Source organism: Clostridium transplantifaecale (assembly GCF_900626075.1).
In the GTDB taxonomy this organism is placed as follows: Bacteria; Bacillota; Clostridia; order Lachnospirales; family Lachnospiraceae; genus Otoolea; species Otoolea transplantifaecalis.
Window position 1 is genome coordinate 1,038,085 of the sequence record NZ_UYZY01000001.1, and the last position, 57,671, is coordinate 1,095,755.

At 50.1% G+C, this 57,671-nt stretch carries 44 protein-coding genes, 2 tRNA genes, 1 other RNA gene and 1 other annotated feature (2 of these 48 only partly in view); of the genes, 16 read left to right on the top strand and 31 right to left on the bottom strand.

Annotated elements, in window-relative coordinates; all coding sequences use genetic code 11:
• The 3 genes from EJL91_RS04455 to EJL91_RS04465 form a co-directional block, all read right to left on the bottom strand.
• Positions 1 to 83: the 5' end (the start) of a beta/alpha barrel domain-containing protein gene (locus EJL91_RS04455; RefSeq protein WP_125140736.1), read on the bottom strand. It extends 928 nt beyond the left edge of the window; only the first 83 of its 1,011 coding nucleotides appear in the window; the start codon lies at positions 81 to 83; its stop codon lies off the left edge, out of view.
• A gap of 304 nt (positions 84 to 387) precedes the next feature.
• Entirely contained in the window at positions 388 to 1,788 is a 1,401-nt protein-coding gene (gene gltA, locus EJL91_RS04460; protein WP_125140737.1) for an NADPH-dependent glutamate synthase, read from the bottom strand.
• On the bottom strand, positions 1,789 to 2,679 hold the full coding sequence (locus tag EJL91_RS04465) for a sulfide/dihydroorotate dehydrogenase-like FAD/NAD-binding protein (protein WP_125140738.1): 891 nt from the start codon (positions 2,677 to 2,679) through the stop codon (positions 1,789 to 1,791). It lies immediately after the preceding gene.
• A gap of 351 nt (positions 2,680 to 3,030) precedes the next feature.
• Here EJL91_RS04465 and EJL91_RS04470 point away from each other — a divergent pair, with 351 nt between their 5' ends.
• The gene (locus tag EJL91_RS04470) at positions 3,031 to 5,838 is read left to right on the top strand and encodes an AAA family ATPase (RefSeq protein WP_125140739.1); all 2,808 of its coding nucleotides are present in this window, start codon (positions 3,031 to 3,033) and stop codon (positions 5,836 to 5,838) included.
• A 102-nt stretch (positions 5,839 to 5,940) separates the two neighbouring features.
• Here EJL91_RS04470 and EJL91_RS04475 read toward each other — a convergent pair whose 3' ends face one another.
• Genes EJL91_RS04475 through EJL91_RS04500 form a run of 6 tightly spaced genes read right to left on the bottom strand, consistent with a single transcriptional unit; the run spans position 5,941 to position 12,997 of the window.
• Positions 5,941 to 6,198 carry a hypothetical protein gene (locus EJL91_RS04475; protein ID WP_125140740.1) on the bottom strand — a complete coding sequence of 86 codons (258 nt, stop codon included), beginning with the start codon at positions 6,196 to 6,198 and terminating at the stop codon, positions 5,941 to 5,943.
• A 10-nt stretch (positions 6,199 to 6,208) separates the two neighbouring features.
• Entirely contained in the window at positions 6,209 to 7,834 is a 1,626-nt protein-coding gene (locus tag EJL91_RS04480) for a BCCT family transporter (protein WP_125140741.1), read from the bottom strand.
• 38 nt (positions 7,835 to 7,872) lie between these two features.
• Entirely contained in the window at positions 7,873 to 9,399 is a 1,527-nt protein-coding gene (locus EJL91_RS04485; RefSeq protein WP_125140742.1) for an HAL/PAL/TAL family ammonia-lyase, read from the bottom strand.
• Complete coding sequence (locus EJL91_RS04490) at positions 9,400 to 11,634, bottom strand: xanthine dehydrogenase family protein molybdopterin-binding subunit (RefSeq protein ID WP_125140743.1); 2,235 nt, start codon at positions 11,632 to 11,634, stop codon at positions 9,400 to 9,402. It abuts the gene before it with no gap.
• Positions 11,631 to 12,536 (bottom strand): FAD binding domain-containing protein, encoded by a 906-nt coding sequence (locus EJL91_RS04495; RefSeq protein ID WP_125140744.1) that lies wholly within the window; start codon positions 12,534 to 12,536, stop codon positions 11,631 to 11,633. Before EJL91_RS04495 ends, EJL91_RS04490 begins: the two co-directional genes overlap by 4 nt.
• On the bottom strand, positions 12,533 to 12,997 hold the full coding sequence (locus EJL91_RS04500) for a (2Fe-2S)-binding protein (protein WP_125140745.1): 465 nt from the start codon (positions 12,995 to 12,997) through the stop codon (positions 12,533 to 12,535). Before EJL91_RS04500 ends, EJL91_RS04495 begins: the two co-directional genes overlap by 4 nt.
• 505 nt (positions 12,998 to 13,502) lie before the next feature.
• Between EJL91_RS04500 and EJL91_RS04505 the strand changes: the two genes are divergently transcribed.
• The 10 genes from EJL91_RS04505 to EJL91_RS04550 are packed head-to-tail and all read left to right on the top strand — an operon-like array spanning position 13,503 to position 22,163.
• Complete coding sequence (locus tag EJL91_RS04505) at positions 13,503 to 14,120, top strand: nucleotidyltransferase family protein (RefSeq protein ID WP_125140746.1); 618 nt, start codon at positions 13,503 to 13,505, stop codon at positions 14,118 to 14,120.
• Positions 14,117 to 15,052 carry an NTP transferase domain-containing protein gene (locus tag EJL91_RS04510; protein ID WP_125140747.1) on the top strand — a complete coding sequence of 312 codons (936 nt, stop codon included), beginning with the start codon at positions 14,117 to 14,119 and terminating at the stop codon, positions 15,050 to 15,052. Before EJL91_RS04505 ends, EJL91_RS04510 begins: the two co-directional genes overlap by 4 nt.
• 2 nt (positions 15,053 to 15,054) lie before the next feature.
• Entirely contained in the window at positions 15,055 to 16,209 is a 1,155-nt protein-coding gene (locus EJL91_RS04515) for an XdhC family protein (protein WP_125140748.1), read from the top strand.
• Positions 16,206 to 17,240 (top strand): molybdopterin-binding protein, encoded by a 1,035-nt coding sequence (locus EJL91_RS04520; RefSeq protein ID WP_125140749.1) that lies wholly within the window; start codon positions 16,206 to 16,208, stop codon positions 17,238 to 17,240. The genes EJL91_RS04515 and EJL91_RS04520 overlap by 4 nt, the downstream gene beginning before the upstream one ends.
• A 2-nt stretch (positions 17,241 to 17,242) precedes the next feature.
• Entirely contained in the window at positions 17,243 to 17,722 is a 480-nt protein-coding gene (moaC, locus tag EJL91_RS04525; RefSeq protein WP_125140750.1) for a cyclic pyranopterin monophosphate synthase MoaC, read from the top strand.
• Positions 17,697 to 18,671, top strand: a complete 975-nt coding sequence (moaA, locus tag EJL91_RS04530; RefSeq protein WP_125140751.1) for a GTP 3',8-cyclase MoaA — start codon at positions 17,697 to 17,699, stop codon at positions 18,669 to 18,671. The genes moaC and moaA overlap by 26 nt, the downstream gene beginning before the upstream one ends.
• 2 nt (positions 18,672 to 18,673) lie before the next feature.
• Positions 18,674 to 19,606 (top strand): MOSC domain-containing protein, encoded by a 933-nt coding sequence (locus tag EJL91_RS04535; protein WP_125140752.1) that lies wholly within the window; start codon positions 18,674 to 18,676, stop codon positions 19,604 to 19,606.
• On the top strand, positions 19,594 to 20,430 hold the full coding sequence (gene modA / locus EJL91_RS04540; protein ID WP_125140753.1) for a molybdate ABC transporter substrate-binding protein: 837 nt from the start codon (positions 19,594 to 19,596) through the stop codon (positions 20,428 to 20,430). The genes EJL91_RS04535 and modA overlap by 13 nt, the downstream gene beginning before the upstream one ends.
• Position 20,431: 1 nt before the next feature.
• A complete protein-coding gene (gene modB / locus EJL91_RS04545; protein ID WP_125140754.1) occupies positions 20,432 to 21,100 on the top strand; it encodes a molybdate ABC transporter permease subunit in 669 nt (222 codons plus the stop codon).
• 10 nt (positions 21,101 to 21,110) lie between these two features.
• Positions 21,111 to 22,163: a sulfate/molybdate ABC transporter ATP-binding protein gene (locus EJL91_RS04550; RefSeq protein ID WP_125140755.1), complete on the top strand. Its 1,053-nt coding sequence runs from the start codon at positions 21,111 to 21,113 to the stop codon at positions 22,161 to 22,163.
• 155 nt (positions 22,164 to 22,318) lie between these two features.
• Here EJL91_RS04550 and EJL91_RS04555 read toward each other — a convergent pair.
• From EJL91_RS04555 to EJL91_RS04610, 12 genes are all read right to left on the bottom strand, one after another.
• A tRNA-Leu gene (locus tag EJL91_RS04555) sits at positions 22,319 to 22,402 on the bottom strand.
• Between the two features lie 4 nt (positions 22,403 to 22,406).
• Positions 22,407 to 22,490 (bottom strand) — tRNA-Leu (locus EJL91_RS04560).
• Positions 22,491 to 22,783: 293 nt separating this feature from the next.
• Positions 22,784 to 26,740, bottom strand: a complete 3,957-nt coding sequence (locus tag EJL91_RS04565) for an ATP-binding protein (protein ID WP_125140756.1) — start codon at positions 26,738 to 26,740, stop codon at positions 22,784 to 22,786.
• A gap of 15 nt (positions 26,741 to 26,755) precedes the next feature.
• Positions 26,756 to 28,237 carry an extracellular solute-binding protein gene (locus tag EJL91_RS04570; RefSeq protein WP_243125223.1) on the bottom strand — a complete coding sequence of 494 codons (1,482 nt, stop codon included), beginning with the start codon at positions 28,235 to 28,237 and terminating at the stop codon, positions 26,756 to 26,758.
• A 184-nt stretch (positions 28,238 to 28,421) separates the two neighbouring features.
• A complete protein-coding gene (gene rplT / locus EJL91_RS04575) occupies positions 28,422 to 28,778 on the bottom strand; it encodes a 50S ribosomal protein L20 (RefSeq protein WP_125140757.1) in 357 nt (118 codons plus the stop codon).
• Positions 28,779 to 28,809: 31 nt separating this feature from the next.
• Positions 28,810 to 29,007 (bottom strand): 50S ribosomal protein L35, encoded by a 198-nt coding sequence (gene rpmI / locus EJL91_RS04580; RefSeq protein WP_003507701.1) that lies wholly within the window; start codon positions 29,005 to 29,007, stop codon positions 28,810 to 28,812.
• Positions 29,008 to 29,038: 31 nt separating this feature from the next.
• Positions 29,039 to 29,533, bottom strand: coding sequence for a translation initiation factor IF-3 (gene infC / locus EJL91_RS04585; protein WP_125140758.1), 495 nt, complete (start codon positions 29,531 to 29,533; stop codon positions 29,039 to 29,041).
• Between the two features lie 560 nt (positions 29,534 to 30,093).
• Positions 30,094 to 30,408 carry a DUF1540 domain-containing protein gene (locus EJL91_RS04590; protein ID WP_125140759.1) on the bottom strand — a complete coding sequence of 105 codons (315 nt, stop codon included), beginning with the start codon at positions 30,406 to 30,408 and terminating at the stop codon, positions 30,094 to 30,096.
• A 161-nt stretch (positions 30,409 to 30,569) separates the two neighbouring features.
• Complete coding sequence (gene thrS, locus EJL91_RS04595; RefSeq protein ID WP_125140760.1) at positions 30,570 to 32,498, bottom strand: threonine--tRNA ligase; 1,929 nt, start codon at positions 32,496 to 32,498, stop codon at positions 30,570 to 30,572.
• 546 nt (positions 32,499 to 33,044) lie between these two features.
• Complete coding sequence (locus EJL91_RS04600; RefSeq protein WP_125140761.1) at positions 33,045 to 33,563, bottom strand: GNAT family N-acetyltransferase; 519 nt, start codon at positions 33,561 to 33,563, stop codon at positions 33,045 to 33,047.
• Complete coding sequence (locus EJL91_RS04605) at positions 33,547 to 34,944, bottom strand: MATE family efflux transporter (RefSeq protein ID WP_125140762.1); 1,398 nt, start codon at positions 34,942 to 34,944, stop codon at positions 33,547 to 33,549. Before EJL91_RS04605 ends, EJL91_RS04600 begins: the two co-directional genes overlap by 17 nt.
• A 181-nt stretch (positions 34,945 to 35,125) precedes the next feature.
• Complete coding sequence (locus tag EJL91_RS04610; protein WP_125140763.1) at positions 35,126 to 36,403, bottom strand: glycoside hydrolase family 10-like protein; 1,278 nt, start codon at positions 36,401 to 36,403, stop codon at positions 35,126 to 35,128.
• Between the two features lie 249 nt (positions 36,404 to 36,652).
• Between EJL91_RS04610 and EJL91_RS04615 the strand changes: the two genes are divergently transcribed.
• A complete protein-coding gene (locus tag EJL91_RS04615) occupies positions 36,653 to 36,994 on the top strand; it encodes a hypothetical protein (protein ID WP_125140764.1) in 342 nt (113 codons plus the stop codon).
• On the opposite strand, the gene EJL91_RS25090 is transcribed toward EJL91_RS04615, so the two are convergent.
• Together EJL91_RS25090 and EJL91_RS04620 are read right to left on the bottom strand one after the other, a co-directional pair.
• Entirely contained in the window at positions 36,982 to 37,107 is a 126-nt protein-coding gene (locus EJL91_RS25090; RefSeq protein WP_279230029.1) for a hypothetical protein, read from the bottom strand. The genes EJL91_RS04615 and EJL91_RS25090 overlap by 13 nt on opposite strands.
• A gap of 412 nt (positions 37,108 to 37,519) precedes the next feature.
• Positions 37,520 to 39,367, bottom strand: a complete 1,848-nt coding sequence (locus EJL91_RS04620; RefSeq protein ID WP_125140765.1) for a carboxylesterase family protein — start codon at positions 39,365 to 39,367, stop codon at positions 37,520 to 37,522.
• 348 nt (positions 39,368 to 39,715) lie between these two features.
• On the opposite strand from EJL91_RS04620, the gene EJL91_RS04625 reads away from it, so the two are divergent.
• Together EJL91_RS04625 and EJL91_RS04630 are read left to right on the top strand one after the other, a co-directional pair.
• Complete coding sequence (locus tag EJL91_RS04625; RefSeq protein ID WP_125140766.1) at positions 39,716 to 40,573, top strand: AraC family transcriptional regulator; 858 nt, start codon at positions 39,716 to 39,718, stop codon at positions 40,571 to 40,573.
• Positions 40,574 to 40,780: 207 nt separating this feature from the next.
• On the top strand, positions 40,781 to 40,954 hold the full coding sequence (locus EJL91_RS04630; RefSeq protein ID WP_341466959.1) for a helix-turn-helix domain-containing protein: 174 nt from the start codon (positions 40,781 to 40,783) through the stop codon (positions 40,952 to 40,954).
• Between the two features lie 149 nt (positions 40,955 to 41,103).
• On the opposite strand, the gene ssrA is transcribed toward EJL91_RS04630, so the two are convergent.
• The 5 genes from ssrA to eno form a co-directional block, all read right to left on the bottom strand.
• Positions 41,104 to 41,447: a transfer-messenger RNA gene (ssrA, locus tag EJL91_RS04635) on the bottom strand.
• A 61-nt stretch (positions 41,448 to 41,508) separates the two neighbouring features.
• Positions 41,509 to 41,973: an SsrA-binding protein SmpB gene (gene smpB, locus EJL91_RS04640; protein ID WP_125140767.1), complete on the bottom strand. Its 465-nt coding sequence runs from the start codon at positions 41,971 to 41,973 to the stop codon at positions 41,509 to 41,511.
• 58 nt (positions 41,974 to 42,031) lie between these two features.
• Positions 42,032 to 44,188, bottom strand: coding sequence for a ribonuclease R (rnr, locus tag EJL91_RS04645; RefSeq protein ID WP_341466960.1), 2,157 nt, complete (start codon positions 44,186 to 44,188; stop codon positions 42,032 to 42,034).
• A 332-nt stretch (positions 44,189 to 44,520) separates the two neighbouring features.
• Complete coding sequence (gene secG, locus EJL91_RS04650) at positions 44,521 to 44,757, bottom strand: preprotein translocase subunit SecG (protein WP_125140768.1); 237 nt, start codon at positions 44,755 to 44,757, stop codon at positions 44,521 to 44,523.
• Positions 44,758 to 44,941: 184 nt separating this feature from the next.
• Positions 44,942 to 46,210, bottom strand: a complete 1,269-nt coding sequence (gene eno, locus EJL91_RS04655; RefSeq protein ID WP_125140769.1) for a phosphopyruvate hydratase — start codon at positions 46,208 to 46,210, stop codon at positions 44,942 to 44,944.
• A 209-nt stretch (positions 46,211 to 46,419) separates the two neighbouring features.
• Here eno and EJL91_RS04660 point away from each other — a divergent pair, with 209 nt between their 5' ends.
• Positions 46,420 to 47,862, top strand: coding sequence for an alanine/glycine:cation symporter family protein (locus EJL91_RS04660; protein WP_125140770.1), 1,443 nt, complete (start codon positions 46,420 to 46,422; stop codon positions 47,860 to 47,862).
• 99 nt (positions 47,863 to 47,961) lie between these two features.
• Here EJL91_RS04660 and EJL91_RS04665 read toward each other — a convergent pair whose 3' ends face one another.
• From EJL91_RS04665 to pheS, 3 genes are all read right to left on the bottom strand, one after another.
• The gene (locus tag EJL91_RS04665; RefSeq protein WP_125140771.1) at positions 47,962 to 52,668 is read right to left on the bottom strand and encodes an EAL domain-containing protein; all 4,707 of its coding nucleotides are present in this window, start codon (positions 52,666 to 52,668) and stop codon (positions 47,962 to 47,964) included.
• A 336-nt stretch (positions 52,669 to 53,004) separates the two neighbouring features.
• On the bottom strand, positions 53,005 to 55,425 hold the full coding sequence (gene pheT, locus EJL91_RS04670; RefSeq protein WP_125140772.1) for a phenylalanine--tRNA ligase subunit beta: 2,421 nt from the start codon (positions 55,423 to 55,425) through the stop codon (positions 53,005 to 53,007).
• Positions 55,426 to 55,463: 38 nt separating this feature from the next.
• Positions 55,464 to 56,483 carry a phenylalanine--tRNA ligase subunit alpha gene (gene pheS / locus EJL91_RS04675; RefSeq protein WP_125140773.1) on the bottom strand — a complete coding sequence of 340 codons (1,020 nt, stop codon included), beginning with the start codon at positions 56,481 to 56,483 and terminating at the stop codon, positions 55,464 to 55,466.
• Between the two features lie 182 nt (positions 56,484 to 56,665).
• Positions 56,666 to 56,895 (bottom strand) — a binding site (T-box leader).
• Between the two features lie 183 nt (positions 56,896 to 57,078).
• Here pheS and EJL91_RS04685 point away from each other — a divergent pair.
• Positions 57,079 to 57,671 carry the 5' portion of an IS110 family RNA-guided transposase gene (locus EJL91_RS04685; protein ID WP_125140774.1) on the top strand. The gene runs 529 nt beyond the window's last position, so the window shows 593 of its 1,122 coding nt (coding positions 1-593); its start codon is at positions 57,079 to 57,081; its stop codon lies beyond the right edge, outside the window.

Here is a 57,671-nt window from a genome sequence, read left to right on the forward strand (position 1 = left end):
ATATCCGTAATTTCGGCTGAAAAACCTTTCCCCACGACGTTCGCTCCATCCCTCAATGTACAGTCCATTAGGGTAACTTTCATTTGATATCCTCCGTCTCTTGTCATTTCTTTTTGAATATTTTTTTTCAGTTATATTTTTTATGTACTTTTTTATTCATATCTATTTTATAACATGACGGTTTTTATTTGTCAATAAAATTTTATGAATATTTTTATTCATTTTACTTTTTATCCGACTCTATCTAATTCTGCCGGAGGTTTTTATTTAATCAGGGAGTTTTGAAACCTTTTCTAAAATAAAAAAAGTCCAAAGACAATTCTGATGTCTTTAGACTTTCCTCTTCTAAATATAATTCTCTGTCCCTGCCCGTGTGCCTAAAACCTTCTATCTTTTCCCCGACAGGTACTCATCAATCCCGCGCGCCCCGGCACGTCCCGCCTCCATGGCAAGGATGACGGTCGCCGCACCGGTCACGGCATCTCCGCCCGCATAGACGCCCTCTTTCGTCGTCTTTCCATCCTTCTCATCGGCGATAATGCATTTCCAGCGGTTTACGGACAGGCCCTCCGTCGTGGCGGAGATCAGCGGGTTCGGGGACGTCCCAAGCGCCATGATCACTGTGTCGGCGTCGATCCTGAAATCCGATCCCGCCTGCTCAACCGGCCTTCTCCTTCCCGATTCATCCGGCTCGCCAAGTTCCATCCTCCGGCAGATGATGCCGCTCACCCAGCCGTTATCATCCGTCAGGATCTCCACCGGGTTGGTCAGGAGGTCGAACTTAATCCCCTCCTCCTTTGCATGGTGGACTTCCTCTGCCCTGGCCGGCAGCTCCTTCTCACTTCTCCTGTATACGATATGTACCTCGGCCCCAAGGCGCAGCGCCGTCCTGGCCGCGTCCATAGCCACGTTCCCGCCGCCGACTACCACCACGTTTTTCCCAATCATCAGCGGGGTGTCATAATCTTCCCGGAACGCCTTCATCAGGTTGCTCCTGGTCAGGTACTCATTAGCCGAGAACACCCCGTTGGCATTCTCCCCCGGGATCCCCATGAATTTCGGGAGGCCCGCCCCAGAACCGATAAATACGGCTTTGAAACCTTCCTCTTCCATCAGTTCATCGATGGTAACCGACTTCCCGATCACCACGTTTGTCTCGATCCTGACGCCCAGCTTCTTTACGTTGTCAATCTCCGGCTGGACCACATCCGCCTTCGGCAGACGGAACTCCGGGATTCCGTAAGTGAGCACGCCGCCCGCCTCATGGAGGGCCTCGAAAATAGTCACTTCATATCCCAGCTTTGCCAGGTCTCCGGCGCAGGTCAGGCCGCAGGGGCCGGAGCCGATCACGGCCACCTTCTTCCCGTTCGTCTTCTCCGGTGCCTCCGGCACAAAGCCGTGTTCCCTCGACCAGTCCGCCACAAACCGCTCCAGTTTGCCGATGGAGACCGGCTCCCCTTTGATTCCCCTGATGCAGAGCCCCTCACACTGGGTCTCCTGCGGGCAGACGCGGCCGCAGACGGCCGGGAGGGCCGACGCCCTGGCAATCACACGGGCCGCTTCTTCGAGCGCCCCGTTCTTCACCTCCTGGATAAACGCCGGGATGTCGATGGACACCGGGCAGCCAGCGATGCACTTTGCATTTTTGCAGTTTAAGCAGCGCTCCGCCTCCGCCATGGCCTCCTCTTTATTATAACCCAGGCACACCTCCTCAAAGTTGGCGGCGCGCACCTTTGGATCCTGTTCCCTTACCGGGACCTTTACCATCATGTCTCTCTTCGTTTCCATCTATTCTTCACCTCCGCAATGTCCGCATCCGCCGTGGTGGGTATCCCCCTCCTGAATCCTGAGCATGGCCCGGCCCTCCTGGGTGCGGTACAGCTGCTGGCGTTTCATGGCTTCGTCAAAGTTTACCAGATGGCCGTCGAATTCCGGGCCGTCCACGCAGGCGAATTTCACCTTGTCTCCCACCGTCACGCGGCAGGCCCCGCACATCCCCGTCCCGTCCACCATGATCGGGTTTAAGCTGACCACCGTCGGGATTGCCAGCTTCTTTGTCAGCAGACAGACGAATTTCATCATGATCATCGGGCCGATTGCCACACAGGTGTCGTATTTCTTCCCCTGGTTCTCCACCAGGTCCGTAATGACCTCGGTTACCATTCCCTTATGGCCAAAGCTTCCGTCATCAGTTGTTATGTAAAGGCTGCCCGCCTGTTTTTCCATCTCCTGCGTCAGGATCAGGAGGTCCTTTGTCTTGGAGCCCACGATGACGTCCACGTCAATGCCGTGCTCCTTCATCCATTTCACCTGCGGGTACACAGGGGCGGCGCCGACTCCTCCGGCTACAAAAAGGATTTTCTTTTTTTTCAGTGTCTCCGGGTCTTCTTTCACAAACTCGGACGGGTTTCCAAGGGGGCCGGCAAAATCGCGGAAGGCGTCCCCGGCCTTCAAATCACTCATCCGCTGTGTGGATGCGCCGACCGTCTGGAAGACAATCGTTACGCTTCCCTTCTCCCGGTCATAATCGCAAATGGTCAGAGGAACCCTCTCCCCTTCTTCATCTATCTTGACAATCACAAACTCACCCGGTTCGCAGGAACGTGCGATCCTGGGGGCTTCCACGACCATCAGATAAATTTTATCAGCCAGCTTTTCCGCTTTTAAAATCTGGTACATGTCATTTCTCCTCCGGTTACTGCTTACTCCGCAGCCGTAACCTCTACTGATTATTTTTGTTGTTATTACACGCAGAATCGGCAAAAAGCACCGTTTCACGCCATTACTATTCATTCTCTGTTCACTACAACTATGATTCTTGCTTTTCTCCCCATGGTGTTATAAAATTGAAAGAAAACCACAACTGTTCAGCGCCTTCATCGTTACCGCGCTGCTATGCGCAGGAACGGCCCAACCTGCCGTTTCACCCCGGCAAAATACGGAATTTTCATGCGAAAGCGCTCGAAAGCATTCCTCGCGGAACACTATCCTCCGGACAGTTACAAACAAACATACAAAGGAGAACTTCTATTGGCTTCCATTGAACTCTTTCTTCTGCAATCCCCGAAAATCATAATCGGTTCCTCTCCCTGCCAGCTTCCTTATCAGAAGGCCGAGGCTCTTCTGTATTATCTCGCTGTCGAAAAGAAATCCACCAGGGAACAGGCCGCCTCCCTTCTGTGGGACAACTGCGATGAGGCGGTAGCCAGGAAAAACCTGCGCCACGCCATCTACACGGTTAAAAAGGCCATCGGTGAAGAATGTATCCTCCCCTGCGGCCGTCAGGAGCTGGTTTTAAATCCGGAGCTTACTGTTTCCGTCGATTATGACCGTCTGGTCAAAGAAGAATGCCCGGACGCCTACAAAGGCGAGTTCTTGACAAGCTTTTATATCAAAGGCTCTCCCGCCTTTGAGGAATGGATGCTTGCGAAGCGGCAGTTCGCCCTCCATACTTATCTGGAACTCTTAAAGCGCCGTCTGGCTCTCCTCCCTCCTTCCGATGTGGAGGGGGCGGAAACACTGTTTGGCCTGTATATAGAACAGGAGCCTCTGGATGAGAATCTCTACCGCCTTATGATCGAACGCTATTTAAGCTGCGGTTTCTATTCAAAAGGAATCAAGCTCTACAACCGGCTGGCCCTGCTTTTTGAGAGGGAGCTCTCCGCCTCCCCGGGAAGAGAATTAAAAGAATTACACAGCCGTTTGCTGGATGCCCTTCAAGAAGAACGTCCACTGATGGAGCGTACGGACGAGGAACTGCCCGGACGCGAGTCTGAACTCCGCTTTCTCTCCGAAGCTTTCCGCAACTTCATCGGAGGCAAATCCACCTCCATCCTGCTGACCGGCGAGGATGGGAGCGGTAAAACCTGTCTGGCGGAATACTGTACCCGCGCCCTCTCGGAGCGCTCCTTCCTGGTTCTTCAGGCTCCCTGCCTGGAAACGGAAAAGGACGTACTGTTAAAACCCGTCAGCACGATGATCCTGCAGCTTCAGCCTCTGATTACGCCTTATCATCTGAAGGTGGATTCGGGCTATCTTGAGGCTGCTTCCCGGCTCTTTCCACTGTCGGGCACAATCGACACGGCCGCCTACAGCCTGCTGTTTAAGTTATTCTTCAGTATCGGGGAACAGATTCCTCTGGTCCTTTTTTTCGACAACATCCATTTTATGGATACGGCCAGCCTGGATTTTATCTCCCTGCTGATCCGCAGCCGGAACCCGAATATCCTGTTTCTTGCCACTTCACTGCCTCCCGTCGGCAGTCTGGAACATATCCTGCTGCCGCTCTGTGCAGAAAATGTCCTGCTGCATCTGGAAGTGAATCCCCCTACGGCCTCCGTATTCGGGAAAGCCGGACGGGAGGAAACCATTTTCCGGGGCCGTGTGCCGCTCTTAGACAGACTTAAAAACCTGACTTCCGCGGAGGAGGCCGTCCTGGAGCTCCTCTCCGCCTGTCAGTCCAGGGCAAATCTGGAGCTTTTCGAAGATCTCCTGAGAGAAGAGCCTCTTGATATCCTGGATGCATTAGAGCACCTGAAGAGCCTTGAAATAATCGAAGAAAGATCGGAACAGCAAAATCCCTATTTTCTTTTCCGCAACAACAGTATACGGAGAAGAATCTATGAAAGCATGTCGCTTTCCAGGCGCTGCTATTTCCACAAGATACTGGCCGAGCATCTGAAACACCTGGAGGTGTCCGGCAAAACCGATTACGAATGCCTGATTTACCACTACTGCCATGCCGGCAACCAGGCCATGGAACTGAAATGCCGCATTCTGGCCCTGGAAGAGTATGCCTCCAAAAACTATGAGCTTTATCCAATGCAGTATACTCCCCAAAGCCGGCTAAACGGCAGTATCCCTTCCTTCACCGGATACTGCAATATCCTGGAGGACCGCCTGCTCTCGCTGACGGAAAATGAAGCTTCTTCCATTCCGTTTTCCCGGCTGTACGCCCTTTTGCTGCGGACAAAAGCACAGTACTGCATTGCCCAGGGCGAATACAGGGAAGGCCTCGCAAGCCAGAAAAAAGCGCTGATGATTAACAGCCAGACCGACAATGATCCGCTTATGCGGATACGCTGCCTGCGTCTTGTCAATTTTTACCGGCTCAACATCTGGAGCACGGGAGATCTGGAACGTTCTCTCTCGGAGTGTCTAAGACTCGGGGCGGAGGGCGGATATGAGGAGGACTATGCCATCGACTGCCGCCTCTACGGCCTGTTTAAGGCCATGGAAGGGAATTACGCCGCCAGTCTGCGCTACTTAAAGCGGGCTCTGAGGATTTTTGCAAAATATCCGCTGAAATCGCGCGTCTATACCCTGAATATTGCCGGATGTTACAATTACATGGGGGAGACCTACCGCAAGCAGATGCAGTTTGCAAGAGCCGTCCAGTTCTATCAGAAAGCAATTGCCACCTGCGAATCGGCCCGCACAACGGGAAATGCGGTTTTCTATTCGAATCTCGGCCGCGCCCATCTGGCTCTTAGAAACAGGGAAGAAAGCGCCGATGCCTTTTACCGCTCCAACAGGCTCTTCAATGAATCCGCAGCGTTGATTGGGCGCTCCATTACTAAGGGATACGTGAGCATCCTGGAGGCGGAAAAAGGGAACTTTACCTCAGCAGGGGAGCTGATAAAGGAGGCCGGTGAGAGCGCCCGTCTCTTAAATTCCCCGAACTCACTCGGCCTTTTCGCTATCGCCTCACGTGAGCTGCTTCTGCGCTGGCCGGAAGAGTTTCCTTCTATATTAGCGCTGACGCCCGATGAATATAAAAATGAAGCGCTTGCCGCCCTGGCAAATATTCCGGGCGCTTATGAGATAAAAGAGTTATAGCTTACCGGACACAGAGTGCACAGTAACCGTGACAGCGTTACCGTCCGCAGCTCCGCAAATAGCGGCGGTGCTGCGGACGGCAATGAAAATTCATATAGTATGTCAGTTCTTTGAATATTCTTTTTTCCTGAAAAGGCTGCGAAGCAGCACCAGCCAGCCCCATGACACCGTGAATGCGGGGAGGGCCGAAAGAAGCGCTCCCTTAAGCGGTGATATCTCGGTAAACATGACCGGCCCGAAAAACATGATGAAAACGACCACCATCATCACAAACAGCGTTATCTTCTCCCGCATGGTTTTAGGCGGTGTCAGAAATATTTTTACAATGTCAATCTCCAGTCTTTCGGGTTCTTTTCTCATTTTTCTCCTCCTATGCGTTAGCCCGGGCCTCCGTCAGCCCGGCCGCCGGCTCTGTTTCCGGCAGCGCCGCCTCATCGTCATCTACTTCTTCTATAATTTTGTCAATAAAGAATACCTTGAATGTTGCCGCCAGCTGCAGGATAAATACCGGCAGTACACAGAATCCTCCGACGCCCGACAGGTATTTCACGCCTTCAACGCCCTGCTGTCCGCCGCCGAAGATTACCATGACGACGGAGATAATGCCGATGGATACGCCCCAGAGCACTTTCTGCCAGTTTGCAGGTTCCTTGTCGTAGCTGGATCCCTTTGTACATACCTGGGCAATGGTCGTGGACATTGTGTCCGCCGTGGTTGAGAATGCGGCGATCATGGTTATCATGACTAATGGAATGATAATGACGCTGAGCGGCATCTTTTTTAGCAGTTCCCAGAGTCCCGATACCGCAATGCCGTTCTGGATTGCCCCAATCAAATCCGCCTTTCCAATCTGCTGCCAGTTGAGGGCCGTGCCGCTCCATACAGAGAACCATACAAGGCCGAAAGAGGATGGTAAGATCCAGTTTACAATCATGAACTGCCGGATGGTTCTTCCGTAGGAAATCATGGCAAAAAATATCGCCATCAAAGGCGCGTATGCAATCCAGCATGCCCAGTCAAACATGGTCCACCATGTAACGAGCGCCTCGCCGTCAATGACATACGGGTCGAATCCCCAGCGTAAGAAGTGTTCTCCCCAGCTTGCCAGGCCCACATTCAGCATATTGCATATGTAAACGGTCGGTCCTGCTATAATCAGGAAGAATAAAAGCCCGTAGAAAATTTTCGTCGTGCCGTTGGCCAGCCATTTGATTCCCTTATCCAGTCCTGCTACGGAGGCAATAGTAAAGGTGGCCGTGATGATGATAAACAGGGTAATCCACACAATCGGTCCCTGGGCGATTCCATAAGCCGCTTCCAGTCCGGAACCAATCAGGGCAAGACCCATGCCGAGGTTGCTGGAAAGTCCCAGCGCCAGGGCTACAATCGATACCACGTCGATTACGTTGCGCCAGAAGCCGAATTTGATTTTCTGGCCGAACAGAGGCGTCAGGGACGCTGCAACCGAAAGTTCTTCTTTTCTGTTAAAATAGATATACGCCATCGCGCAGCCTACGATAGAATACATGGCATATGGGATAAAAGTCCAGTTATAGAATACCCTTCCCATACCAAAGTAAGCCGCTTCCTGTGTCAGAGGGGTAATTCCGGTCCCAGCCAGTTCCCCGTAGATACTTCCGTAATAAATCATAACTTCGTTTGCACCGTAAACAATGCAGCCCACGGCGATTCCGCCGGTCAGCGTCATGGCAAACCATGAACCGAAGGAATGCTTTGACCTCGCATTTTTTCCTCCGAACCTGACATTTCCAATCTTGGAAAATGTGAGGATAATTACAACCACCAGACAGAATATGGCAACCAACTGATACAGCCAGCCAAACGATTTTAACGACCATCCAAAGATTGCCGAACACATTTTGGTAAGCCAGTCATTTCTCAAAATACCCAGAAGCGCGCCTCCGCCGATGATCAAAAACGCCGGTAAAAACACACCCCATCTTACATCATCCTTTTTCTTACCCTCTCCACTCACTCTAACTACCTCCTAAATTTATTTAGATGCATCGCTGTTCACAGAACTTCAGTTTTTGCATGGCTGTGAATAGTAACATTGTATTCCTTTAAGAATTCATACGTCTTTTCAATATCACAGGACAGATTCCTGTCTTCGCAAAGAAACGGAACCACTTTGCGGTAGGCCTCGAACAGTTTCCTTGTCTCCTCCCCGAGGGACGGCGGTTTTCTCAAATCCACCGCCTGCGCCGCATGCATCAGTTCAATGGCGGCGATATAATAGAGATTGTCGATAATCTTTCTCATATTGCAGGACGCCATCGTGGCATTGGTCGCCAGATCCTCAATATGTCCGGCCATGCTCAGAAAATCCAGGGAACATGGGTTGGCATACATACGGTTCTCCGCATCGAGGCAGGAAAACGTCTTCTGAATCGTGCCGTATGCAATGACGGCCCCCTCCTCCGGCGTCAGGAAACGGTTCAGTTTTGTAAATCCCGGATCCCCGATCCGAAGGAGCTGCTGGCAGATCATCTTCGACATATGCGCCAGTCCTGTGGAAACCATCTCAACCGCCAGCACCCAGGACAGCGGTTCGAAGTTGGAACTGCCGCACATCCTGTCTTCCTCCGGGAGCAGGCAGGGATTGTCGTCCGTGGAGTTTAGCTCCGTTTCAAGCTGCTCCTCCGCATAAGTGAGGGCGTCCATTACCGCTCCCGTCACCGCACTCTGGCCCCTGAAACTTAACGGATCCTGCAGCGCCCTGTCCTCAGACGGATCAAAGAGATAACTTCCCTTTAAAATTTCGAGGCAGCTCTTTGCAGATTCAATCTGACCACCAAATCTGCGTTCCCGGTTCACAGACGGATCCATCGGATCCAGCACGCCGTTCAGTCCCTCGAGCGCCAGGCAGAATACCCTTCTGTACCGTTCGATAAACTGTCTGGCCTCGATTAACCCCAGGGAAGCGAAGGCTGCCCCCTGCGCATTGGACGATACGACGCCGAGCCCGTCTTTCGGTCCCAAGAGAAGCGGTTCAAGCCCTGCGGCCGCAAGAGCCTTGTCTCCGGTCATGCGCTCACCGCGGTACCAGGCCTCGCCCTCCCCGATGATAACAAGCCCGATACCCGACAGTGTGCCGATATCCGCCTCACCCACCGAGCCGCGTTTTTTCACAACCGGATGGATGCCGCGGTTTAAAAATTCCAGATAATACTCCACAATCTCAGCCGATACGCCGGTGTGTCCGCACAGGAAACCATTCAGGCGGACAGCCAGCATTGCGCGGACCTCCTCCTCGGTGCATTCCGGATCCACCCCTATCATGTGGCTTCTTAAAAGATTCCTGTTATAGCGGTCGTAAAACTGGGAAAATACCTTCTTGTCTTTATTCCAGCCCACTCCCCTGTTGAGGCCGTAGACTGCCACTCCCCTTTTATCAAGGGTAAATATCAGTTCTCTTGCCATGCGCACGCGTGACCATGATTCTTCCCCTATCTCCACGGACGCTCTGTGAACGGCAATCTGTTCCAGTTCCTTAAGGTTCAGCGTTTCCCCCGTCAGGCGTATCCTCCCCATTTCCATCTACCTGTTCCTCTCTTTCTCCAAAAATGCTATGATTTTCTCCGGTGTGGCCGGATAGTCGGCAAAATTCCCTCCCACTGCAAAATTGATCGCATTGATTGCAGCCGGCCCAGGCGCTACTGCCGCCAGTTCTCCAAGGCTCTTTCCTCCGTACGGGCCGTCCGGTTCCCCGTCTTCGATAAAGAGGGTTCTGACGGGAGGCATATCGGGAGCGTTGATCATATGGTATTTTGAAAAATTGCGGGTTTTGATTCCGCCTTTTTTGTCATATACCATCTCCTCGCACAGGGCCATTCCCAAGCTCATCTGTGCGCCTCCTTCCACCTGGCCTTCGGCCAGCGTCCGGTTCATGCACTGGCCCACATCGTGTACGGCCAGCAGGTCCGTCACTTCCACAAGACCCGTATACTTATCTACCTTCACCTCCGCAAATGCGCAGCTGTAGGAACCGGGGTTGGACGGCGGCTCATATTCCAGCTCCGCCCTCAGATAGCGTGAACATGCTTTCTCATACTCTTTCGCCACCTCACTGTAGGCTTTCGACTCTTCCCGGCAGAAGAGCTTCCCGTCCTCCGCCTTTATCTCATCCTTTTCCCATCCGTAGAGGACGCAGGCTGCCTTAATCAGCTTCTCAAACAGGGCCTCTCCCGTCTTCTGCACCGCCCTGCCGCATACGTAGGTGACACGGCTGGCCTGGGTTCCGGCGGCGTCGTACGGGGTAATGTAAGTATCGGCCTCATATACTTTAATCCGGTATACATCCATGTGAAGCGCCTCGGCGGCTATCTGCTGCATGGTCAGCACCGTTCCGCAGCCCTGGTCATGGATTCCCACCCTGACCTCCACCGAACCGTCCGGATGCATCATCATGTGCACATTGGTAAACTCGGGATAAGCCCCCTTGTAGCCGTTTCCGTGGGCCGCACAGGCCATTCCGACGCCCCATGCATAGCGGGAAGTATTCTTTTCCCTGACGTGTTCCCGTCTCTCCTTCCAGTTAAATGCCTCCATCCCCGTGCGGATACAATCCTCAATCCTGGTGTTGCCAAGGTTTGTGCCTCCCGTCGGATCCGGATCCATCGGCTGCGCCACGTTCTTTAAACGGAGCTCACAGGGGTCGATTCCAAGCTTTGCCGCCGCCTGATCCAGATTAATTTCAGTGATTGCATGAGCCTGGGGCGAACCGTATCCGCGGCAGGCGCCGCCCGGTATCGTATTGGTAAAATACGTCCTGACATGGCAGTCCTGGGCCTCCATCCGGTACATGCGGAACAGCTTTTTAGCCAGGGCCATCGCTACGGCCGAGGCATTTGTGTAATAAGCTCCTCCGTCCATATCGGCTTCAATCCTGCGCCCCAGAATCCGTCCATCCTTCGTAAGCGCCGTCTCCACCTGCATTTCACAGGCATTCCTGCTTCTGGTCCCGATTACGGACTCCGCGCGGTCCATGTAAAGCATCACCGGACGTTTCAGCGTATAGCAGGCAAACGCGCAGGCCGGTTCCACAACGGTCTGGCCTTTTCCGCCGAACGAACCGCCCATCGTCGCCTTGATGACGCGGACTTTCGTGTACGGAAGGCCCAGAAGGCTGCTGACATGGAAGCGGACCTGGTAAACGGTCTGGCAGGGTGTCCAGAGAACCAGATTGCCGTTCTCATCGATATCCGCCAGGGCGATATGAGCTTCCAGCGCCCCGTGGTGAATCTTCTGGGTGCTGCCCGAAGTGGCTACCACAACCTCCGCCTCCGTCTTCACCGCCTCGTAGTCTCCGAAAGATACCTTTTTTTCAAATGCAGGGGGCACCTCCGATTTCCTGGCGGCGGCCAGGCCAATCACGGGTTCTTCCTCCCCGTATGTAATTTCCACAAGGCCTGCCGCCTCTTCCGCGGCCTCTTTTGTCTCTCCCACGACAAGGGCGAGATGATCTCCCACAAAACGTGCCTTATCGCTCAGGATATACTGATCTTCCGGTGAATCGATACAGGCCGACCAGTTGTGGGGATTATAGGTTTTCTCCGGAACATCCTCAAATGTGTATACGGCCTTGATTCCCGGTACTGAAAGCGCTTTTGTCTTCTCTATCTTCACCGAAGCGCAGGCTTTTTCGCTGAGAACCAGTTTTGCATAAAGCATATCTTTTAGTTCCCGGTCACACGTGTATGTGCTCTTTCCCCGCGCCTTGTCGTAGGCGTCCTCCCGCACATACCGTTTTCCCACATATGTAAGTTCACTCACCTGGGTATTCCCCCTTCCGGTTTCATTTCTCTTGATTTTCTTCTTAGTTCTTCTCTCAATTTTTCCTGCTCCCTTATATCTTTAAGCGCGTCACAGATAATTCCAAGGGATGCCGGTTTCTTGTAATGTTTTGAACTTCTGTCCGGAATATTTTCCTCTATCTGGGCATAGACGGCTTCTTTCAGGAGATCTCCGTCAATCTGTTTAAGCTCCATTCCCTCCAGAACCTTTTCGACAAACGGGGAACGCCTTGCCTTCGGTCCTACCGCCCCTAAAAGTACGGAGACGTTTCTCATAATTCCGTTTTCCACATCGGTCCTGATGCAGACATTCACCTTGGAGATAGCCACCGCTTTTCTGGAACCCACTTTCGCAAATCCCGAAACGGCATCCGACTTTTTAAATTCAAAGCTTAAAATGACATCCGTCTCCCCGAGGGCCGTTTTCCCAAGTCCCTTTACAAACTCATCTACGGCACATGATCTCACTTCGCCCGTGCCGTTGCATATCTGCGCCCTGGACTCGTAAGCCAGGACCACAGGAGTCAGGTCGGAGCTCTGTGAGGCATTGGCTACGTTTCCTCCTATCGTCGCCCTGTTCCTTATCTGGGTGGAACCAACCATGGAGGCCGCTTTGGCAAGGGCCGGTAGATACCGTCTTACTGCTTCGCTCCGTTCCAGTTCATCCATGGTTACGGCGGCGCCGATGATTACCGCGTCATCCGTCTCTTCTATCGCGGCCATCTCCTCCATATGGGTCAAATCAATGAGGGAATAATGGAACTGCTTCTTTTCACGCAGCCTGATCATCAAATCCGTTCCGCCCGCACACAGCCAGGCTCCGTTTTTCTCTTTGAGGGCCGCCACCAGCTCCTCTCTCGTTTCCGGCATTAGAAAACTCAATTTAATCCCTCCTCTGCGGCCGCCCTGACCGCCGCCTTTATTTTTTCGTACCCCGTGCACCTGCAGAGGTTGCCTTCAATCGCTCTTTTAATCTGTTCATCCGTCGGGTTCGGGTATTCCATCATCAGAGCTTTGCATGAGAGTATCATGCCGGGAGTGCAGAACCCGCACTGGATAGCCCCGTTCTCAATAAAGGCTTTCTGGAGGATATCCAGCTCCCCGTCCTTCTCCAGCCCCTCAATGGTCACAATCTCTTTTCCCATTACCTGGCCTGTAAAAACGGTACAGCTCGTCACGGCTTTTCCGTCCAGAAGCACGGTACAGGCTCCGCATTCTCCTTCCCCGCATCCTTCCTTTACTCCCTTAAGTCCGCAGTCATCCCGCAGAAAATCCAGAAGCCTCCTGCAGGGGTCCACCTCTTTCTCTACCTTCTCGCCATTGATTGTACAAACTAAATTCATATGCCACCTCAATTACCGGTCCGCTCGGGAATCCGGTCTTTTTTCTTATCGTTGAATTCAGTATAGCAAAGCAGCGTTGAAAAAACGTTGAAAATCAAAAACGGCTTTATAAAAAACGGAAAAAAACGTGATTCGCTTACAAAATATCTCCCGTTTTAACGGTTCCGATTGCCAAATCAGGAACGTAATTACAGCCTTTTTTATTTCCCCAGGATTTGTCTTGTAGTTGTTTTCAGAAACAACTCGTAAGTATTTTCTCCTTGTTTTTGTCTATTTTGTATATTTTTTTGTTCATTTTTATCCATTATCTTAACTCTCATTGTCATATTCCACAGTTTTTCATTCGGATATTGATAATTTGTAACAAAAGGTGATATACTCGATTCAATTCCGGCAGACAAATCCTCCACAAAATGAAACGGTGGACAGCAAAAGCAGATAATATCCGGAAAATCGCTACATGAAAAATTTCACTGAATCACTGAGAGTGAGAAAGAGGCAACTCATGAATCCATCTACGACATTTACCGCCGTCATTGCGGCGGCCGGTTTATCCTCACGCATGGGCGCTTTTAAACCCACGCTCCCGCTGGGGAACGACAGCATTTCACGCAGGCTGATCCGGGCCTTTATCAGAGCAGGCTCTCTCCCTGTCACGGTAGTAACCGGTTTTATGGCCGAAGACCTGGCGGAACATCTGAAGGATCTTCCCGTCCGTCTGGTACATAACAAAAACTATGAAACATCGCACATGTTCGACTCCCTGAGCCTGGGACTCCGCTCCCTGATGGCCGCAAATCCTGCGCTTCCCGATAAAATTTTTCTCTGTCCGGCTGATATGCCGCTTATTTCCCCCGAAACAATCTCCCTGATGGCCGGCCAGGAGGCCGGTGTCATTATCCCTGTCTGCGAGGGGCGGAAAGGCCATCCGGTCTGTATCTCCAAAACGCTCCTCCCCGCCCTCCTGTCACACGACGGCACGGACGGGCTGCGCGGCGCGCTTAAGCCATTTTCCGGGGAGGTTTTCCATCTCCCTGTTGATGATGCCGGAATCCTCACGGATGCCGATACAATGGATGATTACCGTAAGATCCGGAAACTTTTCGGGGAGGTGGATTCATGAGCTGCCCCTCCTTTTACGCACTGATAGCCGCGGCAGGAAAACCGCGGCGCAAAGACGGATTCCAGGTGTCCGATCCGCTGGGCTCCCTGTCCGTCATACGAAGAATCATCCATACCTTCCGCCAGGCGGGAGCTGCCGAAATTATCGTCATTACCGGCTATCACGCAAAGGAACTGGAGCGTCATCTGGCGCGCAGCGGCGTCATCTGCCTCAGGAATGACGACTGGGAGAATTCCGATATGATGGCCTCCGTGCGGATGGGGCTTTCCTATCTCTCCCCCACCCCCGGACCCGTTCTGTTCACACCGGCCGACATCCCGCTTTTTACCATGTCGACCGTGCTTCACCTGCTTAACAGCGGAGCCGATTTCGCCGTCCCGCAGGCAGACGGAAAAAGCGGTCATCCCCTGTATCTCGGTACAAAAATCCAGCCGTTTCTGAGCCGCTACGAAGAAGACGGGGGACTGCGCGAGGCCCTCAGGCGTTCCGGTTTTCCCCGGACCCTTGTCCATGTCCCTGATGAGGGAGTCCTCTATGACGCGGAGCTTTCCGGAGATTTCGATGAACTCCTGGAACGCCACAGGAGACAGCCGTTTCTTCCCCTGGTGAGTGTTTCCCTGGAACGTGAATCCCCGTTTTTCGACAGGACCAGCGCCATGCTTCTGCGCCTGATCGCTCAGACCGGCTCCGTCAAAAAGGCCTGCGCCCTGATGGGCCTCTCCTACAGCAAGGGCTGGGATATTTTAAACGAACTGGAGCTTCAGGCCGGCATTACGGCCATCAACCGCAGGCCGGGCGGCAGCGACGGCGGAGCCACCACACTGACGGCGGAAGGAAAGGAATTTCTCGAGCAATTTACCGCCTACGAAGCAGAAGTTATCTCACTGGCCAAAGAGTGCTTCGGCCGGTTTTTCAATTCAAAGGAGGACTGACAATGAATGAAACAACACTCTATCTCTCTTCCCTCCTTCGGGAGCTGGAAAACGGACATGATGTGATGTCCGTAACCGTTATAGAAAGCCTGGGTTCGGCCCCCAGAGGAGCCGGAGCCAGAATGCTCACCGGCGAAAAAGGCCGTATCTGCGGGACGGTCGGAGGCGGTCCCATTGAATACGAGGCAGAACAGGAAGCCGGAAGACTTCTCTTAACAAAATCCTCAGCCAGAAGGCAGTACGATCTGTCCAGCCAGGCCTCCCCGGTTGGGATGATCTGCGGAGGAAGCGTAAAAACGGCGTTCCATTATATAAGCGCCGGGCGGGAGGATATAAAGTCTCTCTGCCGCTCCGCCCTCACTCTCTTTAAGACTCCCGGTTCTCTGTGGCTCATACTGGAGCTTCCTCCTTCATCCGGGGAGGAAAACACCGGTGGGGAAAACATGTGGATCTACACCCCCTCGTCTTCTGTGCCCGGTGAGTTATCCACTGAGCCGGCTGCCGGTTCATTCTCTGAGTTGGCGGCCGTTCCGCCTTCTGAACCGTCTGCCGTTCCGCCTTCTGAACTGGCTGCCGCTGTCGCGGAGCGCTGCAGACTAAAGCAGCCCGGCATTATTACGTGCGGGGAACAGGAATTTTATCTGGAACTAATCTCGGCAGACAGCCTGGTGCATCTATTCGGCGGGGGACATGTGGCCCGGGAACTGGTGCCGCTACTCTCTAAATCAGGCTTCTCCTGCGCCGTATACGACGACCGGGAGGAATACTTAAAACAGGAGGATTTTCCCGATGCCTTTGGCACAGCAGTTGTCTCATTTGACAAATTGGAGGGCTGCCTCTTTCCCGCCGCGGAAAATTATTTTGTCATTATGACAAGGGGCCATGTATTCGATCTCCAGGCACAGGCCTTTGCTATGAAATCTCCCGCCGCCTACATCGGAGTCATGGGCAGCAGAAAGAAAAAAGCCTATCTGACCGAAGCGCTCTTAAAAGCGGGATTTAGCCGGGAGGAACTGGATTTCGTCCATGCCCCAATCGGGCTTGATATCGGAGCTGATACCCCGGCCGAGATAGCGGTGAGCATTGCCGCCGAACTCATTCAGGTACGGAGCCTAAGGAGCGTTGAAAGCGCCGTAAAAAAGGAGGGAAACCAATGAAATTAATAAAAACCGAGGATGCCGCCGGCTGTGTGCTCTGCCACGACATCACCCAGATTATCAAAGGCGTCACAAAGGATGCCGTGTTCCGTAAGGGGCATATTGTGACGGAGGAAGATATTCCCGTGCTCTTAAGTGTGGGAAAAGAACACCTCTACATATGGGAAAAAGACGAACACATGCTGCATGAAAATGAGGCGGCGGAGCTCCTCTGCAGCATCTGCATGAATGACGGAATGGAGCGTTCCGCCGTCAAGGAGGGAAAAATCGAGCTGGCCGCAGCAGCCGACGGACTTTTTAAAATCCGCAGGGACAAACTGAGAGCCGTCAATTCGCTGGGTCAGATGATGATTGCCTGCCGCCACGGAGACACGGTAGTAAGGGCGGGCGATAAGCTGCTGGGAACCAGAATTATCCCCCTTGTCATTGAAAAAGAAATCATGGAGAAGGCAAAAGAAGCGGCCGGAAATGAACCCCTCTTCTCCATTCTTCCCTTTACCCTGAAAAAAGCCGGGCTTATCACCACAGGAAATGAAGTTTACCGCGGCAGGATCAAAGATACTTTTTCTCCGGTCATCGAAGAAAAGCTCCGTGAGTTTGACGCCGAAATCGTTTCACACATCACGCTGCCAGATGAACCCGACCAGATTACGGAAGCAATCCTCACTCTGATCGGCGAGGGGGCCGATCTTGTCTGCTGCACTGGAGGAATGAGTGTGGATCCCGATGATATGACGCCCCTGGCTATCAAAAATACGGGAGCCCGCATTGTCTCATACGGCGCTCCGGTGCTTCCGGGCGCCATGTTCTTACTGGCCTACTATGAGAAGAACGGCCGCTCCATTCCCATCGTTGGACTTCCGGGCTGCGTCATGTATGCCAGGCGGACCATCTTTGATCTCGTGCTCCCGCGCCTGATAGCGGAGGATCCCGTTTCCAGGGAAGAACTTGATGCCCTCGGGGAAGGCGGCCTGTGCCTCTCCTGCCCTGTCTGTACATTTCCGAACTGCGGCTTCGGCAAGGGGGTGTAACAATGGAATTTACTCATTTTGACGAAAACGGCAATGCCGTAATGGTGGATGTGGGGGAAAAGGCCGTAACGGACCGTGAAGCCTCCGCTGCAGGCAAAATCTCCATGAGCCGGGAATGCTTTGAACTTTTAAAGGCGGGACGGATGAAAAAGGGCGATGTATTGGGCGTCGCAAGGATTGCGGGCATCATGGCCCTCAAACAGACCTCTAAGCTGATACCGCTCTGCCATCTTTTAAATCTGACCCACGCGGAAATTTCATTTTCTTTAAACGAGGCTGCGTGTGAGGTCGGGGCAGTGTGCACGGTCCGTACCGCCGGAAAGACGGGTGTGGAGATGGAGGCGCTGACCGGCGTGTCGGTTGCGCTCCTCACCGTCTATGATATGTGCAAAGCAGTCGACAAGACCATGACAATCGGAGAAATCTGCCTTCTCCACAAATCAGGAGGAAAAAGCGGTGTGTTTGAAAGACCCTTACGGTAGAATCATCGATTATCTGCGCGTCTCCATCACGGACCGCTGCAATTTAAACTGTGCTTACTGCAGACCCGGCAATGCTCCGTTTCTGGATGAGAAAGAGCTGTTAACAACAGAAGAAATCCTCACTTTCTGCCGGGAGGCCGCCCTGCTCGGGATACGCCATCTGAGGATCACCGGAGGGGAACCGCTTCTTAGGGACGGCTGCTTAAGCCTCATAAAGGATTTAAAGGCGCTGCCCGGAATTGAAAGCGTTACAATGACTACCAACGGCACCCTTTTAAACCGCTGTCTGGCCGGACTGAAAGAGGCCGGGATTGACGGAATCAATATCAGTATGGATACGCTGAACGAAGAGCATTATGCCGCCCTCACCGGCGCTCCGCTGCTGCCTGTACTCCTTGACGCAATCCGTGAAACCGTTTCATACGGTATACCGGTCAAGATTAATTCCGTGCTTATGGATGGACGCATTCCCGTCACGGACTATCTGGAGCTGGCCGAATTTCCCCGCAGCCTTCCGGTGGATGTCCGTTTTATAGAGGCTATGCCCCTTGGCAATTCTTCGCCTCCCGCCCTGGATCACAGGAAACTCTTATCCCTGCTCTCCTCGCGGTATCCCGGCATAGAGCGCCTTAATACGGCCCGCGGGTTCGGCCCTGCCGTCTATTACGCCATCCCCGGTTTTTCCGGCTGTATTGGCTTTATAAACGCCGTACACGGCAATTTCTGCGGACAGTGCAACCGGATACGGCTGACGGCAAGAGGCATTCTTAAAAGCTGTCTCGGCTATGAGGGCACCATCTGCATCAAACCGCTTTTCGGGGCAGCAGGGAGCGAAAACGCTCTCCGTCAGGCCCTGCTTACCGCTGTCGCGGAAAAACCGTCCTGTCATCATTTCGGTGAAAATCACCGCTATGCCGAGCGGGACAACATGTCAAAAATAGGAGGCTGACCATGGGAAACATAAAAGCAATCTGCATCAGTGAAAAGAAGGGGACCGAAAAACATCCCGTCCCTTACTGCGATCTCGTCAGGGATTACGGAATTTCCGGCGATGCCCACGCCGGCTCCTGGCACCGCCAGGTTAGCCTTTTAAGCGCGGAACGCGTCCGTGAATTCAACGAAAAAGGAGGCGGCGTATCGGACGGCGATTTTGGCGAGAATCTCCTCGTGGAGGGCCTGGATTTTTCCTGTTTCGCGGTAGGAACGACCCTGACGGCGGGAGACGCGGTCCTGGAAATCACTCAGCTCGGCAAGGAATGCCACCATCACTGCACTATTTACCACAGGGTCGGGGAATGTATCATGCCGAAAAGGGGCGTATTCGCCAGAGTTCTGAAAGGCGGCCGTCTCTATCCGGGAGATGAGATTGTCTCCTGCCCGCCGGATCCGAAGCGGCCGTTCACGGCCGCCGTCATCACCTTAAGCGATAAGGGCTCCAGAGGAGAACGCGTCGATGAAAGCGGACCGGCAGCGGCAGGACTTCTTGCGGATGCCGGATATCGGCTCGTAGAATCTATCCTGATCCCCGATGAACCGGAAGAACTGAAAACACATTTAAAACGCCTGAGCGACAGCCGCCAGGTGAGTCTCATCCTGACACTGGGAGGCACCGGGTTCTCACCACGCGACACCACGCCGGAGGCCACAATGGCCGTGGCGGAGCGGAATGCCCCCGGCATTGCAGAAGCTATCCGCAATCTGTCCATGCAGGTGACAAAAAGGGCCATGTTAAGCCGGGGCGTATCCGTAATCAGGGGAAAAACCCTGATCGTCAATCTGCCCGGCAGCCCGAAAGCAGTCCGTGAAAGCATTGGTTTTATCATCGAAGAGCTCCCGCACGGACTCGATATATTAAGAGGAGGTGCATCAGAATGCGCAAGATAAACAAAATCGTTCTCTCCATGGCTCTGCTGTCCATGCTGGCCATGACCGCCTGCAGTTCCGGACAGAAGGACAGTTTCGGGCAAAAGGAAACGGAAGCCGAAAAAACAGGCGAGATTTTTATTGCGGCGGCAGCCAGCATGAAACCGGTCATGGAAGAAGCCCTGATCCCCGGTTTCGTGAAAGCAAACCCCGGCTGCACTGTGACGGGAACGTATGACAGCTCAGGGAAACTCCAGAAACAGATCGAGGAAGGGCTGGGCGCGGATCTCTTCCTGTCCGCCGCCGCAAAGCAGATGGACGCCTTAAATGAGGAAGGCCTCGTAGACAAGGATTCTGTCACCATGCTCCTGGAAAATCAGATTGTTCTGATCGTGCCTGAAGGTTCCGAGGGGGATTACACGGCCTTTGCGGATGTTGAAAAAGCCTCCACGATTGCTATCGGCGATCCAGACAGCGTCCCCGCCGGACAGTATGCCCATGAGGCGCTGACACAGCTTGGCCTCTGGGATTCCCTTGAGGACAGGTTCAGCCTCGGCTCCAATGTAACGGAAGTTTTAAACTGGGTTGCGGAAGGCAGCGCCGATGCCGGTATCGTATATGCCACGGATGCGGCGGCAACAGACCGCGTAAGGGTGATAGCGCCCGCCCCCGAAGGAAGTCTGGCTAAGCGTGTCCTGTATCCGGCCGCCATACTTTCCGGCACAAAGGATCCTGACGGAGCCGCCCTTTTCCTTGAATATTTAAAGAGCAGTGAGGCAAGTGAAGCATTCGCTTCCTATGGCTTCACCCCATTGGCAGAGCAGTATAAAGACGCAGGGAGGTAAAATGGAACTTTCGCCTGTTTTTATTTCGCTCAAGGCGGCGGTCTATGCCCTGCTCATCGTCTTTCCTGCAGGAACCGTACTGGCCTGGAAGATTATGAAGGTAAGACGGCGACGCCTGAAGGCAATCCTGGACAGCATCCTGACGCTCCCACTGGTTCTTCCCCCCACGGTGGCCGGACTGTTCCTGCTCTGTCTGTTTGGGGTCAACCGGCCGTTGGGACGTTTTTTTCTCAATGTATTCGGTGTGAAAATTGCATTTACATTTATCTCCACCGTTATCGCCTCGGCCTTTGTCTCCTTTCCGCTGATGTACCGCTCCGCACGCGGAGCTTTTGAGCAGGTGGATCCACAGCTTTTAGATGCCGCCCGGACGCTGGGAATGAGTGAAGCGGCCGTATTCTTCCGCGTGCTGCTGCCGAACTCCGTACCGGGCCTGCTCTCGGGCAGTGTGCTTGCATTCACGAGAGGCCTCGGAGAATTCGGGGCTACCGCAATGCTGGCGGGTAATATTGCGGGAAAAACAAGGACTCTCCCGCTGGCCGTTTATTCCGAAACCGCGGCCGGACGCATGGACATTGCCTTTGTCTATGCCGGAGTCCTGCTGGTCTTTGCATTCGCCGCCCTGCTCCTGATGAGCCGCACCGGAACCGCAAAGTGGAAAAATAAATGATAAGGAGTACATGATGCTGACCGTCGATATAAAAAAAGAACTAAACGATTTCACTCTGGATTTCAGGCTCAGACACAGCGAAGGCTGTCTGGGTATTCTCGGCCCGTCTGGCTGCGGAAAAAGCATGGGACTTAAATCCATAGCAGGCCTGGTGGAGCCCGACAGCGGAATAATCAGCCTGGATGACAAAACGTTCTATTCCTCACGGGACCGAATCAGCTTGAGGCCCCAGCTACGAAAAACAGGCTACCTCTTCCAGAGTTACGCCCTGTTCCCCAACATGACCGTGGAAGAAAACGTGGGTGCGGGAATCAGCCGCAGGGACAAGGCGCGCAGGAACACTATCGCCGCTTTCATTAAACGTTTCCAATTATCCGGACTTGAAAAATATTATCCCGGCAAATTATCGGGCGGGCAGCAGCAAAGAGCCGCCCTGGCGCGGATCCTTGCAAGCTCTCCCGAACTTCTGCTGCTGGACGAGCCGTTTTCCGCCATGGATACCAGTCTTAAGGAGACGCTCCGCCTGGAGCTGCTCCATGTGCTGGAGGATTACCACGGCCTTTCCATTCTTGTGACGCATGATAAGGATGAAGTCTACCAGCTCTGTAACAGCCTGATTGTTATGGAACAGGGACAGATTCTGTGTTCCGGCCCCACCGCGGACATTTTCAGAAATCCGGGAAACCGGCAGGCCGCTCTCCTGACCGGCTGCAGGAATGTATCGGCCATCCGGAAGCTTGGAACGCGGAGCCTCCTGGCCGCAGACTGGAATCTCTCCCTCACAACGGCTGTGGATATCCCGGATACGGCAAAAGCCGTCGGCATACGCCCCCACTCTCTGGTCCCTTTAAGCATGGAGGATGCGGACGGCCTGAGCGCTCTGCCGGGAGCAAATCTCATTCCGGTTAAGAACCCGGTCGTTTCAGCTCTTCCCTTTGAATGGGAAATTCACCTGGAAAACGGAATCCGGTGGACGCCCGGAACGAATTCAAGGGTCTCTGCTCCTCCCTCTATACCTTCATGGCTCCGGGCAGCCCCGGAGGACTTACTCCTTCTGTCTTAATCCCTTGAAATAAACACCGTGAAAGTAAGTGCCCGGGAGGCCGCTGAGGTTCAATCCTGCAGGGAGAGATTTTTATTCTATGGGAGAGTCCGAAGAACTTTCCCATAGCACAAAAAAAGCTCAAACCTCTGTTTCCAAAGGTCTGAGCCTGTTCGTGCAGAAGAAGAGACTTGAACTCTCACGGTATTGCTACCACACGGACCTGAACCGTGCGCGTCTGCCAATTCCGCCACTTCTGCAAACTGCGGGAGATGGGACTTGAACCCACACGAGCATACACCCACAAGATCCTTAGTCTTGCCTGTCTGCCAATTCCAGCACTCCCGCGTCTGGTGCTTGGTGATTTGTGTTCCTCACCAACGAAAGCTAGTATACCACAAAGTTTCCATCATGGCAACCACTTTTTGTAAATTTTTTTAATTTTTTTAACTATTGAGTTATTTTGCCTATAGACCTGTATTTCGACAGCACCCGACAAGCCTTATTTTACAAGCTTTGCAGGTATTTCTGCCACCTCCCGGGCAAAAAATCCCAATTTTTATCCATTTCTATATTTCCGGCTTGAGACCCGGCCAGCGTATGATTTTCTTTGCCTCCGGGTCTGTCTTCTTTTTAATATTTTACTTTAAAACATTTTTTATGGTTGAGAGAAGTTCCTTCACATCCACTGGCTTTGCCAGATGACCGTTCATACCGCTCTTGATCGACTTTCTCATATCTTCATCAAACGCGTTCGCCGTCATCGCAATAATCGGAATGCTCAGGGCATCCGCACGGTTCATTCTGCGGATTTCCCTGGTCGCTTCCAGTCCATTCATGACAGGCATTCTGATATCCATGAGAATCAGGCTGTAAGCGCCTTCGGCGGATTTGGCGAATTTCTCCACACCTTCCCTGCCGTCTGCAGCAGTATCCACCGTAAAACCATGCATCTCCAGAAGTGTTTTCGCAATCTCCGTGTTCAGTTCGTTATCTTCCACCAGAAGAATCCGACAGCCCGAAAAATCGCAGGCATCCTCTTCCGGCTCTGTATGGCTCGTCTCTTCCGGCTCCTCCGAAACATTAAACCGAAGTACGAAGCTGAACCGGCTTCCCTGGCCTTCCCGGCTTTCCAGCTCAATCTCTCCGCCCATCATCCTGACAAGACTGCTGCTGATGGAAAGTCCCAGCCCGGTGCCTCCATAGACCGCGGCCGTATAATCCTCTGCCTGTTCGAACGCATTGAAAATTCTTTCCCTGTTTTCAGGGCTGATTCCAATACCGTTATCTTCAACAGCAAAACAGATCTCCACCTCGGTATTTTCTTCCGGATGAATACTGCCGATCTTCCTTTCATAGACGGAGAATTTTATCCTGCCTCCCTCTCCCGTGAATTTAACCGCATTGCTGAGCAGGTTGATTATCACCTGTTTCAGACGCATCAAATCGGCATATACCCATGGATGTTCCACCTGTATGTCCCGAATATAGGTAATGTCTTTACGGAGCATCTGGTTTTCCATCAAATCGCCTATCTCATCCGCCAGCTTTATGATGCTGCCGCTGTCACTGGCCAGCTTCATCTTGCCGCTCTCAATCTTGGACATATCAAGAATATCGTTAATCAGACTTAAGAGGTACTGTGATGACTGGTCGATTTTCACGAGGCAGTCTCCAATCTTCTCTTTCTTCTCTTCCTTCTCCATCGCTATGGCCGTCATGCCGATAATGGCATTCATTGGGGTCCTGATCTCGTGGGACATACGTGAAAGGAAATCGCTCTTAGCCCGGCTTGCCAGGTCATACCGCTCCCGGTTGATATTCGTCTCAATGATTTTTACAACCTCCTGAAGTTCGGCGCATTCCCCGTCGCTCCACTGCCTCTGTTCCGCTTTCCGCGTAAAATTGATGGCTCCCATCAGTTTACCGCCGTCATACATCGGAATACAAACACCGGAAGCACCGTCCGCAATATGCAGGATATGGCGCTCCTCCACCGTAAACGGATCGTTCTGGGAAAATCTCACATACCCTGATGCAAAACGCTTTAAACAGCGTTCCAGATCCTGGTTTTTAAAGTGGCATACCGTCGTGTCCGCCACTTCATCTTCATTCCTGTGCCACTGCCTGTACACTCCGGATGCATTGAAATCCCATCGGATATCCGCCATCAGGATGTCTGATGCATTGTAATTCGTTCCCATCTTTGCAAACAGAACCGAGACAATCGGGCCAACGCGGCCTCCTCTGTCAAAAAGGTTGAAAACCCTGGTCACCATGTTCAGCGCCCTCACATTGCCGTTGCTGGCAATTTCGTTGTAATCGCGCTTTTCGATGCACTCTGAGTCAGGCACGTCCTCGCAGAATGTGAGCTGTGATTTTCTGCGCCTCTTTCCGTAGGCCAGCGCTGCACGCAGTTTCTCCGCGTAATCCGAATAACTGCCTGTCCCGCTGCTCTGTGCCATTGCCGCGGCGGTCACGGAGATCTCCAAATCCTCGCTGCAGAGGTTTGAGAGCATGTGGTTCATCCGCCCGAAAAAGTCCAGGATTTCTTCCCTGCTAAATCCTCTGAACCAAACGAGGATCTCGTCGCCTCCGGCCCTGACCGCAATCAGACGCTTTCCGGATTTTTCAGTTTCGCGCTTCAACTTCAGGATAAAGATCCCCATCTCTTCCAGCACGGCGTCTCCGAATTCAATCCCGAAGTGGTCGTTCATCTCCTGAAACTTGTCGAGATCCATCAGGAGCATAAAGCCGGAACGGCCAAGTTCCGCCTCCGCCCGGATAATCTCCTGTCCCACCTTCTCCCTGTAAAGTCCGGTTACGGGATCGACACGGACCGCCTTGCTCTCCATCTGTTCTTTCTCTTTCTGCTCCTGGATATTGCGGATACTTCCTATTACTTTGCTCTTTTTCCCGGAAGCGTCACAGATTGTTTTGCCGGACATTTCCATCCACTGCCAGCCGTTTGACTGTGTCAGTGCGCGGAAATCCAGCTCAAATTTGTCGTCCAGGCGCAGAAACATTTTTTTCATCAGCTGCCGGTCTGCGTCATTTAACATCCCGCTCTGCTGGATGCCTTCGATCAGATTGTCGATACGGCTGCCGTGTCCGCTCTTTTTGCCGTCCGCAAGCAGATTGTAAATCTCGATTGAATTATCTTCTACGTTGTAGGTATAAATAATGTCCGTACTGCTCTGGAGAGCAAGCAGATAGCGCTCCTTCTCCTCCAGCGCCTTGGCCTCAGCTTTCTTCTGCTTCTCCGTCAGATCCCAGACCGCGTCGTACAGCGCCTTAATCTCGGCAATGTCCGATTTTCCTCTGTTCTGCGGTCCCTCTTTCCTGACATCCCGGATCCAGTCGGCCAGCTGCGTGATAGGCCGCGTCAGATAGTGCATCAGAAAATAAATGCAGATAATTCCCACCAGCAGTGATATGAGAACCGCCAAAGCGATATTCCTCGTAATTCTGCTGCCCATGCCAAACAGGCTGTCCTCCGACTGGACGCCAAACAGCACCCATCCATTTTCAACAAAAGGGGTATTGGGGCTGTACATCGGAAAGGCAACCGCTTCGGCGAAATAATTCCGCCCGTCTTCCAGGCCGTCTATCTGGTAGAGGCCCGTATACTGTGTTTCCTTCAGATTCAGGGGCATATTTTCATCCAGGTTCCGCTTAAGGGTATTACCGCTTAAGAAGAACGGGAGCAGCTCTCCCTCGTCGGTATACTTCGCAATCAGATATCCGCTGTGTTCCCCTGCATTCAGTTCACTGTAGGGAAGCAGGCCGTTAATAACTGCAGAGGAAATCTCAATTCCCATGACTCCGTATACTTTTCCGCCACACATCAGTGGAACGGAGTAGCTGATCATGCTGTAGGAATCCTTCGTCCTGTCATTCTCCAGATAAAACGTACTGCTCCAGTATGCCAGATTGTCTTCTTTCGCCCCCGAGTTCACCAGCGCCGCTTTATAGGGCTTATAGAAAAAGCTGTCCGCCTCAAGCTGCCCCTCCGGCCGGAACAGAAACTTGGAGGTCCAGGAGCTATCGAACGGGATTCCCAAATCATGAGAAAACTCATAATTCCCCCGCTCCATCAGAAGATCAGAGTAGTCCTTCGGATTCACATAAGGATCCGCATCACGGAAATAAATCCCGCTGCATTTGTATACTTCCTCTCCCTCTTCTTCCTGTGCCTTTCCTAAGCCGTCGGCCAGGATCAGATAGACGCCGTTTACCCCATTCCTTCTTATTATATCGAGGCTTGGAAGCAGCATCTGGTTTAACAGCTCCTCTTTCGCTTCCTCGTCCTCCATAAACCCGTGGAGGGTCAGTTGCTTTTCCTCTAAAATCCGTTCCAGGCTGGAGTTCGCAATTTCATATTCGCCGGATATATCTGTCCACTGGTGCGTCATGTTATTAGAAAGGATCAGATTTCTGTTTTTTACGATCTGCTCCATAATCCCAACAGAATATTCCTCTAAATGTCTTACCGTTCCTCCAACGTGCACCGCTCCAAGGGCAACCAGCGCCTGGAGCAGCATCACAAACGAGAGCGGTATTAAAAACATCCTAAGAATTGTCTTCTTTTTACGCATCGCTACTCCTTATCACTATTTGGAGCCATCCTCCTGGTCCGTTTTAGTCCCCTCCACACAAGCTTCCAGCTTCTGCTTCACCGAAGAAAACCATAAATCAAAGGATTCCTCGGAAATATAATCCTTCACTGCATCCTCAAGGCTTAAACCTTCTGCCAGAAGAGTCTTTACCTGCTCCCTGTCGGCAACGGCCTTATCGGAAAGGTCGTATTCCAGAACCTTTCTCGCCTTGCTGCCGCCGTCAAAAGCCTTGTTGGTGTAGAGTTCGTTGCTCTTAACGGCCTTATAGGCTTCCGTTAGCGTATCATACTCTTTTTCAGGCATGCTCACCTGCTTATCTGCCATCACTTTCTCAAGCACCTCAATATCACCTGCGTCTTTCTTGACAGGAAGATAGCCGGAAGAACAACTGAATTCCGTATTTTTCTCCGCGTCGGTAAACCATTTGAGAAATTCGCAGGCGGCGCTTTCTTTCTCCTGCGTACTCTTTGTCACTACCATCCCTGCTCCCTGCTGGACAATATATGGTTTCCCTCCCTCAAATCCGGGAACAGGAAGTACGATACAGCCGATTGGTGTTATGGAATCCCCCACTTCAACCTGATCCGGGAAATATCCGGCCGATGTGGTGGAGCCTGTATAAGCGATCAGCTCCCCTATCTTGACATCGTCGGAACGGAAACGTCCGTAAGCTGCAAAATATCCTTTTACAAAGGGAACGTAGTAACAGTCCCAAATTCTTTTAAAAACATCTCTGTCAATCTGAAGCGTCACCTTCTGTTTTTCCACATGAAAAATTTCGGTTCCCAACTGCATGGAACCAACAATGAAAAGATTGGCAACAGCGTCTCTGCCATAAAATGCCTTTCCGTCATTCGGAGTATCAGGCGTTTTAGCATCCGTCCAGTCGTAATAAAGCCCGGCAACTCTGACAACGCCTTCCTTTGTCTTCAGGTCATCAAGAGACGCCCCTGTTTCCGCCGAGAATTCATCCCAAACATTTTTATTCATCATCATGATTTCCGTGGACTTGGCCACCGGAAAAATCTTGAGTTCGCCATTTACCCCTATCTTCCCTTCCTCTATGTAGGCATCCATATAGGAATTCTGCTCCTCCTCCGTAAAGAACGGGGAGAGATCCGCCAGAAGGCCCTCCTTCTCAAGCTCATATGCCGTATCCGCATAGGAAGAAAAGATGCTGGGCATCTCATCGCTGCCCACTTCCTTCTTGCTCGATGCCAGAACCGCATTCTCCAGCTCTGAGACATTACCCTTGCTGTGTCCTTCCACATAAATGTTCTTTTCTTTGCCTACCGTCTCGTTGAATTCATTGACGAGATCGTCAAAGGCCGCCTTCTGTGAGCCGTTGTAATAATGCCAGATTGTAATATCAACCGGATCGCTGTTTTTTACCGTATCAACCGATGCATCCCCCGAACAGCCGGTCATAATCAGGCTGAAAAGCAGAATTGCCGCCGCTATATTTTTCTTCATCATAATCCCCCTCCATAAACTCCAGGTAAAAATTGGCACGCTTATGATAAACGTTCCGCTTAGCCGTCATTATATCATAAACATTCTGTGTATTAAAGTCATTTTACTCTATCACATATAAAAAAACCGAAACACTTTACCAGGCTGATAAAATGTTTCGGTTACTTATTTCGCTTTGATATCCGAATTATGCTAATTTTGCTTTAGCCAGTTCTGCCAGTTTTGCAAAACCTTCTGCATCGCTGATAGCCATGTCTGATAATACCTTACGGTTCATCTCAACACCTGCCAGCTTTAAGCCGTACATGAACTTGCTGTAGGATAAGCCGTTGATACGTGCAGCAGCGTTGATACGTGCGATCCAGAGCTGTCTGAACTGTCTCTTTCTTTCTTTACGTCCTGCGTAGGAGCTTGTTAATGCTCTCATTACGGACTGTTTTGCGATTCTATACTGTTTGGAACGGGCACCTCTGTAGCCTTTTGCCAGTTTTAATACTCTATTATGTTTCTTTCTAGCGTTTAATCCGCCTTTAATTCTTGCCATGAGTCAATTCCTCCTTCTTAATCCTCGAATCTTATAAGTATGGTAAAATCTTCTTCATTACCTTGCTGTTTGTTGCGTCGGTAACGATGTCTTTTCTAAGATTTCTCTTTCTCTTAGTAGATTTCTTAGTTAAGATGTGGGATTTGTAAGCTTTGCTTCTTACTAACTTTCCTGTTCCTGTTGTTTTAAAACGTTTAGCAGCAGCTCTGCTTGTTTTCATTTTAGGCATAGTAAAATTCCTCCTTAGATATTTGTCTATTTTAACGTTTTGCAGATAAAAACAATACGATGCTTCTTCCTTCAACTTTTGCAGGCTTATCGACTGTTGCGATATCAGCGAGCTTTTCTGCAAAATCGTCAAGAATGTACTTTGACTTGAACATGTGAGCCATCTCACGACCTCTAAAACGCAGTGTAACCTTCACCTTGTTGCCCTTTTCAAGAAACTTACGTGCGGCATTTGTCTTGGTGTTTAAGTCGTTGTCATCGATATTCGGTGACAAGCGTACCTCTTTCACATCGATTACTTTCTGTTTCTTTTTGGCTTCTTTCTCTTTCCTTGCCAGCTCGTATCTGTATTTACCGTAATCGATAATCTTGCAGACCGGCGGCTTAGCTGTCGGAGCAATCTTTACCAGGTCAAGCTCTGCATCCTTTGCAAGTTTTAAAGCGTCTTTAGCAGGCATAATTCCAAGCTGCTCTCCGTTCTCGCCAACCAAACGAACCTCTCTGTCTCTAATCTGTTCGTTAATCATTAAATCGCTAATAGTCGTGCACCCCCATCACATGATGAATAATATTTATATACTGCAAAAAATAAGTGGATAGCCAGACTATCCACTTATCATAATAGGAAATCCAATTAAGGAATTTTCGATAAATTATGAACCCACGGTCACTTACTCGTGCCGGGGTGAGGCGGATACCTGCTTTCCTGTATATGTTGTAAGTATTCTCACAACCTAAGTAACTATACTACAAGAGTTTTAAAATGTCAACTATTTTTTTAATTGAGATGCTGGGACGCCTCTGTAAGATGGCGGACAGGGTGGATGGATGAATGAGTCTTCAGTCCCGGTTTTCAGGTTGTGGTGAGGGGGAATCCAGGAGAAAAAATTCCTACGGGGACCCGCTTCCGCTTGTGAAGCGCACAGCGGATGCTAAGCTCGTGAGGGACCTCGCCAAGCACCGGCGGCGATCTTATTTGGGGGCTGAATTATTAAAAGCCGGGGAAACCGGACGTCTAATAAAGACGATTCGTTTTCCCCGGCTTCTGCACAGATGCGGGGTTCCGTCCTTAATGGAATGGAACCTGTTATCTTGCCTTGAAGCTGGAACACTCCGTGCCCTGTGCCTCGACTGCATCGCCGCCTGTGATTCCGATATGCTCGGCCTCGCAGAAACGATCTTTGTTGAATACACAGTTTACGGCCTCACACTCTACTTCCAGTCTGTTTTCCGGTGTTTTGAACATGTTGCGGAACATTCCGCCCTTGTTCTCATCGTAGCTGCCGCAGCATGTATCACATTTCTCATGTGCGGACTGGCCTTCTACGACGATTGCGTTTTTACAGCAGCAGTTTTCAGAGTTATGAAGACATCCCGTTACGTTACAATCCAATTTTGTCATGACGTGCTCCTCCTGTTTCGTTGTTTACGGCGAAAAACCGGCAAAGCTCTCTTTTCACCGTCTCTTTACATCCTCTTCGGACAGTAATTCAGATACAGGTTTAGTATGTGCCGTCACAGGCAAAATATTCTTTTTTATAATTTAAAGCATACTGCTTATTTTTATTTTGACGGCTCCATTTTCCGGATTTCCTTTGTCTTAATCTCTTTCTGGATATCGGAAATAAATGCGTCGAGACTCTTGGAGCCTTCGTCTCCGGCAAAACGGCTTCTCACGGAAACATTGCCCTCTTCCTCTTCTTTCTGGCCTACTACCAGCATATACGGAACCTTCTGTGTCTGTGCCTCGCGGATTTTATAGCCAATCTTCTCGGAACGTGTATCCATCTCGGCTCTGATTCCCGCCTCATTTAACTGTTCCGAAATTTTACCTGCATATTCGGAATACTTGTCGGAGATTGGAAGCACTCTCACCTGTACCGGCGCCAGCCAGGTCGGGAATGCCCCCGCAAAATGCTCAATCAGAATTCCGATAAACCGCTCTATAGAGCCAAAGGCCACGCGGTGAATCATGATCGGCCTGTGTTTCTCACCGTCCGCTCCAGTATATTCCAGTTCGAACCGCTGCGGAAGCTGGAAGTCGAGCTGGATGGTTCCGCACTGCCATGTTCTTCCGATGGAGTCCTCCAGGTGGAAGTCGATTTTCGGTCCGTAAAACGCTCCGTCTCCCTCATTTACCACATAGTCGAGTCCCAGTTCATCGAGAGCGGAACGAAGTCCTTCCGTCGCCATCTCCCAGTCTTCATCACTTCCCATGCTGTCCTCCGGTCTGGTGGAAAGCTCTACGTGGTATTTAAAGCCGAACAGGGAATAAACTTCATTAATTAAATGAGCAACCCCTTTAATCTCATCCTTAATCTGATCCGGTGTCATGAAAATATGGGCGTCGTCCTGTGTAAAGCAGCGTACGCGCATCAGGCCGTGAAGCTGGCCCGATTTCTCGTGGCGGTGTACCAGGCCCAGCTCTCCCATGCGGAGAGGAAGATCACGGTAGGAGCGTGGCTCGGAGGCATAGGCGAGAACTCCGCCCGGACAGTTCATTGGTTTAATGGCGTAATCTTCTTCGTCAATTACCGTTGTATACATATTATCTTTATAGTGATCCCAGTGGCCCGAAGTCTCCCATAGTTTCCTGTTTAAGATGACCGGAGTGGAAATCTCCACATAACCTGCTTTTTTATGAATTTCTCTCCAATATTCAAGCAGGGTATTCTTAAGCTCCATTCCTTTTGGAAGGAAGAACGGGAATCCGGGGCCTGCATCATGCATCATGAAAAGACCGAGTTCTCTGCCAAGCTTTCTGTGATCTCTCTTTTTAGCCTCCTCCATCATTGTGATGTAGCCTTCCAGATCTTCCTTGGATGCAAATGCCGTCGCGTAAATACGTGTCAGCATCTTATTTTTCTCACTGCCTCTCCAGTAGGCTCCCGCCAGGTTCATCAGCTTAAATGCCTTACCGACTCCCTTTGTATTCATCAGATGAGGACCCGCACAGAGATCCGTAAATTCTCCCTGACGGTAAAAGCTAATCTCGGATCCTTCCGGCAGATCCTCGATAAGTTCCACTTTGTATGGCTCCGCTTTTTCCTTCATGAGGGCAATTGCTTCCTCCCGGGGAAGTGTGAACCGGTTAAGTTCCAGGCCTTCCTTCACAATTTTTTTCATCTCCGCCTCAATCTTCGGCAAATCCTCCGCTGTCAGAGGAACAGCCGGATCCACATCATAGTAGAAGCCGTCGGCAATAGACGGTCCGATTGCCAGCTTTGTTTCGGGGTACAGCCTTTTTACCGCCTGTGCCATTACATGGCTGGCCGTGTGGCGGAGCGCCGCCAGGCCGTTCTCATCCCTGGCCGTCAGAATACTCAGAGAACAGTCCCTGTCAACCACCGTGCGCAAATCCACAACCTCTCCGTCCACTTCCCCGGCACAGGCCATCCTGGCCAGGCCTTCGCTGATATCCTTTGCAATGTCAATCACTGCCATCGCACATTCATACTCTTTCACAGAGCCGTCTTTTAATCTGATTTTCATATTTATTTCTCCTCTCTTAATTTACACTGTCTCTTCGCGCCGAGCGCGGCCGCATAGCAGCATATTACATCTTCGCGCGAGTGCGCATCCTGCCCGGAGGGCTTTTTTCGTATCATAGATCCTATGATTCATAAAGAGTCCGCCTTACCGGACTCTCGCGCCGAGTGCGGCCGCATAGCGGCATATTACATTTTCGCGCGAGTGCGCATCCTGCCCGGAGGGTTTTTTTTCGTATCATAGACCCTATGATACAAAAAAAGTCCCCTGACACACACCTCTGTGTATCAAGGGACGAATTTATCGCGGTTCCACCCTGATTGACCGGACTATGGTTCTGCCCGGACCTCTCAATTATGATGATAACGGAATCACCGTTCCCGATTAAGGGACACTCGAAGCTGGTTTTGGGACACTCGCTCTGTAAGGCACTTCCACCGTGTATGCCTCTCTCTGGACAGCTCTCCTGTCTTACTGGTCTTCTCAACGTGTTAACAATATGGTTGATTTACGTTTGATTATAGCACCCGCGGACGATTTGTCAAGACTCTACCGGATCTCTTTCATCATGATATCCCTGAGCCGGCCTCCGTATTTTTCTTTTCTGCAGACCGCCTTATAACCCTGCCCGAGCATATTGCCGCGGCTATAACGGTTGTCGGGATGGACCGTGCACATGATATACCGGTATCCGTCCAGGAGCAGTTCTTTTTCGGCCGCCTCCATCAGCATTGCCTGCAGATGCCTGCCACGGTATTCCGGCAGAATGGCAACGGAATCCACATGGGCCGTTTTCAAAAGCTGTTCATCCGAAAAGCCAGCATCATAGCCAAGACTTTCTTTTTCAAGCCCCGGCGTCAGGATGTCCATAATTCCCGCCGTCCTGCCGCTTTCCGGGTCGATCGCCCTGAGAACAAACCCGCGTCCCGATGTCAGAACCTCCCGTATGAACCGGGCATCATCGGGCACAAACCACTCACGGTGCTCCATCGCTTCCCATACTGTACGGATCAGTTCCGCTATTTCCTCCGCATGAACGGCCTCCGCCTTCTCAATTCTGAATTCCACTGCTGTTTCCCCTTTCTTTCACCCGCTGCATCCTCGTAAGCTCCGGCCAGATAGTCAGAAGCATAGTTCCAAAGCAGGCAATTCCACCGATAAAATTAGAAATTGGCTCCGCCGCAAAAACTCCTGACGTTCCCATATGAAAAACGCCCGGCAGCATGATGGTGAGCGGCACCACAATAATCACTTTCCGGAAAATAGAGAAGAAAATTGCATTTTTCGATTTTCCAAGCCCTACAAAAATAGCCTGCCCCGAAAACTGGAGCGACATCATAAAAAAACCAAAAAAGTAAAGCCGCAGGGCCGGAATGCCCGCTTCTATCAATGCCCTGTCCTTGTTAAATATACGTATAAACAGCTCCGGGAATCCATGGATCAGGCTCCAGATTCCAACCGTATAAATGATAGCCGCCACCGATGTGAATATAATTGCTTTCTTAACCCTCCCATACTCCCCGGCGCCGTAGTTAAAACCGAGGACCGGCTGTGCACTCTGGGTGATTCCCGAGACAGGAAGCGATGCCACCTCACGCACGGAATTGATGACGGTCATGACTCCGACGTAGAGGTCACCGCCGTAGGCCTGCAGCGTCGCATTGCACATAATCTGAACCGTACAGTTCGTAATGGCCATAGTAAATCCGGAAAGTCCCAGTCCTACAATCGACTTGACTCTTCTCAACTCCAGCTTAAGGCAGGAACGCCTGAGCTTCAGGATCGTCTTCTCTCCCGTCAGGAACCTGACAATCCAGATCGCCGACAAAAACTGCGAGATGATCGTGGCAAATGCGGCCCCTCTCACTCCCATGTGGAAGACAAAAATAAAGATGGGATCTAAAATAATGTTGGACACCGCCCCCAGAAGAACCGTCATCATTCCAATCTTTCCAAATCCCTGTGAATTGATGAAACTGTTCATTCCAAGTCCGACCATTACGAAAAGGCTTCCGAGCAGATAAATTGTAATGTAGGCATCCGCAAAGGGCCAGGTGGAATCGCTGGCTCCAAACAGATAGAGCATGGGACGCCTGAATATCAGCCCCAGAACAGTCAAAAGAATCCCCGATATCACCATCATGGTAAATGAATTTCCCATGATTTTTTCCGCCTCTTCGAGCCTTCCCCTGCCCCTTTCGATGGAACAGAGCGGCGCCCCGCCCATTCCGAACAGGTTGGCAAACGCAATCACCATCGTAATAATCGGCAGGGAAAGGCCAATTCCGGTCAGGGACAGCGTCGAATTCTCCGGTATCCGTCCTATATAAATTCTGTCTACAATATTGTAGAGTACATTGATAAGCTGTGCCAGCGTCATAGGCACGGCCAGGCTCATAATATTCCCTACCACACTCCCCTTTGAAAAGTCGTTCTTATCCGTATTCATCTTCCGCCTCCAGAAACGCTGCTGTCTCCATCGGCACCGGCAGCCTGAACGTTCATCGTACAGACCGACGCTATCCATAAAGCAGCGCGCCATAATAACTGTATTTTGTCATTATAGCGCGCTTTTTTATCGGTTGGCAATGAAAATTTCACAGAGTATGATATCCACGCAGTAAAACTATTTACCGGAACAGAGCCGTAACATTAGCGACCTCCGCCGCTGCCGCCGTCCGTGTCAGGGAGCTGAAGTCATAGAAACAATAGCCGCTCACCTGGCCGGTTCCTCTTCCTTCCAACACCTGGCGTCTCATAATATCATTATATCTGAGCCATTCCGGAACTTCATTTCCATCCTTCGCATCGGTTCCCGTCTTATAGAGGGCCAGCCCCGCATAAAGGGTCACATTACCCTTCTTTTTAAGTTCAATCCAGTCTTTCAGGCAGTTGGAGTATGCATACGGAGCCGTCTGACCTCCCGACTTCGCCTCAAATCCCCAATATATCTGAGGCATAATGTAATCAATGTACCCCGGCTGCGTCATCCATGCATCAATGTCTGAGAACAGTCTCGTATCGGAACGCAGGTTCTTTAAATACCCCTCAGGGCTGATACCGAATACTACGCCTGGTTTAATCGATTTTATTGTACTGTAAATGCCTTTCACAAGCTGGTTTACGTTGTCACGCCTCCAGTCTGCGATATTCTTACTGCTGCCGGAAGCCAGGTATTCCGGTTTGTCAAACCACAGCTCAGCGCTGCCGTCGTTGACGCCCGGATAGAAATAATCATCAAAATGGATTCCGTCCACGTCGTAGCCCTCAACGATCTCCCTCACACCGTCAATCACTATCTGACGCACTTGCGGCACCGCCGGATTGTAATAATACTCTCCCTGGTGCAGGAGAACCCATCTGTCGTTGGCCGGATCCCCGTCGTTCGCCCAGGCGACGGCCAGGTTGCTGCTGCTGAGATCGCTGTAGCGGTTCAGATATCCCGTTATACGGTACGGATTGACCCAGGCATGGATTTTCAGGCCTCTCTGATGAGCCGACTGGACCACATAAGCAAGCGGGTCATATCCCGGATCCTTTCCCTGCTGTCCCGAAGCAAACTTAGACCATGGAAAATATTTAGACGGATACATGGCGTCACCGTCCGGCCTCACCTGGACAAAGACTGCGTTCATTCCGTTTTGGACGCTTATATCCATCGTAGAATCCACCGCATTCTTAAATCCGCTGTAATCCTTCGGCCACTTATTCCAGTCCAGATAAGAAATCCAGACGCCTCTCAGTTCGCCCGACTGGACGGCAGGCCCGCTGTCACCGGCCGGCCCGGCCAGGGATGTCATGGCTCCCATTACCGCAAACACCGCCGCGAGCAGCAGAGAAGCCAGCCTCTTTGCAGGCATCCGGCTGCGAATATTTTTTAAATCACTCCATTTTTCCTTTACTTCCATTGTCTTTCCGCCTTCCTGTCTGTGTTTATCCGCCTGCGGGCCGTTTTTCCTTTTCTGCCAGGCCTTGCAGGTTCTAATGATTTCTTCCAGCACAGCTATATTTTACCAGAAAATCCGTCGGGGATTCTTACTTTTTCCTTTCTGTTTTGTAAAATGTAGCGCTGGACATCCAATCCCCTGTGTGCTAGACTGGATGACAGAAGAATACATGTACATGGAGAGGCTTCACTTCGCAAAGGAGGTTTTCAAATGAGTTTAACGAAAGAAGATATCCAGGCCATTGCGGGATTAATTGCCCCATTGGAAACACGGATGGAAGCCGGTTTCAACAGAATGAATGAAAGGCTTGAAGTTCTTGATACCAGAGTGGAAGACCTGGATCACAGAATGGAAAACGTTGAGCGCCGGATGGAGAGTGTCGAATCTAGACTCGACAAACTGGAAAGTGATACGGCTTCTTTAAAAGCCGGGCAGTTATCACTCAGGAAAGACATCAAAATCCTCGATCAGAAAGTCCAGAGCGCTTACGAGCTGTCTCTTGAGGCCTGGGGGAAGAGCACAGAGAACCGGATGCTGATTCAGGAAATATAGGCCGCTGCTATCCGTCTGTGCAGCATAGAGTACCACACGTTTCTTTCCCTCCATCCATCTGCCGCATCTACCATACATGATTCCGTGTAGTTATCATCTGCCGCATCTACCATACATGATTCCGTGTAGTTATTGGGCTTCGGCTTGTATAGCAGTCTACCCTCATGTATGGCCTCTTATACGATTTCTGTTCGTCAGACCAGAGATTTGCCCGCGGGTTAGTATATTCCCCGCATCCAGCTTCCTTCAAATTTTACCTCACGGTGGACACCCCTGCTTTCGGTTATATCCTTCCCACTACCAGGTGGATTCCGGACTTGCACCGGTTAGAAACGCGCGCCGCCGGGCGCACTACCAAAAAATCGCTGAAGTCTCATGACCTCAGCGATTTTTCTATTTGGGGAGTCTTTTCAGAAGTCAACGGTTCTTCCATTGAATCTGAAAGGCCTTTACCTAGTTCTAAAGTTTATGATGACAGCTTAGCAGGTAGCCAGGACTTCAGTTATCTGATTTTAGGCGAACGAATTATTTCCACAAATCCTCATTGTTATAGTGGGCATCCAGAGCAGCACTGAACCAACGGCCATTGAGGACGGTCTGAATCAGTTTGGTCTTCTGTTCTTCGGGAATCGACGAATCTGCATCCATAGAGGCGAGAATCTCATCGTAAGATGTATGCTCGGTGGACATTTCCGCCCAGGCTCCTTCATCATTGGCATCCACAATCAGCTGAGTTGTACCATCCTGGCTGATCCATTTGTCCCATGCAGGTAAAGTGCCTCCGTTGGGATTGCCATTCCAAAGGAAGTTTTTGTAATACTCATTAAGCATGGAAGATACGGCTTTACAACTAGCTGAACCAAATTGCTCAGGATAATTGCTAGAAGCGTTAGCCAGCACATGGGTCATCAGTGGTGTAGTCATACAGTGGTATGCGCCGTAGATGGTGGCTAGCTCCTCACCTACTATGGCGGGGTCGTCGGCCCAGCTGATTTCGCAGGTATAGATTGGAGACTTATAGTGATTAATCATTCGGCTGGCGGATTCTTCCCCGTTAAAATAGGTGTACATCTGACTACCGTATTTTTCTGCAAAAATATACTGAGCCAACAACTCCTCATCCGCCATCAGTTCCTGAACGGATACTTTATTGAACGGCGCAGAACCCTTACAGAAAGTGGAAAACTCTCTGTCTCCGTTTACCATTAGGATTGGGACATCATTGTAAGCTGTCGTATCAAAGCCTTCTTTTGGAAGAACAACTCCATCAGTGAACAGATGAGGAAATTTACTCATACGAATGCCTGCACCGCCGAAGGCACCAGACAGCTCTTCGTCAGAGAGGCTATATAAAAACTCCCGCACATCATCACTGTCAGTCAACAGCCATTCCACAGCGGCGGTCTCATCAGTCTGCTTCTTATTCTCTAACGCCAATGGAGCTAACGCGCGAGCCTCAATTCGCTGGCTGTCCTCTACATCCGCTACAGTCATTCCACCGCTGTAGGAAATAGCCTTTTGAAATTTATCTTTAAACAGAGGCGAAATAAGCATTGCCATAACATCGCGTCCTCCTGCTGAAGAGCCGGCAATAGTAATATTTTTACTGTCCCCACCGAAGCTTTCGGCATTTTCAGAAACCCAGTCCAGAGCGGCAGCCAGATCTAACAGTGCATAATTGCCGGAATTTTCTTCATTGGTACCATTTTTGAGAGCCGGCAGTGCATTAAAACCAAGAAGGCCGAGGCGATGATTGACTGAAACTACAATGCAATTGGTTTCTTGGACAAATTGAGTGGCAGGAAATGCGGCACTATTACCTGTCTGGTTGTTTCCCCCGTGGATATAGAAAAAGATGGGCAGGTCGGTTTCGTCTGTGTCCGGACGGGTAATATCCAGAGTAACAGCGCCCTCCTCGCTCCCTAAAAGTTCTGTAGTAGTTTCAACGGAACCGTTTCCTGCTTTGTCTTTGTTTGCCTGAACACTGGCCGTTTGGCTCGCAATCAAACTTTTGGTGGCTTCCCGAATACCATCCCAAGGCTTTACTGGTTGAGGAGCTTTCCAGCGAAGTTCTCCGACAGGTGCCTCAGCATAGGGAACGCCATACCAATGAAGGGAACCTTCTTTGGCAAAACCCTCTAATTTACCATAACGGGTATTTTGTAAGGAACCCTGTTGGTATGCATAGGATGAGACAGATTCCTGCGTGGTCGCTTGAGTTGTTGCTTGAGTTGTTGCTTGGGTTGTTGTAGCTGTTGTGGCAGTCGCGCCTGTCTTTGTATCTGCGGAAGAACCGCAGGCTGTCAGAGAGAATGCCAGTGTGATTGCGGCCAGACTGCTTATTGATTTGTGCATTACGCTTGTTTTTTTCATTTTTCTCCTTCCGGTTGCTGTTTTGTGCTACCTTTTAGCACAAATGTTTAGTTCGTTAGATATTTTTATTATATCAATAGCTGTCTAAAATTTTATTTCCTGTTCGTCAAAAATCCTCTCATTTTTTATGTTAAATCCCCGTGTTTTTGATGAAAAGATCAGAAATATTTTCAAATCCTATCCTCTCTTAAAAAAATACATCCTCTTTGTTGAATTTCCGGTTTTTCTTCGATATACTGGTAGTACTGTTGGAAAAGTGGATATTAATAAACTTAATAGACTAGGAAAATAGCATTTTACCGAAAAAGAGAAGGAGGGTGTTGGGCATAAACTGCTCGGCAAAAGCATATGTGGATTTTTGACAAAAACAGACCGGATTCAAACCCTTATCAGACATTGCCTTTTTATCAGATTACTCAGTGCAGCTATGTGCCTAAGCCTTTACCATGGACACCTTATCCTCACTTCCATGATGACGAGTATGAGCTCCTTTTTATTGCAGAAGGAGCTTTCCTGGTAAATCTTCCAGGCTGTGTCGTTCCGGTAAAGGCAGGAGACGTGATATTCATCCCCCCCTCTATTGCTCATTGCATTAAGGACAATATAGAGGGTGTTTGTGTGCACTATGCCGTGCGCTTTCGCAGATACGCATCTGGCAACTGTAGACAAAAGGAATCACAAGAAGAGAAAAACGTCTTTTTAGTTCGTGATTGCCGGAAAATATTGATGTTTCGTCAGATTCTGGATATGATTCAAAAAATTGGTCAGGAGAATGAGGGGACGATCGACGGAAGGATTCAAGCTTTGACTTTTTCACTTTTGGAGATTGTGGGACAGGAGTTTCACAGCAATGGAGAGATGATTGAGACTTCTGCTCCTGAATATGCCAATGACATTATGCAGTATCTTCAAAATCACATTCATGAGAAAATTACGATGGAAGATTTGGTTCTCCAGTTCAATTTTAGTGCATCACATATTTCTCGTGTGTTTTCCCGTGCTTACCATACTTCACCTATTCGTTATCTGATTTACAGTCGTATGCGCACAGCCAGGCTCTATCTTCTCAAAGGAGATCTGACAGTGCCAGAAATTGGCCGTCGATTGGCATATCATAATACATACCATTTTTCACGGGCTTTTGAAGAGTTCTTTCATTGCCTCCCGGAGCAATATCGAGAAGGGCAATTTAAAAATGAAATATAAAGCAGGGGGAGGCTTTTTCATTGGGTGGTGATGTTTCCTAGCTCCTCCTCCAATCAATACAAGCTTTAAAATTTTCAGAACATGGCTCGCAGGGCTCTCCACTATTATTGTCAAAAGAGTTTATCTACGGATCATAATAGTCTTAATGCCTATAAACAATGAAGGAGTAAATGTTTGATGATAAGTTATGCCCCACTGTTCCGGACTATGAAAGAGAAAAATATCACTGCCTATCAATTAAATAAAATGGGATTTTCAAATACAACGTACCACTCAATCAAACGTGGGAATGGCATAACGATGAAAACGTTAAATACTTTATGTGATTTACTGGATTGTGATATTACAGATGTAGTTGAATATGTAAAGGAACAAAAATAACAGCCCTGCTCTTAAGTGATTGGCTGTTATTTTTTACTGAAACTATCTATGAAGATTTATTTATCTCGATGTTCCACAAATGAAACTTAAGTTTTGATTACCTTCTGATCACAGAAAAACAAAAGAGCCTTGATTTATCAAGGCTCTCCCAATGGAGCAGACGGGAGTTGAACCCGTGTCCAAAAACCAATTCCCTGTTCTTCTACTATCGTAGTCCGTTCTTTGACATTCCCTCTATCCTGCGGAAACGAACATCCTCAGGACTTCAGTAGATCCTAATACGTCTGACGGTCCGGAACCCTCCCGCCATCGTTTCTCACATAGTCGATGCCAGATTCTTAAAGTGTGAGTGCTCTAAGGCTGACAACAGCCAAATTAGGCTGCGTAAGCTAATTTATTATTGTTAGCGTTTAATTTTAAGTTTGCCATTTAACGCATCGCATGCGGATAGCTTCACCAGCTGCATGATCCCTGTCGAAACCGGTACTGCCCCTTTAAAGGGTTTTATGCTCCATTATCTTATCATGTTCCAAAACGTCTGTCAATGGGGGCGGCTAGTTATTTCTTGCCTTAAATTCCCTCTCGATTTCACGTTTTGCATCCTTCTTGGCGATATCGTCGCGTTTGTCGTAAAGTTTCTTACCTCTTGCCAGGCCTATCTCCACCTTCACAAGGCTGCCCTTAAAATACACCTGCAGCGGAACCAGGGTATAACCCTTTTCTTTAATTTTTGACTGCAGTTTTCTGATTTCCAGCTTATGAAGCAGAAGCTTTCTGGTGCGCAGCGGATCTTTGTTGAAAATATTTCCCTTCTCATAAGGGCTGATATGCATTCCATAGACATAGACCTGGTTGTTTTCCACTTTAATAAAGGACTCCTTAATGCTGCACTTCCCCATACGCAGCGATTTTACCTCTGTCCCGTAAAGCTCGATCCCTGCTTCATACTTTTCATCGATAAAATAATCATGATATGCCTTCTTATTATTGGCAACCATCTTAATGCTCTCTTTACCCATATTGTTTTTGTTATCCTCCTGTTTTACCCGGTCTTTCGGCCGTGAAACCGGCGAGCCCCTACCTCGCCGTATTCACATTGCCTGCCGGAATAAAGTCGATGGTCTTTGCAAACCGGTCGCAGCCCGTAACCTGCACCCGGATCGGCTGACCCAGTTTATACGTCTTTCTCGTCATCTCCCCGATCAGTTCATAGTGAAGCTCGTCAAACAGGTAATAATCGTCGCGCAGCTCGTTGATATGCACAAGCCCCTCCACGGTGCTCGGCAGCTCCACATAAAAGCCCCAGTTTGTCACGCCGGAAATAACGCCGTCAAATTCCTGTCCGATGAACTGTTCCATGTACTGGACTTTTTTCATCTTATCGGTCTCACGCTCCGCCTCATCCGCTCTTCTCTCAAGAGCCGAAGTTTTAACCGCCACCTCGGGAAGAATCTTCTCAAAGTGGGAAACCCTTCTGTCGTCCAGTTTCCCGCACAGGCATTCCTTGATGATCCTGTGAATCTGCAGATCCGGATATCTCCTGATGGGAGACGTAAAATGCGTGTAGTATTTGGCCGCCAAACCGAAATGGCCGGAATTCAGGGTCGTATATTTTGCCTGCTTCATGGAACGGAGCGTCAGGCGGCTGATCAGCGCTTCTTCGGGTGTATTTTCCACTTTGTCAAGCAGCTTCTGTACTTCCTTGGGATGCACTTCTCCATTCGGCATACGAAGTATATATCCGAAATTGTTGATAAAAGTGCCCAGCTTTTTCATCTTTTCTTCATCGGGCTTATCGTGGGTCCTGTAAAGGAACGGCACCTCCTGCCAGAAATAATCTTCGGCTACCGTCTCATTAGCCAGAAGCATGAAATCTTCAATCAGGCGGGTGGCCGCATTGCGCTCATACGGCTTTATTTCTACAGGGTGTCCCTTCTCATCCAGGATAATCTTGCTCTCCGGGAAGTCAAAATCAATGGAACCTCGGCTGTGGCGCCTGTTCCTCAGAATATCGGCCAGCTCCTTCATCAGGTCGAACATCCCGACAAATTCCCTGTACTCTTCCATCACCTCCGGATTGCGGTCCGTGATAACGGCGTTTACGGCCGTATAAGTCATACGCCTGTCTACACGGATGACTGTCTCCGCCACCTCGTGTCCGACTACCATACCCTTATCGTCGATTTCCATCAGACAGCTCAATGCCAGACGGTCCTCCCCCTGGTTCAGGGAGCAGATACCGTTGGAAAGCTTATGCGGAAGCATCGGAATAACGCGGTCCGTCAGATAGACACTCGTTCCCCTCTTAAGAGCCTCCGTGTCCAGCGGAGTATGTTCCTTTACATAATGGCTGACATCGGCAATATGGACTCCCAGCTCATACCCGTTTTCCTTCTTTACGAGGGTAATCGCATCGTCCAGATCCTTTGCCTCCTCACCGTCAATTGTAACGGTTTTTATGGCTCTTAAATCCTTTCTGGCTAAAAGCTCCTCCGGCATCACTTCATCCGGGATCGTCTTAAGCTGTTCCATCACCTGCTCCGGAAACTCCTCCGGCAGATCATAGGCGCGGACAATCGAGAGAATATCGATTCCCGGATCGTTGATGTGTCCCAGGATCTCGGTGATGACGCCTTCCGGCTTCTTTCCCTTGTCGTCGCCGAACTCCTTGATCTTCACTACTACTTTATGTCCTGTAACGGCGCCCGCATCACTGCCCTGGGGGATAAAGATATCTTTTGAAATCTTCTGGTTGTCCGGTATTACGAAACCAAAACCCTTACTCTTTTCATAGGTTCCCACCAGACTTTCGTTGGCATGCTCGAGGACGCGGATCACGCAGCCTTCCGCACGCCTGCTGCCCTCTGCTTCCTCTATGACAATCTGGACTCTGTCCCCGTGCATGGCTCCCCTTGTCTTGTCGCCGGGAATGAACACGTCACTGTCCCTTCCTTCCACCGTAACAAAGCCGAATCCCTTCGGATGCCCGCTGAAAGTTCCCGTAATAGCAAACGTCTCAGGCTTACCCAGCTTGCCTTTGGAAGAAAGACTCAGCTTGCCGTCCTTTAACAGCGCATCCAGCACCGCTTTCAGCTCTCTTCTTTTTTCCTTGGGGATGTCTAAAAGAATTGCCAGCTCCTTTACTTTCATCGGAACATAATTCTTATCGTTCATCAGGTCCAGGAGCACCCTTTTCCTTCTTTCGAACTCCTCCGCATCCTCAGGTTCAAACAGTTCAGCGACACCCCTTTTTTCATGGCTGTCCCTCTTTTTCCCCGTTTTTTCTTTCCGCTCACTGCCACTTCTTTTTTCCGGTCCGGCGCTATTTATTTCCGCTCTCCTGCCGGGTTTTAATTTCTTTTTAATTTTATCTTTTATTTTCAATTTATTTCTCCACGTTTCTACTGTTTTCCTTTATATTATAGGGGAATTTATGCACAAACATACAATTTTAGTAAAAAAATGTACCAAATCGGCTCTCATATTGTTACTGTTCACTCCGTGAACAGTAACCCCATATTTCCCTATAAAGAAAAAGAACACCCCTGCTCCCAGGAGTGTCCGGATTAAAGTACTTTCAGGTTCAATACAAAAGCAAGAATAAGCCAGAGAAATGCACCGTATTTTGTCATCTTCTCCAACTTTCCTTCCATGGAACGGCTCTTATTCTTTCCCCAATAGCTGTCTGCCATACCGCTGATGGAACCGGACAGGCCTGCGGATTTACCTTCCTGAAGTAAAATCACTACTGATAAAAATACACAAATAGCAACAAATAAAAAGGTGAGAATACCTCTTATCATTTTTACACCTCCTATAGTCAAACAAGTGTATCATATCATATTTTCCCCCGAAAGACAACTATTATTTTAGTTGATGTTTGAGGGCTGATGTTTGAGGACGCCGCCGCAGGATGGCGGACGGAATAGGCAATACACTGCGCGCCTTCAGTCCCTGCAAAACTCCTCCCGGCCGCGTCCTCATCTCCTATTTCAACTCTTCTTCGATTCTCAAAAGCTGGTTATACTTCGCCACCCTGTCCGAACGGCATGGCGCGCCCGTCTTGATCTGCCCTGAGTTCACCGCAACCGCTATATCCGCTATGATGGAATCCTCCGTCTCACCGGAACGGTGGGAAATGACGGTGGTATACCCCGCCTTTTTAGCCATTTCGATTGCCTCGAAACTTTCCGTCAGCGTTCCAATCTGGTTCACTTTTACGAGAATGGAGTTGGCAACACCTTCCTCGATTCCCCTGCTGAGCCGCTTTGTGTTGGTAACAAAGAGATCGTCGCCTACCAGCTGGATTTTTTTACCGAGTTCGTCCGTCAGGCGTTTCCAGCCCTCCCAGTCGTCCTCCTGCAGGCCGTCCTCGATGGAACAGATGGGGAATTTTCCAATCAGGCGCTTGTAATAGTCCACCATCTCACCTGCTGTGCGTCGGATTTCTCGGCCGTTCATGGCGCTCTCACCCGGAAATACATAGAGTCCGCTGGCTTCGTCGTAAAGCTCGCTGGAAGCGGCGTCGATTGCTATCTTAATATCGTGGCCCGGATGGTAGCCGCTCTTTTCAACCGCTTTTACGATTGTCTCGAGGACTTCCTCCGCATTTTTAAGATTGGGGGCAAACCCGCCTTCGTCTCCGACGGCCGTGCTGTATCCGCCCTCGTTCAGCACCTTCTTTAACGTGTGGTAAATCTCCGAGCACATTCTGAGTCCCTCGGAAAAACATGGGGCTCCGGTGGGCATAATCATAAATTCCTGAAGATCCACGGTGTTATCCGCATGACGGCCTCCGTTCAGGATATTCATCATTGGAACCGGCAGAGTGGATGCGCCGATTCCTCCCAGATAGCGGTACAGCGGAATTTTAAGCCCCTTGGCCGCCGCCCTCGCAACCGCCATGGAGACGCCCAAAATTGCGTTTGCGCCGAGTTTTTCCTTGTTATCCGTACCATCCGCCTCTATCATAAGACGATCGATTTTCCTCTGCTCCAGGGCATTCTCAAAGAGGACCGCCTCTCCAATTGCATTTACAATATGATCGGCCGCCGTGGATACGCCCAGGCCATGATAACGGTTGTCGCGGTCTCTCAGCTCCACCGCCTCAAATTTTCCCGTGGAAGCGCCGGATGGCACGGCCGCACGGCCAACTGCCCCGTTCTCCAGGGTAACCTCCGCTTCAATTGTCGGATTTCCGCGGGAATCCAGAATCTCCCGTCCTTTGACACTGATTATCTCAAAATCTTTATTCATTTTAACCGCCTCCTGATTTTTCTCTTTTATGTAAGAATAGCCTTTTTTTCTCTTTTTTATGCCTCCCGCAATTTCCAGTAACAGGATCCTGTTCAATCAGGAGTCTGTCTTTCTTCTATAAACAACTATAAACAACAAAACTTTCTCTTGATCTTTGCACTTTATTATGATAAATTGAAAAGCAAATTTATTATTTAAGGGGGAATTGTATGGAATTAGCCAATACTGTTGTGAATACAATCAACAACTATCTTTGGGGAATCCCAATGATAGTACTCCTGTTCGGGACACACATTTTTTTGACCGTCCGGACCGGATTCATCCAGAGAAAGACATTTACCGCAATCAGGCTTTCTGTCACTAAAGATCCCGACTCTCACGGCGACATCAGCCAGTTCGGCGCACTGACAACGGCCCTGGCCTCCACCATCGGAACCGGCAATATTATCGGCGTGGGAACCGCAGTCGCCCTGGGCGGCCCAGGCGCAGTGCTTTGGTGCTGGCTGACCGGTGTGTTCGGCATTGCGACAAAGTACGCCGAGTCGCTGATTGCAGTAAAATACCGCGTCAGGACAAAGGATGGGACCATGCTCGGCGGCGCCATGTACGCTTTGGAACGCGGTTTACATATGAAATGGCTGGGGATCGTTTTTGCTGCCCTGGCCTCCCTCACCGCATTCGGAATCGGATGCGGCGTCCAGGTCAACGCTATTGCAAGCGTCATTGACGCCAACCTGTCACCTGTCCTGAAAAACGGAAACGGCAGCCTGGCCGCGACGCTCAATAAAAATCCCTGGATCATCAGCCTGGCAATCGGCATTATCGTTGCTTTCGTGACCGGCCTTGTCATCTTCGGAGGGGTCAAGTCAATCGCCCGCGTCTGCGAACGGCTGGTTCCCTTTATGGCTTTCTTCTATGTCGTAGGATGCGTTATCATTCTGGTTATAAACAGAGAATATCTGGGCGAATCGATCCGAATCATTGTCAAATCGGCATTTACCGAGGTGCCCTCCATCGCCGGAGGACTGGTTGGTTCCGGTATTATGACGGCCGCCCGCTACGGAATGGCAAGAGGTCTTTTTTCCAATGAATCGGGCATGGGTTCCGCCCCTATCGTGGCTGCGGCGGCCCAGACCAGAAATCCGGTGCGTCAGGCCCTCGTTTCCTCAACCGGTACCTTCTGGGATACCGTGGTTGTCTGCATGATGACGGGACTCGTCCTGGTCAGCAGCATCATCGGCAACGATGCCATCAGCGTAACCAACCTTTCCGGCGGCGAGCTGACCACAGCCGCCTTTTCCCAGATTGCCTACATCGGCAGCCCGATTTTAATTATCGGAATTATCACATTTGCCTACTCCACCATTCTTGGCTGGTCTTACTACGGCGAACGCTGTCTGGAATACCTTTTTGGAAAAAAAGCTCTTTTTCCCTACAGGCTGGTGTGGGTGTCGGTTCTTATTGCCGCTCCGCTGATTCAGCTCGATCTCGTATGGAATATTGCGGATACGCTGAATGCACTGATGGCAATTCCGAATATCATCGCGGTCCTGCTCCTGTCGGGCGTCGTTGCAAAGGACACTAAATACTATTTAAATCACCTGGATGAAAGAGATGAAACGCCGATTCCCGTTCTGGGAAAAGAAAATTAACAAAAGACATAACACTATAGAAAAGACCGATGTCCCCACAGGAGATTCCCTCCCCATGCAGGACACCGGTTTTTTCTTTCCCTAACCGCAGTTGCAGTGTCAGTTTCTGCCCGCCAGTTCATATCTTATCTTCTTCATGGACGCCTCATATTTCCTGAACGTCCCTCTGCCTCCCGTCTTTGCCGCAAACAGGGCAATATCCGCTCTCTGGTATAACTCATCGAATTCCTTTCCCTGATCGGGCATCATAGCATACCCCGCTGATACGGAAAAAGTCATCTTCTGCTCTCCGTTTTCATAAGTAGTCTTCATTTCATCAATCACCTGGGTAATTTTGTTTTCCAGCACTTCCTCGCAGATATTTTTACAGAAAACCAGGAACTCATCCCCTCCGATCCGGCAGATGATATCATCCTGTCGGAAAAAGCTTTTGAGTTTGGCCGCATTTCCGGCTATGACGCTGTCTCCATATGCATGTCCAAACACATCGTTGACCAGTTTAAAATTATCCAGATCCAGCATGATCAGGGCGGCTGTCTCACCGTCCATATTCTGCAGGAATTCCTTAATTCTCGGAATTGCGGTCTGTCTGTTGTAAAGTCCCGTCAGCGCGTCGTTCTCCGCCATCCTGGTCAGTTTAAGTTTCTGTTTCCTAAGGAGCTCCAGAGCCTTTTTATCAGCTTTATTTTCTACGTTTTTCTTTTTTTCTTCTGTGATATCCACGTAGTATCCAACTGCCTTAACCGGCTTACCATCCCCGTTGCGTATCGTTTCACAGGCAACTCTGATCCAGCGCAGGCTCCCGTCCTTCTCCCTCATCGGCACTTCATGTTTCAGGCTTTCACCGCTTTTATTCTGGTAAATCCGGCTGAGATATTCCAGGAAATCTCTCCGGTATTCCGCCGGTATCTCCTCCCAGCCCTCCACCGCCTGCGTAAAACCCTCAATTACCTTTTTACTTCTCCCCGCATCGAATCCTCCGGGCGCCTCTCTCTTATCCGTGCCGCGGTTCAGGGTCAGCCTGTTGTTCTCTATATCCCAGTCCCAGCTGTTGATTTCCGCCTGACGCAGAACACTTTCCATCTGTGTTCCTGTCAGCCAGAGTTCCTGCTCTTTTTCCCTGATATAGGACACATCGGCACAGATACAGAGAAAGTGCATCCCCTCCGTCCCCTCATCGATATATCTTACATCCAGGCTCATCCACACACTTCCCCGTTCTGGTATCGCCACACGTATTATATCCTGATAATTCCCGCGGTTTCTCATAGACCATCTCAGGTGATCCATGAGGCCGCCCTCCTCACCGTTTCCGGCGGCCCGTTCACATATCCCGTTCCGGAGCATTTCTTCGTATTCTTCCCGCGTGCAGCCCATACGCCCAAACAGACCATTTGTCAAAATCTGTACGGAAATATCTCCATCTTTATAGGTGAGGAGGCTGACGGACTCCGGCAGATGTTTCATGAGAAGCTTCATCCTGTTACGAAGTTCTACCGTCTCAGTGATATCCAGGACAACTCCCTGAAGAAATGCCTTTCCCCCATATTCCATGTAACGGCTCTGATCAGCCACCCAGATATAGCCCTGCTTAGCCATTATCCTGTATTCCAGATTATAGGTTTCCTCATTTCTCCGCAGAGATTCAACGCACTTCCTCACGATACTCCTGTCGTCGGGATGGACCATATTGATAAATTTATCATCAAATCTGGTTCGGATCTCTTCTCTTGTACAGCCGGTAATCTCTAAAAACCGGTTGCTGATGTAAAGAAAATCAAAATTCTCCGTTCTGGCGCACCGGTGATAGCCGCCCGGCATATCATTGTTCAGGAAATAAAGTTCCTGATTCTGGCGGATTAGCGCGGCATTACGCTCCGCCAGCTGCTGCTGGGCAGACATGGTCTCCGAAATATCGGTGCAGGCGCTGATAATTGCCAGCCTCCCGTCTTCGGCCATCACGACTTTTCCCTTATCCAACGTCCAGAACCACGTACCGTCCTTTTTAGGCATTCTATAGGTTGTCGTATATTCCAGGCCTGCATAATATTCGGGGCCAATATCTTTTTCCACCTGCTCCCTGTCTTCGGGATGAATCGTGTTAAGCACCAACCCGCCAATTGCTGCCTCCAGCTCTTCATAGGAGTCATAGCCCAGAAGCTGCACCATCTCAGAGTTGGCAAAGTAAAGCGGAAACCCCTCTTCACAGTATCCGCCAATCATTCCTCCCGGCGTCATCTGTGCGAAAATTGCCGCAGCTGCCCTGCGGTTTTCTTCCGCCAGACGCATAAACGCCCTGTCGTTCTCCGCAACATTAACCACCGCTGCCAGGGCACGCTGGGAGGATTCCAACTGGTATTCCTTCTGTTTCTGCCGTGTGATGTCGCTTACGGAACAGTAAAACTGCCTGTGCCCATCCTGCTCTCTCATGAAAAAGGCCCGCAGATGCATCCACATAATGCTTCCGTCGCCTTTCAGATACCGCAGTTCGCCCTCTCCTCCCTTAAGTCTGTCTTCAAAAGCCTGTTCAAAAATTCTGATAAGCAGCCCGCGGTCTTCCCGGTAAATATTTTCTTCAATGTTCTTCCGCTTCTCTTCCAGTTCCAGCAGGTTGGCACCTGTAATTTTACAGTACTGTTCATTGGCCCTCAACAGTTCCGCATGGCCGTCCGAACTGTCGTAGAGAGCAATGCCTCCCAGTATGTTGTTCAGCATTGTTTCACTGAATATATCATCATTCATCAAATCCCTGGTCTGCATCCGGCTGATAGTCCTGGCCGTTATTCCGCGGAAATCCATATTCTCTTCCCCTGCCATAACCGCCTCACAGTCCGCAATCGGCATCGGCCGGTAGAAATAGTACCCCTGCCCGTACTGGCAGCCCATGTCTAACAGCATCTCCATCTGCGCTCTGGTTTCCACGCCTTCGGCGATCATCCGCAATTCCATAAACCGTGCCATATTGATAATCGTTTCTAGAATCCGCATGGCCCGGCCTTCGCTCTTATCATCCATTTTAAGAAACTTCATGTCTATTTTTAATACATCGACCTTGACATCGCTGAGCATATTAAGGGAAGAATAACCGCTCCCGAAATCATCCATGAACACGAGGAACCCGGCTGCCCGAAGTTTGGCAATCACACCTGTAAAAATATCATATTCCTCCGCATAGGCGCTTTCCGTAATCTCGATCTCCAGAAGTTTCGGTTCCAGATGATACTTCTCCACCAGGCCCACAAAGCACTCTACCACGTCAATTGTATAAATATCTACACGCGATACATTGACGGAGACAGGAACCGGCCGTTTGCCCCGGTCAATCCAGTTTCTTAAATTAATGCAGATTTTTTCCCACATATGGAGATCAAGACTGGCTATCAGGCCGTTGCTCTCCAACAGCGGAATGAATTCACCGGGGGAAATAACGCCGCGTACCGGATGGATCCATCTGACTAACGTTTCCAGACCTACAATTTTTCCGTTCGTCATATTGCACTGCGGCTGGAGATAATAGACAAATTCGTCGTTGTCAAGTGCACGCTGCACCTCAGAAAGCAGTCGGTGGTTTTCCTCCATCTTTTTCATCATCCGGCTGTCAAAACGGCACACACGCTGAGCATAATTGCCTTTTACAGAGGCCAGGGCAACGGCCGCCCTGTCATACATGGTGCTGACCGGAATGTCTCTGTCCTCGATCGTATAAAGACCAAAGGCCGGAAGAAAACCGGCATTTTTCCCGTACTGCCTGACATATCCCATAATCCCATCCTGCAGACTTAAAAGCACCGATTTGTCGTCCGGCAGGATGATGACAAAATCATCGCCGCCCATATAGCCGGCAAGTCCATGGTTTTCATCCTCGGCTTTCTTTAGCTGCTCCCCGATATTGATCAGGAACCGATCTCCTTCCGCCTCGCCGTACCACTGGTTAAAAAGTTTGAAATGTTCCACATCAATAGCCATAATACAGTAGGGTCCATGTTGTATTTCCCGCAGGAACCGATCTGCCTCCCTGAAGAATTTGGACCTGTGATACAGGCCCGTGAGTGAATCGCGTTCTTCATCTTTTCTGTCCTTCTCCGACAGTTCGAATTCTTTCTTTTTTTGCTCATCAATGTCCTGAATAAAACACATGAGTATCCGGTCGTCGTATTCCCCCTGGTTCAGCGGAACTACAATCTGGGCCACCCAGCAGTAACTCCCGTCCGTCCTGAGCTTTCGCAGCTGTTTCTTCAGAATCCGGTCCGCCCCTTCTTCCTGCAGAGTGTCAAACATCCGGTCCAGGTCCCAGAATTCCAGAAATCCCTCTCTGTCGTCCGGGTGGATCATACCGTCCACCACTTCCTCCATCATCCTTTTCAGCGCCCCTTCCTCCGCCGGTATCACATACTTTCCGGACTGGTGGTAAAGGATTTTGTAGGTATCTCTGGTCAGGTTCAATTCAAACAGTTCATCATAAGCTGAAATGCTTGTCAGATTGTAGAATAAATTCTTATTCACCTCGCGTATCCCGGTGGTCATGACCATGGTGCAGGGGCCGTACCCCGGCCAGTCAATATTGCCTCCGCTGACTTCCACCCATCTCTGGGTCACTTTATTATATAAGACTCCGCTCTTTGCCTCCTCCCTTGCGGCAGGACAGTCACGGCAGGGTTCATCCTCCCTGCACATAGCCCGGTAGCATTTCTCACCGCAGCTCAGCCGGGGAAACGTCTGCCTGATCTTATCATTAAAATATACAATTTGGTATTGGTCGTCAATGATGTAAATCCCCGCGTCCTCTTTATTCGAAATTCTCCCCATATTTATCCCACCCTGTTTTCATGCCGTCCTGTTTTCCCGGCATTGATCTGAACTTAATTATAATCTTTTTTCATCCACCCCGTCAATATTCACAGCATTTTTCTACCATATTTAACCTTTTTCTCTCCAACATCTTCCTTATTTTCTGTTTTGTATATACAATACCATCTTATTGTCTTTTCTTTTATTGCCTTTCTTTTATCCTCTCTTCATCCGCGCAAAGCTGCCGGGATGGAAAATTCGGAACCATTCCTGCATCATAAAAAATCTTCTCACAGCAAAAGAACGCCCGGCCAGAGCTGATATTCAGCAGTGGCCGGGCGCATTCCGGTTTTGTTAACTTCTGAGTTCGATTCCAAGTCCCTGAAGACCATTTAGAATCTTATTCATTACCGTATTTACTTCTTTATCTTCCAGGGTGTGATCCTGTGCCCTGAAGGTGATGGAGTAGGCTATGGATTTGAATCCTGCCGTAATCTGGCTTCCCTCATAGATATCGAAAAGATTGTAGCTTTCCAGAATCTTTCCGCCTCTCTGCTCGATGATTTCCTCTACCTGGCCTGCCAGGATCTCTTTCTTCATTACCATGCTGATATCTCTTGTCACCGCCGGGTATTTGGCAATTCCGGTGTATTTGTGATCAAAGGATGCATAGGGAAGAATCGACGGCATATCAATGACGGCCACATAGGTTTTTTCACCCAGTTTGTAGTTGTCCGCCGCGTCGGGATGAATCTCACCCAGATATCCGACTACGGTTCCGTTGTAAATGATTTCCGCCTGACGTCCAGGATGAAGGAAGGGTTTGCCTGCCTCCGGATTGTAGTGCGGTTTTTTCTTCATCTCAATTTTGTCGAAGAATTCCTCAACCACGCCCTTCATTGTATAGAAATCCCCGTTGCCGTACATTCCCAGGATGAACTGCTGGCGTTCGTCGGGAAGCTCTGTCAGAGGAAGCGCTTTCGGCAGGTATATGGTAGCCAGCTCGTATAAGCGGACATCTTTATTTCTTCTGTTATAGTTGGTGGCCAGGGAGGAGAGCATTCCATTTAACGGAAGTGTCCTCATAATGCTGAAATCCTCACCCAGCGGATTGGAAATGGTGATAGCCTGCCTGTATCCACTGTCTGCCGGAAGCAGAAGCTTATCAAATACCTTCGGGCTCTCAAATGAGTAGGTCATGCTCTGGCTGAAACCGGAGAACTCTGCGATCTCCCTGGCCACTTCCTCCACTCTCAGCTTGAAGGAAAGTTTTCCTGTCGTCGCTTCACCGGTTGGGAGCGACGTCGGAACCACATCATAACCGTAGAAACGGGCAACCTCCTCGGCCAGATCCGCCATGCGGTGGACATCCTGTCTCCAGCTTGGTACAATCACTTCCTGAGTCTCTTTATCAAATTCCAGCTCCACCCGTTTGAAATACTCAATCATGGTCTCCGGGCTGATATCGGTTCCCAGAAGCCTGTTAATCTTATCGGGATCAAATTTTACTCTGTTGCCTTCTTTTTTCACCGGATATACGTCGATCATTCCTCCCACTACCTCACCTGCGCCCAGCTCTTCGATTAACTGGCAGGCGCGGTCGATTGCAGTCTTTGCAGTGTTGGGATCAAGCCCCTTTTCAAATTTTCCGGATGCGTCGGTCCTGAGGCCGATTCTCTTGGAGGAAAGACGGATATTCGTTCCGTCGAAACATGCAGCCTCGAATACCATGGTTTTTACATCGTCGGTGATCTTGGAGTTCTCACCGCCCATGATGCCTGCGATGCCAACCGCCTTCTCGGCGTCGTTGATCATAAGGACACGGCTGTCCAGTTTCCTGTCCTGGCCGTCCAGGGTCTGGAATACGTCTCCGTCCTTTGCACATTTCACGATAATCTTATGTCCGCCAATCTGGTCGTAATCAAAGGCGTGCATCGGCTGTCCGTACTCTTCCATCACGTAGTTTGTGATATCGACAATGTTGTTAATCGGACGTATGCCGCTGGCGGCAAGACGGCGCTGCATCCATACCGGTGACGGGGCAATCTTAATATTTTTTACCATTCTCGCACAGTATCTCGGGCAGAGTTCCCCATCCTCCACGGATACCTCAAGGTAATCATGGATGTCCTCACCGTTTCCGGATTCCCTGATCACCGGCGCTTTGAATTCTTTATTGAATGTGGCTGCCGCTTCCCTGGCAATGCCGATTACGCTGTAGCAGTCCACACGGTTGGATGTGATCTCGTACTCAAATACCACGTCACGGAGCCCGAGGACTTCCACTGCGTCCGCACCCACCTCGGAATCCTCCGGGAGGATATAAATTCCCGATTCGGGGGCATCCGGGTACATTTCACGGCTGGAACCCAGTTCTTCGATGGAACACATCATGCCGCAGGACTCGATTCCCCGGAGCTTTCCTTTTTTAATCTTGATTCCCTCTTCCGGAAGCGGACCGCCGTCATGGCCTCCGGCCACACGTCCGCCGTCCAGCACAACCGGAACCTTGTCGCCTTCCTTTACATTCGGGGCGCCTGTAACGATCTGAACGGATTCCTCTCCGACGTTAACCTGGCAGATAATCAGTTTATCCGCGTCAGGGTGACGTTCAATCTTTGTAATCTGGCCAACCACGATTTTTTCCAGATTTTTGTCTAGGCGCTCATAGCCTTCCACTTTTGTTCCGCTCATGGTCATGGCGTCGGTATATTCCTGATCCGTCACTTCCAAATCCGGAACATATGCCTTAATCCAGGATAATGCTGTATTCATGTCTATCTCCTCTACTCTATCATCGATTCGCTTATTTTTTAAAACTGTTTCAGGAAACGGATGTCATTTTCATATAAAAGTCTCATGTCATCGATTTCATACTTCAGCAGGGCAATACGCTCCAGGCCCACACCGAACGCAAAACCGGAGTATTCCTCGGAATCAATGCCGCTCATCTCCAGGACGTGAGGATGAACCATGCCGCAGCCCAGAATCTCAATCCAGCCGGAACCCTTACAGAAACGGCAGCCGGAACCTCCGCACTTGAAACAGGTTACATCCACCTCGGCGCTAGGCTCCGTGAACGGGAAATGGTGAGGACGGAACTTTACCTTTGTCTCCGGCCCAAACAGCTCTTTGGCAAACTCCGCCAGCGTTCCCTTTAAATCGGCAAATGTGATGTTCCTGTCAATGACAAGTCCCTCAATCTGATGGAAGGACGGGGAATGCGTTGCATCCACCTCATCGGAACGGAATACACGTCCCGGCGCGATCATACGGATCGGCAGTTTACCCTGCTCCATGGAGCGGACCTGGACCGGTGAAGTCTGAGTTCTGAGTACGATATCCTTATTAATATAGAAGGTATCCTGCTCATCTTTTGCCGGATGGTTTGCAGGAATGTTCAGTTTTTCAAAGTTATATAAGTCGTATTCCACTTCCGGGCCTTCCACTACCTCATAACCCATACCCACGAAGATACGCTCCACTTCCTCCAGGGCAATGGTATTGGGATGGCTGTGGCCTACATTACTCTTCTTGGCAGGCAGCGTTACGTCGATCACTTCACGTTTCATCTGCTCTTCCCTGGCTTTTCTTGCCAGGACGGTCTTTGTCTCCTCCAGCTTTGCCTCAATTAAGGCTCTGGCGTCATTGACCATCTGTCCTACCTTCGGACGCTCCTCCGGGGAAACTTCCTTCATGCTCTTCAGCACGCTTGTCAGCTCACCTTTTTTTCCAAGATAAGCAACGCGGATATCATTTAACTTTTCCAGCGCATCGGAAGCTTCAATCTGTTTTAATGCTTCCTCTTTGATTTTTTCTAACTGCTCTCTCATATTAACTCCTTTTTACGGTATAATAAACAAATAAGAGTCCGCCTTTCCGGACTCTCGCGCCGAACGCGGCCGCTTAGCGGCATATTACATCTTCGCGCGAGTGTGCATCCTGCCCGGAGGGCTTTTTATACCATAGGAACTTTCTTATGGTATAAAAAAAACGCTGCATCTCCTCGCAAATACGAAGGGACGAAGCGTTAAGCTCGCGGTACCACCCTGTTTCCTGCCATGGCAGGCTCTCATCATATGCGTAACGTGCATGACCCGTCACAGCTTACTACATACTATCCGTTCAGCCGTGCAGCTCCGGTGGGAAATTCAAACTCTTATCTGAACCTGAAGGAACTTTCAGCCGATGATTCCTTCTCTCTGATGGAAAATAAGATTCTACTGACACTTTCGCAGCCTTTTTTATTGAAAATCTATAAACTTAGGTTATATTTTAGCACATACCTTTGATTTGTCAAGTAGTAATGTCCATATTTAGACAATAAGTAATGACCCCCAGTTTGTAAATTCGTGGATTTACCTGTATACTAAAGTTTGTTAAGAACAAAGGTAACAGGGATTACCGCATACAAATGGAGGTCATCAAATGAATTATAACACAGTTTACGTAGGAATGGATGTTCATAAGGAAAGTTTTTCACTTTGCAGCTTCACAATCGAAGAAGACAAAGCGTCCCATGCCCAGAAAGTCGAATCGGATTACAAACAAGTCCTAAAATATCTCGAGTTTCTACGTACCATTTACGGAAAGGATGCGTATTTCATATGCGGTTATGAGGCTGGCTGTCTCGGCTTCACTTTATACCATCAGTTAACGGAACATCATGTTAACTGCGTAATCCTCGCTCCGACTACCATGTTACAGCAGCGTGGGAAGAAAAAAATCAAAACAGACAAACGCGACGCTGCCCTGATTGGCCGCTGCCTGGCCCAGCATAATTACAGCCCGGTCCATATCCCCACAGAGCAGGATGAAGAAACCAAGGAATATCTCCGGATGCGAACCGACCACAAGCTGGCGCTTAAAAAGATAAAGCAGCAGATCCTGGCATTCTGTTTGCGCCATAATTATCGCTATGAGAGAGGCGGCAGCCACTGGACTCAAACCCATATCAAATGGCTCAGGGCCTTGACCCCGGATGGCCTGTACAAGGAGATTCTCGACGAATATCTGTTGAC

Bases quoted from the DNA above. Each gene is read 5' to 3' on its own strand.
- gltA (WP_125140737.1), bottom strand. From the start codon at position 1,788: ATGGAAACGAAGAGAGACATGATGGTAAAGGTCCCGGTAAGGGAACAG.
- EJL91_RS04465 (WP_125140738.1), bottom strand. From the start codon at position 2,679: ATGTACCAGATTTTAAAAGCGGAAAAGCTGGCTGATAAAATTTATCTG.
- EJL91_RS04475 (WP_125140740.1), bottom strand. From the start codon at position 6,198: ATGAGAAAAGAACCCGAAAGACTGGAGATTGACATTGTAAAAATATTT.
- EJL91_RS04485 (WP_125140742.1), bottom strand. From the start codon at position 9,399: ATGGAAATGGGGAGGATACGCCTGACGGGGGAAACGCTGAACCTTAAG.
- EJL91_RS04500 (WP_125140745.1), bottom strand. From the start codon at position 12,997: ATGAATTTAGTTTGTACAATCAATGGCGAGAAGGTAGAGAAAGAGGTG.
- EJL91_RS04505 (WP_125140746.1), top strand. From the start codon at position 13,503: ATGAATCCATCTACGACATTTACCGCCGTCATTGCGGCGGCCGGTTTA.
- EJL91_RS04510 (WP_125140747.1), top strand. From the start codon at position 14,117: ATGAGCTGCCCCTCCTTTTACGCACTGATAGCCGCGGCAGGAAAACCG.
- EJL91_RS04515 (WP_125140748.1), top strand. From the start codon at position 15,055: ATGAATGAAACAACACTCTATCTCTCTTCCCTCCTTCGGGAGCTGGAA.
- EJL91_RS04520 (WP_125140749.1), top strand. From the start codon at position 16,206: ATGAAATTAATAAAAACCGAGGATGCCGCCGGCTGTGTGCTCTGCCAC.
- moaC (WP_125140750.1), top strand. From the start codon at position 17,243: ATGGAATTTACTCATTTTGACGAAAACGGCAATGCCGTAATGGTGGAT.
- EJL91_RS04535 (WP_125140752.1), top strand. From the start codon at position 18,674: ATGGGAAACATAAAAGCAATCTGCATCAGTGAAAAGAAGGGGACCGAA.
- modA (WP_125140753.1), top strand. From the start codon at position 19,594: ATGCGCAAGATAAACAAAATCGTTCTCTCCATGGCTCTGCTGTCCATG.
- modB (WP_125140754.1), top strand. From the start codon at position 20,432: ATGGAACTTTCGCCTGTTTTTATTTCGCTCAAGGCGGCGGTCTATGCC.
- EJL91_RS04550 (WP_125140755.1), top strand. From the start codon at position 21,111: ATGATGCTGACCGTCGATATAAAAAAAGAACTAAACGATTTCACTCTG.
- EJL91_RS04565 (WP_125140756.1), bottom strand. From the start codon at position 26,740: ATGCGTAAAAAGAAGACAATTCTTAGGATGTTTTTAATACCGCTCTCG.
- EJL91_RS04570 (WP_243125223.1), bottom strand. From the start codon at position 28,237: ATGATGAAGAAAAATATAGCGGCGGCAATTCTGCTTTTCAGCCTGATT.
- rplT (WP_125140757.1), bottom strand. From the start codon at position 28,778: ATGGCAAGAATTAAAGGCGGATTAAACGCTAGAAAGAAACATAATAGA.
- rpmI (WP_003507701.1), bottom strand. From the start codon at position 29,007: ATGCCTAAAATGAAAACAAGCAGAGCTGCTGCTAAACGTTTTAAAACA.
- infC (WP_125140758.1), bottom strand. From the start codon at position 29,533: ATGATTAACGAACAGATTAGAGACAGAGAGGTTCGTTTGGTTGGCGAG.
- EJL91_RS04590 (WP_125140759.1), bottom strand. From the start codon at position 30,408: ATGACAAAATTGGATTGTAACGTAACGGGATGTCTTCATAACTCTGAA.
- thrS (WP_125140760.1), bottom strand. From the start codon at position 32,498: ATGAAAATCAGATTAAAAGACGGCTCTGTGAAAGAGTATGAATGTGCG.
- EJL91_RS04605 (WP_125140762.1), bottom strand. From the start codon at position 34,944: ATGAATACGGATAAGAACGACTTTTCAAAGGGGAGTGTGGTAGGGAAT.
- EJL91_RS04610 (WP_125140763.1), bottom strand. From the start codon at position 36,403: ATGGAAGTAAAGGAAAAATGGAGTGATTTAAAAAATATTCGCAGCCGG.
- EJL91_RS04615 (WP_125140764.1), top strand. From the start codon at position 36,653: ATGAGTTTAACGAAAGAAGATATCCAGGCCATTGCGGGATTAATTGCC.
- EJL91_RS25090 (WP_279230029.1), bottom strand. From the start codon at position 37,107: ATGGTAGATGCGGCAGATGATAACTACACGGAATCATGTATGGTAGAT.
- EJL91_RS04620 (WP_125140765.1), bottom strand. From the start codon at position 39,367: ATGAAAAAAACAAGCGTAATGCACAAATCAATAAGCAGTCTGGCCGCA.
- EJL91_RS04625 (WP_125140766.1), top strand. From the start codon at position 39,716: ATGTGGATTTTTGACAAAAACAGACCGGATTCAAACCCTTATCAGACA.
- EJL91_RS04630 (WP_341466959.1), top strand. From the start codon at position 40,781: ATGAAAGAGAAAAATATCACTGCCTATCAATTAAATAAAATGGGATTT.
- smpB (WP_125140767.1), bottom strand. From the start codon at position 41,973: ATGGGTAAAGAGAGCATTAAGATGGTTGCCAATAATAAGAAGGCATAT.
- secG (WP_125140768.1), bottom strand. From the start codon at position 44,757: ATGATAAGAGGTATTCTCACCTTTTTATTTGTTGCTATTTGTGTATTT.
- eno (WP_125140769.1), bottom strand. From the start codon at position 46,210: ATGAATAAAGATTTTGAGATAATCAGTGTCAAAGGACGGGAGATTCTG.
- EJL91_RS04660 (WP_125140770.1), top strand. From the start codon at position 46,420: ATGGAATTAGCCAATACTGTTGTGAATACAATCAACAACTATCTTTGG.
- EJL91_RS04665 (WP_125140771.1), bottom strand. From the start codon at position 52,668: ATGGGGAGAATTTCGAATAAAGAGGACGCGGGGATTTACATCATTGAC.
- pheT (WP_125140772.1), bottom strand. From the start codon at position 55,425: ATGAATACAGCATTATCCTGGATTAAGGCATATGTTCCGGATTTGGAA.
- pheS (WP_125140773.1), bottom strand. From the start codon at position 56,483: ATGAGAGAGCAGTTAGAAAAAATCAAAGAGGAAGCATTAAAACAGATT.